Origin of the sequence: Paenibacillus rigui (assembly GCF_002234615.1) — a bacterium.
Taxonomy (GTDB): domain Bacteria; phylum Bacillota; class Bacilli; order Paenibacillales; family NBRC-103111; genus Paenibacillus_S; species Paenibacillus_S rigui.
This window is the reverse complement of sequence record NZ_NMQW01000014.1, coordinates 57,672-112,158: the sequence shown is the minus strand read 5'-3', so window position 1 is coordinate 112,158 and position 54,487 is coordinate 57,672. Positions and strand designations below refer to the sequence as shown.

Here is a 54,487-nt window from a genome sequence, read left to right as displayed (position 1 = left end):
TTATTCAGCAAGCCCTAATTATCTAGCCCCTTATTCTAAAATATCAATCTTATTGGGATACCCATTAATTGGATCTATTTCTGTTTCAAGGTTTACATGAATCCAATCAGGGTAAATAAACTCAATACTTGTTATTTTTACTTTACTACCATCTTTTAATATGACGAATTGAGCTTTTGATATATTTGAAACATTTTCCAGGTTATACTTCAATAAGATAATCTTTTTATTAGTTGAAATACCATTTGTCCAATTGTCATCATTCACCTTTCCTGGAATTATATCTCTAGTTTTGTAACTATCATATGAAATATCAATTACTTTTCCCCAAATTCTTTCCTTGTCATTAAATTGGCCGGTTTCTATTTTTTTTATTCCATATGGAGGCAAGTCTTTTACAACAATATTAAATCCGTGATATTTGCTAAATGTTTTAATTTTATCTTGAGTAAAGTAAAAATCTAAATTATCAAAGCCATACTGTCTCCTCTCCCCAGATAAGAAATTATTATCAAGAGGGATAATATGCAAATAGAATTTGTTTGCTAGCTTTATATTATCATTTTTTTTATCTAAATCTACATAAATTATTTTATTATTCTCAATATTAATAAAAATTTTATAATCCTCCAATGTAATACTTGAAACTGATTTATTAATTAGTTCATCTATTTTTCTTTCCTGAATTTTAGAATTGGAGTATGTGGAGTAGGCGAAACCAAGTAAAATTATTATAAGTAGCCCTAATAAACCTTTCTTAAAAAGGGGATATTTTAAATTCAAATCTAAAACCATACTTTCTAATATAACACCAATTAATGCAAAACCATAAAGTGTAAAAGGTAACTGCCACAATACATGATTCATGTGGGTATGAATATAAGAATGGCCTTTTGCTAAAATAAACCAAGAAATCGGTGCTAAGAACGAAAACCATAGCGTGACTGAGAGAGAAATCAATTTGTTTCTTTGTCTAACGATTGTAGGAAAGTACTCATTTGAAGCAAATACTAATGCAGTTATAATGATAAAGAATAATAATATTTTCTCTGCAGAAAATATTATAAAAGATGAGGAGGGCATTATGTTTGATAAATTAATTACTATGCCAGACCAATATTTTTCTAGTACTGTTACAATACTTGCATCTAAACTCTCTCTTAAATTGGCTGAGAAATTATCTCCAGTAGCATGTGTTCTTTTCAAAACATTATACCAAATTGTATTTGCAGCGACTTTAAACGAACCTAACTCTATAGCTAACTGCCATAAATTTACTAAGATAGTTGACAAAAAAGAAATTATTGAGGTGACGCCTGCCAACGTAATTTTTCTTATAACTTCTCTTATTCCCCATTTTCTCGAAAAACCATAATATATAAACGGAGTTATCATAGCCAAAAGAATAGTGCTTAAATACTCATATCCTGATGCACACTTTATGAATACCGATAAATAAATGCAAAGCACATAAAGATATTTCGGAAACTTACCTTTTTTATCTTCAAAATAAACAAAGATTAGGGTAATAATAAATGGAAGAAACATAGTCCATATTATCCAATATAAATTTCTTCCAAATAAAACTATCCACTGTGAATATAAAGTAGATAACAGTAAAAATATGGAAATAAAAACAGAATTAAACTCAAGATATATCCATACGACAAATAAAGTTAAAATTAAAGAAAAAATTAATGAATTAACAAATTTCAAAGAATTTATTAGATCTTGCTTCTTTTTAAATGGAAGAATTTTATCTACTATACTAAAAGTTATTCCTTGTAAGCCAATTTGTGAAGTATACCTCTCATATTTCCCACCATTTAACTCACCATTAAGTAATTTATATTGGTCTAAGAATTTATCATTCCCACCACTTGGTATATTATTAAAAGTGCCCATTAAACCAGAGCTTGAGAATATACCCTCTCTCTCTGATTTAACCATTTTACCAATGACTAAAGATTCTGAATCTATTTGGAACGAATCGAACCATCCTTGATCCACGGATTTCCAGTAATTACCAAAGAATCCAACTGTCATTGTTGCAAAACTTAAAATGAAAATGAACCAAATTGTTACTGTTCTTCTATTCATAAATGAATTTACCATTTTAAAGATACTATCCTTCCAAGGGCTTATTTCTAAAAACAATTTTCTCGTAAAAAATATAATTCAATATAAAGTTAATACCTAATGTTAAAACTAAGGATAACCAAAAAACTATTCCTAATACATCATGAAATAGATATAGATTAAAAACGTATATGCAATAAGATATAGCAACTACAATTACATATTTAAAAGACATATAACTTATAACTTTCTTTTCTTTTATCAAAAACGTTATATGCTTATTCAAAAAATAATGTAAGATAAGAGCTACAAAATAAGCGATTGAAACAGAAAAGAAGTCTTGAATTCTCAAGAAATTTCTCATAAAAAAAAGTAAAGAAATTTGAACTAAGGTAACGAATCCTCCGATCGCTCCATAAATAACAAATGATTTCCGAAAAAAATACCTAATTAGATTATTTATCATTTTCACCTTCTTAAACACTAGCAGCAGAATCACTACCATAATACGAAAATTGCTTCGTCTCATTTATTAATTCTAAAATGTCGTAAATGTTATCTATTTTTCCACCCATAATAATTGAAAAATTATCCAAACCATAATTTTTCTTGAATAATATTGGCCGACCATCATCTGCCTCATTTTGAAGTAAAACTGTTTTTATTTCATAAATTGATTTAATGTACTTAGCTTCTCTTATAACTGGTAGATATCGCTCAGTATCTTTAAGCATATAAATAAAGTTTGACTTATATTTAGATTTTCGTAATTGTTCTTCTCCATCAATAAAGTCATTTAAATCGTTCCAGCTTCTATGAGGAGTATATCTGACATGACTAAACGAATGTAACTTTTCTGATGGATACGGCATTGCAGAAAAAAACGGTCCATCCATTACAGTAATACCTACATTTTTTAGTTCATCCGGCATCTCTATTAATGCCATCTCAGTGACTTCATGTTTAAAAGGAAGCAGGGGAAGATTAGAATTTTTCAGAATCTTGTTTATATTGGAATAAGTACAGTTATATATATAGGTTCCATATAATTCTTTATCGTTGGAAAGTGAAACTAAAATTCCCTTATCTTGATCTTGTTTTACTTTCTGTACTTCCGTTTCATATAAAACAGTAATTCCCGCTGCTTCCAGCTTATCCTTTAAAATGTCTTTCAAAATTACTGCATCAAAAGCAAACTCCTTTACCTTAAAAACTTCTTCTAATAAATTAGGATTAAATAGTTTTTGATATCTCGAATCCGCAATTTCGATAGGAGTCCCTATTTGATTAAACATATTATAAAACTGATAAGCATTTACTTTTGAGGTATTCCTTACTATCGCGTAAAGCTTCTCAAAATCATCAACTATACAACATTTAAAATCTTGTATAAATCTTGGGAAATTAATGAAAGACCGATACGCAGTAATTATATTACGAGGGTAATGATATCCGTTATGAACACGCGCTTGATTAATCAAGGAAGCTCTTGATAATAAGTCAGAGTTCTTTTCGATAATTAAAACCCTTGAAAAGTACTGCTTCATTTGTAATGCAATATTGCAACCATAAAAACCGCCACCAACAACAACCACATCATACTGTTCGATATTACCCATTAATAGAACTCTTCTCATTAGTTATAGGTAAGCGCTTTGGATTATATTGCCTGGTAAATAGATTGAATAATGTTTTTAATAACATTATATTACCTTTAAAATGACTTATTTTCGTTGGAACCTTTCCATTTCCCGGGTAACTTCTAGTAACAGGAATTTCCTTCGTTTTATATCCTAATTTAGGGGCTCTTACAGATAAATACGCTAATATTTCATAATTTACAAATATATCTCTAAAGGGTTGTACTCTACTATCAAGAAGATAATCTTTACTGTATGCTCTGTATCCATTAGTTGTATCAGTATAATGAAATCCTGCCGCCAAACTTACTATTGGCGCATGAATTAGTTTTATTGCCCAGTCTCTGATAAAAGGAGTATTTATTGCCTTTCCTCCCTTCACATACCTCGACCCTTGTACTAGTCCATAACCTTTATCTAATTCTTCAATAAATCTTGGAATGGCATCTACACCATCCTTATTATTACCATCAATCGTTATAACTCCTTCATATCCTTGCTTAATTAAATAAGCATATCCTATTCTTAATTGAGAACTCAACTTCCCTGTGTCTTCTTTTACTAAAAGTGAACGAACATTAACACTCTTTAAAAAATCGATATCTAAAGAATTATCAGTACTTCCACCATCTGTTATAATAATATCTATAATATTAGAATATGCTTTTAATTCCAAAAGTTGTTTTTGAATTCTTGTCCCTTCATTTATAACCGGTATCAAAACGCAATATTTGGTCTTCTTCTCTTGAAGTTCATAGATCTTTGCTTTAGGTACTTGCCAAGTAGTTTCCATCTCAATCACCTATCTAATTTTTATTATATATTTTTGATACAAAATCTAAACTCTCCAGTACTATATCCTTATTGGAAAATTGTTGATTGTGTTGCTTCATTTCTATAGATAAGTAGTTAGAGTAATTAAGTTTCTTTAATACAGAGGATATTAAGTAATGATTAACTTTACCACTTGAACCAATAGGCTCTAAATAAGGTTCACTAATATGGAAATGTTTAATGTAACCGATTGCGTTTTCTATAGTTAAGGATATATCCTCTAAATTTAGAGTCATTGCAGCAGCATCTAAATGCAAACCAAATCCATTATGATTAACACTCTTAACAAGCTCAATTGCCTCACTAGTATTAAGTATAAAATCACATCCATAATCACGAGGATTAGGTTCAATACAGAAAACTGCTCCATACGAATCTGCAACTTCACCTAGCTTCAAAAAAAAATTAGCCGCTATTTCATTAATAGCATCCTTATGAATGTCTCCTATCAACCGATTCTTAGGTGAACCAAAAACAAAAACTTTTATACCAATTTGTACACCCAACTGTATAATTTTTATTAAATAATCTAGTGTCTCTTGTCTTTTTTGCGAACCCCCAAAAATAGTAAGATCTGGTCTTCCAAACAATAATGATTGCATTGCAACTAGTTCTATATTCTTATTATCCCAATATTTTTTGTAATCTCTTAAATTATTTGAAGTTATCTCTAAAGGCCTTTCTTTAATTTTGGTTGGAGCAATCTCTATAGCTGAAAATCCATATAATGGTAATATACTTGTAATTTCTTCATTTTCAGTTGAGTTCCATGCTATGTTAGAGATCGAAAATTTCATAGATTCCTCCTATAATTAATTATTAATACCGTTCTACAAACTCTTTAATTTGATTTAGTATGTTTTCTTTACTGTCTATATAACCATATGAATTAGAGTCAAACAGATTTGAATACTTTGTTTTCATGTCATAATAAACTGGCAACTTCTCTGTCTTATTCTCAAAATTAATATTAAATGCAGAAGATGCTACTTCCTTAACACTTACCGGCTCTGTTCCGAAGTTTACCTTAGTAATATCATTTTGTATAATAACCGTAATATCTTTATAAATCCGATCTAAATTATAAAACTGAAAAACATTATCACAATTAATCATTTCTAAACAATTATTATGTAGAAAATCATATATTATATTTTTCTTTAATCCATCACCAAATAATCCAGGCAATCTTACAATATGTGTGTTTTTGAATATATCTCCAACAAATTGTTCAAGATAATACCTATGCTTTCCATAAGCATCCAATAAAGAATCATCCACAACACTATCTTCAGTAACATTATATGGATTTTTGTAAACATCAACTGTTGAAATAAGAATAAATCGCTCACAATCGATTTCTTTTAAACTACTCATCAGACTTTTTATAGAATTCCAATCTGATTCTGGGTCTTGATTTGCTTTCCATTTCACAGCTGGGGCACCGGCACAAATGACCTGGGAAAAACCCTTCCCTCTAATTTCCTGAATATTTTTTGAGTTATATAAACAATCAAATGAAGTTTGTTTTAATAAGTTGCTCCCCACAAACCCTGTATAGCCTATTAGACCCTTCATAATTTAAGATCTCCTTCCTCTAAACTACATTTTTTTTATCAATACTTTTATAAATAACAGAACTGGTTGTTTCATCTGTAATATAATATAACGGACCTTTTTTAGTTTCTCTTAAAACGGACGAGATATAGAAACTAATAACAGTCATAATCATAAACATAAGAAAAAACATTACTGAATTAAACAAAGAGGAGGAGGTCCATCCTTCAGCAACGTTCTTTTTAAAAAGAGCAATTAACAATACATAAAATACATACATAAGGTTAATAAAACTTGTTATTAAACCTGTGAAAGATGCAAATCTCAACAGTTTGTCAGAATTTGTACAGATTACCTCTAAAGCAAAACTTACAGAATATAAAAAGTTTTTCTTTTTTCTTTTGCCTGTACGTAATATTCGATTATACTTAACAGTGGCATGTTTATAGCCTACTTCCAATTTCAAATACTTTAAATATCTGCTTCTATCTCTTATTTGTACAAGTGAATTAACCATTTTCCTACTAAAAACAACATAGTCTGAATAATTAGGGTTAATATCATACCCTGTTAATATATTACTTAACTTATAGAAAACTTTCGCTGATATTTTTTCCAAAAAAGATTCATCATCTCGATTGTTTCTTTCAGCAATTACTAAATCATAGCCTGACAGACATTTATCAATAAGTAATGGTATTAAAGATGGGGGATCACAATTTGTATCCATTAGAACTACAGCATCACCAATACAGTTATCTAAAGCTGCTGCAGTTGCAAATTCATCATCATATTTTTTAGAGAGTGAGATTAACCGGATATTAGGATGAGATGATTGTAATTCTTTAATGATATATGTTGAGTCATCATTAGACCCGTTATCAATAATTACCAATTCATAATTTGTAAAACTATTAGTAAGAACCTCTAACGTTTCGTCAATGTAAGAATGAATTATAGAAGAGTCATTAAAAATTACAGTTGCAACTGAAATAATCATATTTTGATTCAATTTCTTCACCTCATGGTATTTTACGGTATATATGATAAAATCATTATACCAATCTAAATAAAAGAAATACACCAAAAATATTTTAAGTATAAAGGAGATTTAGTGTGATAAATTAATTTATACCAATTTGTAAAATCTGATGTAAATGAATTATGCCAACTAAGTAACCTTCGTTATTCAATACCGGCAAAACAGTAATTTTCCTTTCTTCCATTAACTCCAGCGCAGTAATTAAATATGCCTCTTGCTGAATTACTGTTGGATCATTATTCATAATTTCCTCAACAGATAAATTCCAAACTTGTCCTTTTTTTTCTACCACACGTCTTATATCACCATCTGTAATAATTCCCATTTTAAAAGGATGTTGATTATTGTATACAACTGTAGCCCCTAGTCCCTTACTTGAAATTTCAAAAATGGCATCCTGTAATCTTGTCTCATAATTCACAACAGGAATATCATTCTGGACCTTCATAATATCAGATACTCTAAGTTTCAATTTCTTACCAATCGATCCAGCAGGATGATTATTCAAAAAGTCAGACTTAGAAAACCCCTTGGCATGCATAATAGCTATAGAAATTGCATCTCCATATGCTAACATAACCGTAGTACTTACAGAGGGAACCATATACAGCGGATCAGCTTCTTTCAAGTCGGGAATTTTTATCACAAAATCAGCACACTTACCCAATGTTGATTCCCCTTTAGAAGTCATTAAAATAAATTTACTCTGTACTATTTTAACAGAAGGTATCAGATGAATTAGTTCTTGACTTTCACCACTTTTTGAAAGTATAAACAGCAAATCATCTGATTTTACTGTCCCAAAATCTCCATGTAAAGCTTCAGCAGGATGTAAAAAAGTACTTTCCACACCTATACTTGACATTGTTGCTGATATTTTTTTGGCAATATGTCCCGATTTTCCTACACCGCTAAACACAATCTTACCTTCACATGCAATAATAGCATTTATTACACCCTCTACATCTTCTACATCAACCAACTTACTTGTTTCTATAATACCCATTGCTTCTTGTCGCATAACTTGTTGAACTATCTCTTTATAGGGATTCATGCTCTAACCCTCTTTGGACATTGTTAATCATAATCGCTTCCCTTAGCAAACCTTCTAGTTCAGAGAGCGGAAGCATATTAGGACCATCAGAAAGCGCCCTATCTGGGTCCGGATGGACTTCTATAAATAATCCATCTACACCAAATGCAACCGCTGCTCTAACTAAATTAGGGACAAATTTTCTTTCCCCAGAAGAAGAAGTACCATTCCCTCCAGGTATTTGAATACTATGAGTCGCATCAAAAATAACAGGATATCCCCATTCCCTCATAATCATAAAAGAACGGAAATCAACAACTAGATTATTATAACCAAAAGATGTACCTCTTTCAGTAATAAGTAGATTTTTATTTCCCGTACTTTCAACCTTATCTACAACATTTTTCATATCCCAAGGCGCCATAAACTGACCTTTTTTTACATTAATTTTCTTACCTGTAGCTGACGCTTTTAAAATTAAATCGGTTTGTCGACATAGAAAAGCAGGAATCTGTAATATGTCTAGAATCTCAGATGCAGGTTCCACTTCTGAAGTTTCATGGACATCAGAAAGAACAGGCAACCCTGTTCTTAACTTAACTTTTTCGAGTATTTTCAGCCCTTTTCTAATACCTGGCCCACGAAAACTTTCAGCTGACGATCTATTAGCTTTATCATAAGAAGCTTTAAATACTACTGGTATATTTAAAGCTTTAGAAATACGTGCAAGCTCATGAGAGACCTCTAATACTAACCCTTCGTCTTCAATCACACAAGGACCGGCAATAAGTTGAAATTCACTTGTTTGTATCACTTTAACACCCCTAAATCATTTTTTAGCTGTTTCTCTCATACGATTTTAACTTCTCTTCCAACTTGGAAATATAGTTTATTTTTTCATCCAGTTCTTTTTCTAATAAATTTACTTTATTTTCGTTCCACTGACGCGCTTCATTTAATTCATCAATATGTTGTCTTAATTCTTGAATTACAGAATTTTTTTTAACTAGCGCCTGGATATTCTCCTCATTCTTCACTTCCAACCATGATTTTCCTGTTTCTAACTGACCAATCCATTCTTTTAATTCATGGATAACATTCTGTAAATTATCGGTTGTATCAGTCGATTCTTTCCATTTATGCTCTATCCATAGTTTTGCACTCTCTAGTTCAGAAATCCACTGTTTTAGTTCTAGAGTTTGATTTTCAAAATAACTATTAGATTTTTTTAAATTATCTAGTTGGTACAAATTTGAAAAATCAATTATATCTTGGTACATAGAACTTCTTATTTTTTTGCCATCTGCAGTCAACCATAGAGCGAATGCTGCTTGACTAGCAATATCTAGTATTTGAGAAGCTTCTCTTAATCCAAATGTCAATGGTTCTTCTAAATCACCAATCCAATTTTCCGAACTAGATTCCAATGCTCTTTTTGTTTCATTTAATGCTTGTTTCCACCACTTTCGAGATTCATATATATTCCCATTAGTTAATTCAATTAATCCTAAATTAAGAGCAGCTTGTGTTGCCTTTGTTCCTAATACAGGTGAAAATTTCATAAAATCAACTTCTAAACATTTTTTCAAACAAGAGACAGCATTATTCTGATTTCCAATTTTTAAATATAATTGTGATAATAAGAAATTACAGGAAATGTTCCACCTTATTTGCATTGATGATTCAGGCGAATATTTCACAAAGGTTTCTATTTGATTTATTATTTCATTTATTCTAACAACATCGGGCACTTTTTCACTTAAAATTTGATAACCCAATACACATAAAGAAGCCCCAGTATCGCTACTATATTCGGTTGTTTGATTGATAACATTCTTAGCAATTGATTTTAAGACTTCAGGGTTTTGTGCCCTTACTCCAATTGAAACTAATGTATGCTGAAGCCATGGAAACTTATAACTACTATCATATAAATGCGAATGATTTTTCGGGTAGTCTTTTTTACTCCACAAAACTGTTTCATAATACGGAACTTCGCTATCAATTGGGTTAGTAATACATACTAAATATGAATATTCCCCAGTAAAGTTGCCCATACTATCGGCTTCATACCATTTCCTTGGCATCATTGATATTCCATACTCTTTATCTAGAAAGAAGTATTCTTTAACTAAATCTTTTATATAATTGTTCTCAGTTATGTTAGGATAAGATAATATTAATCTACCTCCCGGGCGTAAAGAAACATTGGCTTTTTCAAAAAAAACTTTTAATTCCATCATTTTACATACTTGCTCTAGGTCAAAACAAACAATAATATCTTTAGATTTTTTTAACAAGAAGTTATTTATAGAATCCTCATTATTCAAATGAATAAATGACAAACCATCCCTATTTTGGACATAACTATCATGAGCATGCTCGATATTATAGTTATTAAGGTCCGTACCCTCCACTTTACTTGCATAAGAACCATCCCATAAAATTGCCGCGCCTGACCCACCACCACAAGCAATATTAAACACTTCATCGTGAGGTCGGATATATTGTAATGTTTGAGTATATAAAGCAATATTCATGTCTGAAGATCTATCAGATTGTTTTAAAAAATCATTGACCATTATTTGAGTATTAATTTTTATCCGTTCGGGCACTTTTTCAAATATAAGTGTTATACTCCCACTCTCGGTTTCTAACGATTCAAATGTTGTATCAGTCATTAATAAGGGATGTTTTCTAAAACCTGCATTAATAAATTGTTCCTCCCACCATCTCCTGTCTTCAACTGTTAAATGCCATCGATCATCGCGATCCATTTGCGTTGATACACGGCAATAAAGTGTCCTCCGGGTCACTCTGTAAAATTCAGAAATGGCTTTAAGTACATCTTCTTTTTTTAGATGCTCTAATACATCAGTACAAATAACTGAATCGAATGACTCATCTTTCCAAGGAATATCTAAAAGGGATCCAACTTTAAATCTTCCAGGACTAATAGACTCGTTATATTTAATTATATAATCCGATACATCCATACCATGAACGTTCAGCCCCTTACATAAAAGTTCCCTAACCAACACTCCCATGCCACAACCAGCATCGAGAATTGAACCCATTCCTGAAAATTTTATTACTGACTTTATTAAGGCTTCTTTATCTATATGATCAAATGATGTTTGGCCAAATCTATCAGATCTGTTCCAGTATTCATTATAAGCTAACCGATAATCCCCAATTTGCTCAGGTAAAAGTCCTTTATCGTTATTCATAGTACAAAACCCTTCTTTACTTTTTCATTTTGAACTAATGCATTGATTTCTGATTTCATTTGTAAATCGCATGCTCCACCGAAAAAATACTCTTGCTGTTTCATATTAACTTGAAAAAATGCAGCCTCATCTATCCAATGTAACATTCTTTCTTCACGATAGTATCTATCTAATTCTTGCGCAAATAGAACTTGAACTTCGTATAAATCGACTCCCAAATTGCATTGAAACACAAAAGATGCTTCTAATTTCGTGCCCCTTTCAATTTCTTGATCCCAGAATGTTTTTCCACCAGCTCTACCGCTCCATATGGATATGTCCTGATTTAAAGACCCCCAAGAATAAATCTTTATTCCGGTTTTATTTCTAAGTCTTAACCCAATGTTGAGGTTTTGCATATTTTTAAGTGCCATGCATGTTATATCTATTTTTATTTGCTCCCCAGGATAAAACATATTACAATCATTACCATTTGAATCAGAAATTCGAACATCTAAGATAATTCCATCCTTATCACCAAATTCATTTTCTGAAGTAATAAGTTCGAGATTACTCTCATCATTAACAATATTAGTTTCTTCAGTTGTATTACTCTGGTTTGTTCCTAATACACCCTGATAATAAGCGGATTCTTCCTGATGCATTCTTTTTCTATATTCTAATACAACGTCTGCGGATGGTCCTTCTTTAACTATTTCACCTGAATTCAACAAAATAGCTCTTGACGTAAATGTTCTCACAAGTTCAATATCATGGGTTACAAATAACAAAGTCGTTCCTTTTTCGGCGAGTGCCTTCATTCTTGAAAAACACCGCTTTTGAAATAACATGTCACCTACAGCTAATGCCTCATCAACAATTAGTATTTCAGGCTCAATACAAGCCTGAACAGCAAAAGCAAGACGCACCATCATACCGCTCGAGTATGTTTTAACAGGCTGATCGATAAAATCACCAATATCTGCAAATTCGGCTATATCATCAAATATTATTTCCATTTCCTTACGAGGTATACCAAGAATACTCCCGTTTAAGTAAACATTCTCACGACCGGTATATTCAGGATTAAAACCACTACCTAATTCCAACAGAGCGGCTATTCTACCATTCACTTCAACTTTGCCTGATGTAGGAGCCAAAGTTCCCGAAATAATCTGCAGTAGTGTACTCTTACCACTACCATTTCTCCCGATTATCCCTATAGCTTCACCTTTTTGAATGTCAAACGATATATTATTTAGGGCCCAAAATTCTTTATAAAATTTTTTATCCCCTGGAACTAATAATTGTTTCAACCGATCTTGAGGAGAATCATATATTTGATAGCATTTGCTAATGTTTTCAACCTTAATAACAGAGTTAGAGGACATCTGCGAACCCCTTTCTGGTTCTTAAAAACCACCAATAACCTACGATTAAAATAAGTAAAGAAACTATTAATTGAATAGACCAATTTATAAAATTAGGTTGTATTCCCCACACAACAATATTACGAATATTTTCAACAATACCAGTTAATGGATTGATGTACAAAATTCCTCTTAAATTTTCTGGAACGGCTGTCACTGGATAAAAAATAGGGGTTAACATATACAATGCTTGTACTATGATATTAATTGAATGTTCCAGATCTCTTAAAAATACACCTAATGAAGAGAAGATATACACAAGACCTAACGATAAAAAAATTAAAGGCAATAACATAAGTGGTAAGTACAACAATGACCATGAAATATTGTGCAAAAAAATTATTTTACCGACTAGTAAGATACTTAAGCCAATTAAAAAGTTAACTACGGCACTTCCCAATAAACTTACAGGAAGTATTTCTAGTGGAAAGACTACCTTTTTCACATAGTTTGGATTATTAGTAATTAAAGTCGGAGCTTTAGTAACACACTCACTAAAAACGGCAAAAACCAACATTCCGCAGAAAAGAGTAATGGCAAATTCCTGTTTACTACTGGTAGCAGCGAAATCCCATTTACCTTTGAAAATAACACTGAAAACATAAGTATAAATAGTAAGCATCATGAGTGGAGTAATTACAGACCAAAACCGTCCCAAAAAAGACCCTTTATATTTTGTAATGAGTTCTCTTTTAATAAACTGCATTACTAATTCTCTATGCTTAATGATTAAAGAAATAATATTTTTAGAAAGAAAATCATTCATTGCATGTGCCTCGATTCAAAGTTTATTTTTCAGTATAAACTCTATTGCTTCTCTAACAGCCCCTTTGCCTCCATTTTTCGTTAAAACATAATCAACTACCCCTTTTAATTCTTCAGAAGCGTCTAACACGGCAAAACTTAACCCTACTTCACGACTGACTGAAATATCATTAATATCATCCCCAATGTAAGCAACTTCTTCTAGTTTAAACCCTGCTTCATGAATAATTTCAAACAAAACATTTTTTTTGCAATTAATACCTTGCTTAACATATGAAATGTTGAGCTCAGCTGCTCTACGAATAACAATATCTGAGTTTCTAGCAGAAATGATACCTGTAGCCATTCCTGCCTTATGAGCAATAGTAATTCCCATGCCATCCTTAACATTAAAATGCTTAGATTCATTTCCATTGGAGTCCATAATAATCATGCCATCTGTTAAAGTACCATCAACATCCATCAGTACTAACTTAATTTTACTTGCCTTTTCTATAAACATTTACAAATTCCCACCTATACTACCTAGTATCTGTCTAACTCTTGTCAAATCTTCTTTAGTATCCACACCTATACTCTCATATTGAGTCAATATAACTCTAATTTTTTCACCATTCTCCAAGAATCGTAGCTGTTCTAACGATTCTGCTTCTTCCAACAGACTAGGACCAGAAGATTTATAACATTGTAGTCCTTCATAAGTATATCCATAGATTCCAATATGCTTCAAAGGTCGAATACTTCCAGTTCTGTTTCTAAAATAGGGAATAGGGGCCCTCGAAAAATAAAGTGCATCCATAATATTATCAGTTACAACCTTAACTACATAGGGAGATAAGTAATCCTCATCGGTACAGTTCTGATTTGCCGCGGTAAAAACTTTTCGTGAATCACATGATTTTCTGGCTTGTATTAGCTCATTGATTATATAAGGAGAAATTAAAGGCTCATCACCCTGAATATTAATATAAAGATCCGACTTTATGTTTTCTGATAATTCAACTAAACGGCTTGTTCCACTTTGGTGATCCTGAGAGGTTAAATAAACATTGGCTCCAAAGTTTTTGGCTGTCTCAATTACCTCCTGAGAATCTGATGCAATTATTACATCGTCGAGATCAGAACTTATAGCCTTTTCCCAAACATGTTGAATCATTGGTTTTCCGCATATATCTAAAAGCACTTTTCGGGGTAATCTTGACGACTCTATTCTTGCCGGAATGACTCCAATGCTTTTCAAATTAATTACCTCCACACTCTGTTGTGCCTAAGAATTTAATAAGTTTTCATATATATCTAAATAGACTTGTGAAGTCTTGTTTAAAGAAAATTTATCTTCAACAAACTCATATCCTTTGCGGGACATACTTTCTCTTAAAACCTTATTATTTATTAGTTCAATACAATAATCTGCCATACGTACACAATCATTTACTGGTGATAAAAAACCTGTTTTTCCATTATCAATAAGATCCGACCAACCAGGAACATCCGTAGCCACTATAGGTATTCCCAATGAAAGTGCTTCTAAACCTACAATAGGTAAGCCTTCTCTTAAGGAAGGTGCAAAGAAAACATGCATCTTCTCTTTCATAATTTGAGGAGCATTGTTACTGCTCCCTAAAAAGTCGATGTAACTATCAATACTCAGAGATCTCGCCAACAATTGTGCGGCTTTTAATAATGAGCCATCGCCTACCATAGTGAAATGCACATTTTTACATCTGGATAAAATAATATTTGCTGTTTTCACAAAATCAATTGGTTGTTTCTGTTCTTCCATTCTTCCAACAAAGCCAATTTCAATGATTTCATTTTCATTTTTTAACAAATAAGAAGTACTGTCATAACTTGTTGGAACTTCGATCCCATTTGGAATAACAGTTACGCGCTCAGCGGTTTCGCCATACTTTCTAATCATCGCTTCTTTTAAGTATGGTGTGATCACAACACGATGATCGAACCAATTTTTGTATCTAACACTATATCTAAAATAATCAAATGGTGCATATGGCTCCTCCATATGATTTAAATCAACTATCTTGGTATTAGCATTGCTTGTTTTTATAATTTCAGCTATCTGATAGCCCAACTGAGAATTTGACATTTGTACAATCTCAATTTTTTTTGCTTGTATATAATCATTTACATAATCAAGTAGTTCGTTCAATGAAATAAAGTTATTTCCTAGATGTGTTATATTTACAATTTTCTCTTTAAACCGGTAATGCCAAGGATGTTCATGATTCAACGTTGTGAATAAATGAACATCGTGTCCTTTTTCAATAAATTTTTGTATTAAATCGAGATTTACCTTATCAGCTCCTCCTACTACAAGCCATGGAACTATAAATAGGATGGAATTCTTTTTATTTAGGGGCAAATTAGTACTCATCACCTGAATATATCTTGAATTTCTTTTATAGGAATAATCCGTCTCAATTGACTGATCAATTTCATTTTTTTCAAGTACCTGGTCTTGTACTAGCTCTGTGTAACCTGTTTCTTCGTATTTAAAGATCTTTTTTATAATAGGTTTAATAAATCTCTTTAACTTTTCTTTATAAGTTGATGGCATTTTTGAAGCTAACCTAACGTACAAAACAAATATTTTCCATTTATAATATGATAGCTTCTGTTTCAACTTATACTTCAGTTTCTTTTTATTGTTTTTTTCAGATCCAAAATATTTGTCGAATATTTGTTTGTTCTTTTTCTGTATCTCTTTTAGCAGTATTTTCCTTCTATTATTATCCACTACTAACCTAGAAATATCATTTCTTCGATAAAAAAACAATGGTTCTCTTAACCAATAGCCTATATAGCCAGCTGCTCCAACTCTGATCCAAAAATCCCAATCCTCATAACCACTTAAAGCGACATCAAAACCTTTAACTTCTTCCCAAACTCGCCTTCTAATCATTGAAGAAACCACGATAAAATTATCTAATAGTAAATCTTCAAAACTATAAGGCTTAGCATGATAAACATCATCTCTTGCACCAAAGTGTTGAACGGAAGGGTACACAAATCCAATATTCGGGTATTTCATTAAAATCCATAAACATTTTTCAATATAGGTTGGATCAATTTTATCATCTGCGTCTAAAAAAAGAATAAATTCCCCTGTCGTAAGTCTAACTCCATTATTCCTTGCAGCTGCTGGCCCTTGATTAACTTGTGTAATAAACTTGACCTCTAATTGTTTAACAAGATACCCCTTTAAATCAAAAATACATTGTTGAGAAACACTATCGGTAGAACCATCATCGACAACAACTATTTCAAGATAGGGATAGGTACTTTGTTCAATGCTTTCAAGGGTTTCTCTTAAATAATGTCCTTGGTTATAGCAAGGAATTACTATAGATACTAACGGCTTTTCATCCATAACCATGCTCCATTTTATTTTGATTTATAATGATTTACTTAATTTACTTTTATAGCGATCTTAGGATTGAATATTATTTGACCTTCTTTCATAACTCTACCTTCTAATCTCATTAAATGGTTAGACTTTTCGATTACTTTCACTTCAATACATAAAGTATCGCCAGGTTGTATTGTTGTTTCCACTGATCCTAATTGAATATTAGTAATCTCTTTTGAAAGACCAGACAAATCACAAAATAACATCGTAGATTGATAAAGTGATTCAATAACAAGAAACAAATTGGATGAATAAAGTTTTGTATCTTTCTTCAAGAAAGACATATCAGATATTGAAACATTCTTCAATACGTATATATACTTACCGTGTTCAAAATACAAAATTTTATCCACCAAAATATTAGAAGTATGTGGTGCTAAAATATTAATAATATCATTATATGTGTACACTTAATCCTCCCCCAAATATACTTCCTCGATCATATTCACCATATTTGTAATAGTATAGTATTCTGTTACTAGTTTTTTCGCATTATTTGATAAAAATTGTTGAGATACTGTGTCATTTAATAATTTATCCAATGTATCTTTTAAAATAATATAATTTTTAGCTGGTACTAATAATCCGGTTTGACCATCTATAATTAAATCCATAGTTCCGGGTATTTTAGTGGCAACAACCGGAATCTCTGCTGACATAGCCTCAAGAATAGCATATGGCATCCCTTCCCATAAGGATGTACTAACAAAAATATCAAAGCAATGTAAATATTCTTTTACATTTTCAACCTCTCCAAGAAATTTTACTTTGTGGGCAATATTCAAACTTTTTATTAATTCATTAATTTCTTCCGTTAATGGACCTTTTCCCATAATAATTGCCATAAAATTGTTATCAACCATTTCATTTATTGCCCTGATGAACATCTCGGGATTTTTTTGTTCATCAATTCTACCTACAAAGCCTATTATCTTTTCACTTCCAATCCCACCTAAGTCCTTTAACCATTTTATTTTATTTAACTTATAATCAGGTATTATCTCCTCTACTCCATTAGGTATAATTACCAAACTTTTTTCACTTGCAATATTATATTTCAAAGCTTCTCGATACTCACCTTTTGAAACGCAAACTATTTTGGTTGTAATTCTTGCCATAAATCTTTCGATAAATGCATACACCAAATTTTTAATTTTAGGATTGAAATCATTAAATGAGAAGGCATGAGGTGTGTATATTATTTTTTTATGTCTTGTTAAAATACCTGCTATTCTGCCTAGAACACCTGCTTTAGAACTATGGCAATGAATAACATCAAACTTATTTTTTTTAAAAAACCAAATAAGCATTATTAAACTTATTAAATCCCTAAAAAAAGAAATATTTCGAACAATATTGATAATTATCAACTTATTTCCACGGAAATCATTCTCATACTTGAGCTTAGGATTTTTAATAGATGATAACACAAAGGTTTGTTGAAAAAGATCCCGATCCAAACCTTTGGCTAGTTGTATTAAGTGAGTTAAAACTCCGCCCGAAGTTGCCTCACTTACATGACATATTTTCATTTTAGGAAACACAGTTCTCACCTCTCTCCTAGAGATGAGTACAAATGGGAATATTGACCTATCATCCTATCTAAAGAAAACTCATTTTCCAGACTAATCATCGCTTTTCCAATTATCCTGTCATATAATTCTGTATTTCTCATCAAATGATCTAATTGAATAACATAATCCTCCATATTGTTACACAATATACCCGTTTCCTCATGAATTATTAAGTCGTTCCACCCTGCAACATTAGATGCTACAACTACGGTGCCTGAATTCATTGCTTCAAGCCCAATCATTGGCAGTCCTTCCCTCATTGAAGGCATCAGCAGCACATGTGATTCTGTTAAAACCTTTTGTACTTGATTAGTAAAAGGAAATAACTTGACAACGCTGCGTAGTCCCCACAAATTGATATAAAATCCAACTTTTCTTCTAAGTTCTCCATCACCATACATATGAAACTGTATCGGAACATCTTTAAATTTTGACTTAAACCTTTTAGCAATCTTCAAAAAAATTAAAGGTTGTTTTTGTTTGGCTAACCTAGCAATAAACACAACTGTAAATACATTGTTTTTTTGGTAACGATTACCTATACTTATTTCAAACCCATTAGAAATTTTTACAATCTTCCCTTTTTTTTGAGGGCACTTTTCAACTAATGTCTGTGCTTGCGATTCTGTTAACACTACAGTTTTTCCAATATATTCACTGTAGTGCACAGAAAAATCAAAATAATCCCATTTAGACCACGGTTCTTCCATATGGAGAGTGTCAAAGATATTAATATTAGGAAAATCACGCTTAATAAATGGTAAAATATTATAACCAAATTGACTGTTTGAAATGTGGATCGCACTTACATCATAGCTCTCAATTAATGTCTTCAAAAATAAGTATCTATCATTATTTGTTTTTAAGAAGCTATCTAAATGGTAAATCCTTTTTACAAATGGTTGGAATAAGTTCACCCATGGATGTCCTTCGGAAGATTTGGTTGTTGCAATTATAAAGTCATATTTATTATATAAGGATTTTACGATTTGATAGAAAACAGTCTCCACACCACCTACATGTAGCCAAGGTAATAAAATAAGGATAGTTTTTCTTGTAATAGAAATCGAGATAGATGAAGGGGGAGTCACTTTTTTTATTTGCAAATCCATCTTGAAAATTTTATTCTTATCCTTAAAAATCACTTTTTTTATGCATTCTTTTATAAAGAACGGGCTAACTTCGTAAAGAGATCTCTTAACAAGGCTTGAATATATCATTTTCCTTCTTTGAAGTTCTAAAAAAAGAAACACAATAAACTGAATGGTAATAAACCTATAGATGTCCTTATGTTTTTTCCTAATCGTATTTTTCAAAATTTTATTTTTCTTTTTTGATCCTTCCAACATACTGCCTTTATGTTTACGATAATAGAAAAGAGGCTCATTTATATGGTAACCAGAGAAGTTTGCCTTACCGAGCCTCAGAATAAATTCCCAATCCTCATATCCATCACGCATTGATTCGTCATATCCACCTACTTGCTCCCAGCATTGTTTTCTCATAACAATTGTCGCTGGGACCACATTTCTAAATTTCAAATATTGTAGGGGTGCCTCAAAAGTCCTCCACATTTTACTTACTTCTCCGAAAAGTTGGACTAAGGAGAAAATATATGAGTAATCCGGCTTATTTTCAAGAATCCACACTGCTTTTTCAATAAAGGTTTCGTCAATCTTATCATCCGCATCCAAAGTCAATATATATTTTGCATTTGTGCTCGAGATCCCTGTATTTCTAGCCGCAGAAAGCCCTCCATTAGTACGCGTAACTACTCTTATCTTATTTATTTTTACAATTTTCTCTAGAGTCTTTAAAGTATATGGATCAGTTGATCCATCATCTACTATAACGATCTCAAAGTTTTCATAAGTTGAAATAAGTACACTATTAACGGCTTCTTCGAGATACTTTCCATAGTTATAACAAGGAATAACAATACCGACTAATGGAACCATACACTCCTCCATTATTCTCTTTTATTTTAAAATAAAGTTGTTATTCTCATAAATAGTTGAGATATATTTCAAGAGTTCTTCTCTAAGCTCCGGTCTATTTAGAGCGAAATCAATTGTTGTTTTAATAAATCCCATCTTCTCACCCACATCATATCTGACACCTTCAAAATTATAGGCGTATACTTCTTCAAGGTCTGTCAGTTTTGAAATAGCGTCAGTAAGTTGAATCTCCCCACCCGTTCCTTCATCTTGTCTATCTAGTATATTAAAAATTTCAGGTGCTAAAATATATCTACCCAGAATGGCTAGGTTTGATGGTGCCAATTCTTTTTTTGGTTTTTCCACCAAACTAGTTACGGAATAAATCCTATCAGCAACATCCCTACCGTTGACAATTCCATATCTCGAAACCTCATCGTAAAGAACTGGCTGCACTCCAATAATTGATGCTTGGAGTTCTTCATACAACTCTATCATCTGCTTAAGACATGGTTTCTTCGCCTGAACAATATCGTCACCTAATAAAACAGCAAATGGTTCGTCACCAATAAACTTACGAGCACACCATACAGCATGCCCTAACCCTTTTGGCTCTTTCTGTCGGATATAATGTATGTCAACCATTTTAGAAGGCTTTTGTACTTCATCGAGTAATTCGAACTTTCCTTTTGCAAATAAATTCTGCTCTAGCTCTAAATAATTGTCAAAATGATCCTCAATAGCTCTTTTACCTTTACCTGTGACAATAATAATGTCTTCAATTCCAGATTCTACTGCTTCTTCTACTATATATTGAATTGTAGGTTTATCAACGATTGGCAGCATCTCTTTTGGCATAGCTTTCGTTGCAGGAAGAAACCTCGTCCCTAGTCCAGCGGCTGGAATTATCGCTTTACGCACTCTTTTTTTCATATCTTCTGAGTCCTCCCCCATTATCTTGTTAATTAAAATATACATGAAAACAAAGAAAATGACGAATTCTCCCGGTTTCATTTTATCAGATGAAATTTTCGTTTACTAGAAGTAGATATATCCTTCACATTTTAATATACCCCATTTTTTACATAAAAACCAACCTATAGTAAACTACAAAAGTAGGATTGCCCTCTTCTTTGTGGTAAGATAATGTCGATATATAGATTAAAAAGGAGACTAAAAATGAATACCAGTAAAGTTAAACATCGCTATTCATCAAGTCCTACAAAGTCACAGTCAGGTGACAAGAGTTCTCTACTTTTTTGGATAATGCTATGTGTTACGCTCATTTTTCTTGTTTGGGCCCCCTTTCAAAAGGCACTATTTAATGGGAATACTTCAGATTTTGAAAGACCACTCTACTCTTTTCTCTTATGGGGTGCAATCCTTCTTTTTACAGTAGCCATTTATGGCTACTATCATTGGAAATTTAATAATATATCTGGTGTTGTAGCTATTTGTATATGGTTAATACCTTTAACTTATTTAATCTCAATGTTCAGTGCTGCTTCACATTATTTTTCCTTTAATATGCTGTTGATTCAAGTTACTTATACCTCTTTTTTCTTGCTTGGTTACTTTATTTCAAAGGAAAAAATGGGATCACGAATACTTATTAATGGTATTATGATTGCTGGCTATATTATTGTTTGGTTCGGCTTGCTTAATTGGTTTGGAAACAAAGAATTTGCATACGGGCTTGTTAAATGGTTTGCACCTGGTATGGCCTCAAATGTTTATCAAGATGCAATTATGTCGGATGCTAGTGGTGTTAGGCTTACTTCTGTCTTTCAATACGCTAACTCCTATGCTGCTTTATTGATAGCTCTTCTTATTGGAGCCATTTATTTAGTTTCCATTTCGAAGAAATGGTTCGATACTTTGTTTCACTCTTTTATGATTATTCCGATACTCATATCATTTTTAGTTACTTTATCTAGAGGTGCTTATGTTATATTACCTCTTGTTCTTCTTGCGATTTTTTTAATTCTTAAGCCTTATCGCCAGTTATTAATGATCTTGTATTTAATTATTGGTGTTATTTTTACTTTCATTATATTAGGTAAAGTAACAGATATCGGAGTTCAGCTATCTAAGGAGTATAATAGCTCATTATCTCTTCAAGGATGGGCGGCACTACTCATCATGTCGATATGCCTTTCTACTGTATTTATCTTAGTCCAAAGGTTCTTATCGTCGAAATTTGAACTAAAATTATCCAGGATTTCAGATGTTCGTTTTTCAAATTTATTTATCCCAGTTGGGGCAATAGTTATCGGAGCATTAGGTTTATTTTTATTACTGGGAAATACCGGAGTATTGAATTTACTTCCAGATAACTTGAAAAATAGGATTGAAACAATCAACTTCCAACAAAATAGTGTTATTGAACGAGGCACTTTTTATATTGATGCTATTAAACTATTTAAGGATTATCCCGTTACTGGTGCAGGTGGTGGCGCTTGGGCCGCTTTATATGAAAAATATCAGAACAATCCATATGTAAGTAGACAGGCACATAATTTCTTTTTGCAATATCTGGTTGAGGTTGGATCACTCGGATTCTTGATTTTTATAATTATTTTAGGAATAGTTCTATACCTTTTTATTCGTAACCATTTTAAAAATAATGAGGATACTCCCCGGTTTATTTTTATTATAATAGCAGCATCTTTACTAATTCATAGTATGATAGATTTTGATCTTAGCTTTGTTTATTTAGGTGTCCTTTTGTTTATTTGTTTAGGAGCAATGATATCTGATTTAAAAGTAGGTCTTCTTAACAAGCAGTGGACATTTACTAATAATCTTAAATGGATTTACCCATCTATACTATTAATCATTTCCCTGGTCACGTTCTTTAATGCAGCACAGTTGCTAAATGCAAACAGCAACTTTAGAGCTGCTCAAGCAGCAGTCCAGAGTGATAAGTCGACCATCAATGATATCCTTACTCCGGTTAATAATGCATTGAAGCAGCATCCTAACCATCCGGATTATGCATCATTTAAGGCAGATATTCTTCTACAAGCCTATGACCAGTCCAAAGATGAACGTTTTTTCAATGATGCGGTTACTCTGATCCAACAAACTAGAGAAAAGGAACCTCACAATCGATATCTTATTGATAAAGAAATTTATACATTAACAGTTAAAAATCAATTTACCAAAGCTTACGAGTTAATTAATAATGAGATAGGCAACTTCCCTTGGGATATTACGCTATATGAGAAAAGTATCAATCTTGCATTCAGTTTAGGCGACCAGGCACGTACCAGCAAAAATACGGCTCAAATGAACCACTATTATGATGATGCCATTGCTACGTACAGCAAGATTCTAGATAAAACGAAAGTACTAGAAGCACTGCCTAAAGAGCAGCAGCAAGGGCGTGCATTTGGTTTAACGAAAACAATGGCATTCACTTTAGGACAAATCAAATATATTCGAGGCGACTACGCGGCGGCTGAAAACTTCCTGAAGTTCCAAATCAATGATCAGTTCGATGATCAAATGAATAAACAAATGGTCAGATGGTACCTGGCCTCCCTCCAAAAGCAAAATAAAAACGATCAAGCATTGTACGACAAGCTGATCGCCAAAGATGCCAAAGAACGGGATGAAATAAATAAATTGGTAAGTGCAACTTTTTAAACCAACCTGCGTCTTATATAAAGAAAACATCATACCCAAAGCTTCCCATTTATGTCGATAGGTGGATAGGCTTTGGGTTCTGTTTTTCCATACAAGCCGAAAAGGAGGTGAATTAGCATAATGGCTACTCGTTTCTCAGAGAGGTTTACCAAAAATAGAGATAGGATTAATAGGAGGGAAACCCCGGTGCAAAATCATACTTTCATTCAAAAGATTTCCGCAATGCTATCTATCATGCTTGTCGTCGCTGTGATGGTACCTGTGCTCGCTTTTGCAGCTTCCGCAACTGTAGGCTTCTCGCAGGTTACATACAAGAATGGGTCAGTTTACGGAACGGTTTACTCTAATGTTTACGCTAATGGCGTTAACGATGCGGTCTATGTTAATGTGTATGACAGCAATAAGAATCCGCTTTCCGTTGCAAAGGCAACCTATTCCGCTTCAAAGGACGGCCTTTATTATTACAGCTTTACGAAAGATGCACTTGGTGGCTACAGCTACGTAAACGTGAGCGGCAATGTGTATGATGAAGGCGTATCTGTTGGCAGCTCCGTATACCAAGTTGTCTATGATACGACATCAAGAAGCAATAACAGCAGCCGTAGTGGTAGCGGCGGTGGCGGTGGTGGAGCCATCTCTACGGACGGAACCATTTCAGTAAGCAGTGACGGTTCTGTAGACGCTAACACCCTTTCCAATGCCTTGACCAGCCACGATACCGTTACATTGAAACTGTCGGGTGACTTTGCTCTTATCCCTGCTTCTGCAATAGTTGATGCAGTGAAGGACGGCAAAACAATCATCGTTATAAACGATAATGGTTCCATTACGCTTCCTCTCTCCATTCTGAACCTTGATAATTTGGCCAAGGCTCTGGATGTAGAAGTAAAGGATCTGAAAATTAAAGTTTCCGTTGCAAAAGTAAAAAGTGAAACAGCAGCAGCGGTTAAAGCGGCGGCAGAAGCATTGGGCGGTACTCAAGTGGCTGATGCTGTGAACTTTGATGTAGAGGCTGTTGGAAAAAACAATCAAACCGCAGCAATTAGCTTCGGTTCCACCTATGTAGCTCGTACGCTGAAAGTGACAAGCTCGGTGAATTCCAAGCAAGCCACTGGTGTTTTGTACAATCCAGCAGTGAAGAAGCTTAGCTTCGTACCTTCGACCTTCTCAATGGTGGATGGCTCTACGGTAGCAACGTTGAAGCGGAACGGCAGCAGCATCTACACGGTAGTTCAATCGAGCAAAAGCTTCGCTGATGTTGCTAACCATTGGTCCAAAGCCGATGTGGAGCTGCTGGCTAACAAGCTGGTGGTTGACGGCGTTACAGACACGACATTCCAGCCAGACCGCAACATCACGCGTGCAGAATTCGCAGCACTGGTAGTTCGTGCGCTTGGTCTGTCGTCTTCCTCTGCTGCAAACCAATTCTCCGATGTGAAATCCGGCTCCTGGTATGCGGAAACCGTGGCGACAGCCGTGAAAGCAGGCATCATCGACGGCTACGAGGACGGTACATTCCGCCCAGACGCCCAAATCACTCGCGAAGAACTGGCGGCCATGTCCATCCGTGCTTTGAATTATGCCGACGTCGCAACGAATGTTTCTGATCCACAAAGCGTACTTAGCAAGTTCAAAGACGCTAAAGATATCGTGTGGGCTCAAAAAGAAATCGCTGCAGCCATCAATTCCGGTTTAATCAATGGCTTGACGGATACGACTATCGGTTCTGCTGAGCAAGCGACTCGTGCACAGTCGGCTACTATTCTTAAACGATTGTTGAGCACAGCTCGTTTTATTGATTAAGACAGTAACTCAAAAACGAAGCAAAAGGGACTCGGTACCTAGGTATCGGGTTCTTTTTGCTTCGTTTTTTTGAAGCAGTGCCAAATAGTACTATTTGGTATCGTTTTTTTTCATAGGACTACTATCCTAAATAGAAAAAAGATGGTACATTTAAATGCGTATTTACTAGATTTTAATAATGTTAAGGAGTGAAATGGCAGTGAAATCAGCTTTTTTCAAAAAGACGGCTCAATTGCTCGTAACGATGCTGCTTGTAACAGCACTGGTCCCTGTTCTTGCTTTCGCAGACACAGCTTCCAGCGATGCAGCAGAATCGGTTACGACTACCGATAGTGTTTACACCGATGTAAATACTACAACTACAAATAGCGTATATACAGATGTATACAGCTTTGAGGACCTTCAAGATCACTGGGCCAAGTCCGATGTGCAGTATCTTGTAAGCAAAAAAATCATCAACGGCGTGAGCGAGACTTCTTTTGCTCCTGAGCGTGATATCACGCGTGCAGAATTTGCCGCTTTGGTTGTCCGTGCTCTTGGCTTGACGGATGCAGGCGCTGCATCTGCCAGCTTTACTGACGTAGCTTCGGATGCATGGTACGCAAGCACAGTAACAGCTGCAACTTATGCAGGCATTATCAATGGTTATGACGATAATACATTCCGTCCGGATGCCAAAATCACTCGCGAAGAACTCGCTGCTATCGTGATTCGTGCTTTGGACCATGCGGATGTAGCTACGAACATTTCCAACCCTGAGGATGTGCTGAAGAAGTACACCGATTCCGGCAACATCAGCTGGGCTCAAAAAGAGCTTGCTGCTGCAATCAATATCGGTTTGATCTCCGGTATGACAGAAGATACACTGGCTCCAGAAGCTCAAGCTACAAGAGCACAAGCTGCTGTCGTTCTGAAAAGAGTACTGGGTATCCTGAGCCTGATTAAATAATAGGGCGTAAAAAATCCCCCGATCCTCTCCCTAGTGGAAGTTTCGGGGGATTTTTCATTATCATCGCTTCGCTTCCTTATGAATGGCCGCATAGAGCTTCATCCAGGCCGGCGAGGCTCCTCGAAGCTTAGGATTGCTCTCTAACTCAGCAGGCAATGGAGCAGGCGGCTCCGTCCCTTTCCCCTTGCGCGTGATATGCGGCTTCTTTTTCCCTGCAGCATCTTCCGATCCCGGCCCGTCTATTTGGCCAACGCTATCCTGTCCAGCAGTCGCAGGACTTACTCCCGTTCGCTGCTTTTGCTCATCCACAACCCGCTTCGGCATGTTGCTCTGCACCTCACTTTCCCATCCATTCCTTTCTTAAAACGAACAAATCCTTCAGCTCCTCAGTGGACATCTCCGTCACCCAGTTCTCGCCGCCTCCTACGATCTGGTCACTAAGCCCTTGCTTACGCTCAATCATCTCATCGATCCGTTCCTCCAACGTCCCGAGCGCGACAAATTTGTGCACCTGAACATCTTTGGTTTGTCCGATACGGAATGCACGGTCCGTCGCTTGGTTCTCCACAGCCGGGTTCCACCAGCGATCAAAATGAAATACATGATTCGCCGCAACCAGGTTCAAGCCGGTCCCTCCCGCCTTCAAGGATAAGATGAAAATACCGCATCGTTCCTCTTCGGGAAGCGAAGCATCCTGAAACCGGGTTACCATCTCATCGCGCTTCGCCTTGGGAACCCCGCCGTGCAGAAACTGTACCGGCTCTCCCCGCTCCAGTTCAATGAGCTGCTGAAGTATGTGCCCCATTTCGACAAATTGGGTGAAAATCAAGCAATTGTCGCCCTCCGCTCTCAGCTCATCAATCATCTCAAGCAGACGGAGCATCTTGATCGATCGTTCCTTCGCATGCTCATCGATCGCCATTTCTTTAAGCAGCAATGCCGGGTGGTTGCATATTTGCTTCAGCTTCGTCAAAGTGGAAAGGATGAGTCCTTTTTTCTCCATGCCTGTCAGCTTGTCGATTTTCTCCATCAAATTCCGGACCACATTCTCATACAGAGCCCCCTGCTCGGGAGTCAACGCAACGTACGCCTTCATCTCATTTTTATCGGGAAGATCCAGCTGGATCGCCGGGTCCTTTTTCTCTCTGCGCAATAGGAAAGGCTTAACCAGCTTCTGCAGCTGAAGAATACGGTCCTCATCACGCGTTTTTTCAATCGGATTGACATACTGATATCCAAACTGGCGCTGATTCCCCAAATATCCGGGATTGATAAAGTCGAAGATGGACCACAGCTCGTTCAAACGGTTTTCGATGGGAGTGCCGGTCAGAGCTATTTTGTGGTCGCCCTCTAGGCGCCTAACGGCCGAAGACTGCTTCGTATAGGCGTTCTTTATGTTTTGTGCTTCATCGATGCAAATGACATCCCAGCGAACGCTCATCAGCTCCTCCTCATCCATTTGGGCGAGAGGGTACGACGTCAGAACCAGATCCATCGATTGAACCTCTGCGGAAAAAGCACCCTCCTTGGCCCGCTGCGGGCCGTAATGCAAGTGCACTCTCAGCGTTGGTGCGAAACGAGCGAGCTCCTTCTGCCAATTACCCAGCACAGAGGTCGGACAGATTAACAGCGCAGGAGAGACCGGCAATCCCTTCTTCGCTTTACGGGAAGCAGCCTCTCTCGTATGAAGCAAGTAGCTGATAAACTGCACCGTCTTGCCGAGTCCCATATCATCCGCCAAGCAGCCGCCCAGCCCGAGCGAACGCAGAAACAGCAGCCACGAGAAGCCGTCCTGCTGGTAGCTCCTTAGCTCCGCCTGCAAAGACGGAGACGGCTTTACGATAGGAATGCGTCCCGCCTGCTGAAGCTGAAGCATCAGCTTGTGCAAATGCTCATTCAGCTCCATATGAATCTGGAGTCTTCCGGCATCGGATTGGTTATCATCGCCCGTACCCGGCTCTCCCTCACCGTTCCCCGGTCCAAGCAGATGAAGCTCCAGCACATCACGGAAATAAAGCCCGCGTCTTTTCTCCACCTGCTTCATCGTCTGCCGAACCTGCTCCAGGAAGGCCGGGTCCAGCTGTACCCATCTGCCGCGGATAAACATGAGCCGCTTTTTATCAGCTGCCATCTGCATGAACTCCGCTTCCGACAAATCAACATCCCCGAGGGCTACCTTCCAGTCAAAATCGATCAGCTGGCCGAGTCCGACCAGGGAACCCTCACCTGTGCTGCTGCCTGTCGATTTCACCTGGGCCTTCAGCTTGGGCTTCGCCTTCATCAAATCGTCCCACCACGATGGAAGCCAGACAGAGAATCCCGCCTGCAGCAGCTTCAAGCTGCTGTTATCCATGAACTCCCACGCCTGATCATCCGTCAGCTCCGTTAACAGCTGATCCGGCCTTGTCTCATCACGCAGAATAGGGACGATGCGCAGCCAAGCCTCCACGTCCTTCTCCAGCTTTTCGCTGAAATGCTCCAGCCAGTGCGCAGGCAGATCGGAGGGCCTTAATCGCGGACCAATTTCACGCAGCAGGCTCGGGTCGTGCTTGTCCTGGGCAATGATTTTCAACCGCCAATTGTCCTCGTCCTCCATCTCCATCTCAGGATCCTGACCAACCATAGGCTCAATCAGCTGGAGACAAAGCCGGAATGGTGTGTTGTCTTGCGTCCAGCCGATAGCCTGAAGCCAATCCTCCTCACTCATCCATTCCAAATCCTCACAAGAACCTTGCTCATCCGCAGTCGAACCCTTACTTACGTGCTGCAGCAGCACATGCTTGTCCCGAAGCTCATTCCAAGCACTGTGTGGCCCGCCCTCCTGCTCGATCAGCTCCTGTACAGCTTGCTCGAACCACTTCTCGGTATCGTACCATCCGATCTGAGCCGATTCGGAACGCAGCTCAGCGTAAGCTCGTTTTTCCTCCGCCGGCAAAAGAAGACGCCAGCCCCAGCCTCCCTGCTTCCAGGCGTCAAAAGAAGGAACATACCAGCCATGTGCCAAGGCTTGCTTGAAGCAGGACGCCAGCTTGCGCAGCAGCTCGGCCTCCGGGCTCCACACGATTTTTCCATGCAAAGAGGTTGCATCCGAACCCAAATAATGCAGCGCCATATAGGGCGAAAGCAGCCAGCCAGCCTCCTGTTCCGCAAGCGTGGTTCCGTAGTGGGACGGCACATGCCAGGTAAACAGACGGATTTTGACAATATGCGGATGCATGTCCCTCTGCTCTTCCCCATAGCCGCGAAGCAGGAACTGCCCCTCCTCCCGTCGTTCCACATGAACATACAGCGTTTCGAGTACATCGATCATAGCAGCTTTCCTTTCCGCAGCTCTTCCTGAAAAGCACGGTACCGGGAATACTGCTTGCTGATTTGTTGAATATACTGCTCACAGCGTTCAGGCTCCTTTAAACGCTTGCAGAGAGCTGTCAGCTTTTTGAGCAGCCGGACCGCGGTCTTATAGGATGTGCGATTTTTCTCAAGTACGGACCGCTCTACGGCAAAATGGTACATAGGCAGCAGCAATCGTCCATCATAAGCCTCTACCTGCTTAAGCTCAGCCGCACTAAAATGGGAAGGCGACCGCATGAAAATAATATTGATATCGACCCATTCCTGAAACCGCTGCTGCTCAAACAGCATACGCGCATAAAAAGGATAGCTTTCCGGCAGCATGGACCGAATCACGCTTTGCCATTCCCGTTCCAGCTCCAGATGCTTGACCGCCTCCAGCCAATAGGCAAAATACCGATCCATCATGGCACCACCGGAAGTTTTGATAATCGGGACAAGCCAGTGAAGCCATTCCACAAGCCGATCCCAATCCTTATCCGACACGAAGCCCTCGAGTAGAGAAAAAATGAGCACTGTTCCTTGTCCGCTGAGCTCTTCCTCAAGCCATTGACGTGCTCGACGATCATTTCGATCCAGCACATCAAAAAAGGCTCTGCTCACCACGAGCGCATCTCTACACGCAGGAAATAGCCGCTGGTTCGCCAGCGCTTCGGAGATACGGGCCCGTTCATGTTCCCGCAAAGCCGGATGAATGAGCAATTTGCGCCAAATCAGGCTGTAGACGTCGTCCCAAGGCATCGAAGATTTATGCTCCGGGAATGCATGCTCGCTTAAGTATTGTACCGTGGCTTGAAGCAGCTCCGGATACCGTTCCTGAGCCTCCATTCGGTTCACTCGCTGGACCATGTCCGTCATCACTTGCAAGCATTGCTCGGCTATGTCCGTGAAAATTCGGGCATAACCAAAAAGCCTGTAATAATGCTGGCGCATCATCTCCGCACGAAGCTCGTCCACCCGCTTCATCACGAATAAAACGACATGCATGCCGTACAGCAACCGACGCGTGCTCTCCCAGCCAGAGGCAAAGGGAAGAAACCATTCCATTACCTGGGTGAACAGTTCCTCCATCTCACGGCCGTTTTCGTACATAGAGAAATGCTCAAACTGCTTCTCAAAATAGCGATGCCAGTCGGCTGCACTGCCTTTCTCCTTGGGAGTGGCCCTGCTTCCTCCCGACTTCTTTGCAAGAGCTGCCGAAGGAGCCTTCTCCATATCAGCAGTAGATTCATTGCCGCTTAAGGATTGACCAGGTGGGCGGACCTCCGCAGAAGCAGCGCTCTCCTGGATCCCCAGCTTGATTTGAGGCTTCAGACTGGAAGACGAAGCCGCTTTTCCTCCAGCTGTTTCTACCTCTACCTCCACCTGCTCTGAGAGCAGCTTCGGGGTTGGTGACAGCAGCTGCTTCGGCTGAAGGCCCGCGCGGTAGCTCGCTTCATACAAGATAGCGGCCATATGCTTGCAATATTCATCATGCGGACAATTGCAGCGGCTATTGCGGAACTGTTTCAAATCCAGCTTCACAAAATATTTGACCGAGCCATATACGACAGCCTTAATGATGGACTCACTTTCGGCTTGGAATTGTTCGATCGTATCGTCTTTATAATATTGCCAACCTCGTTTGAGGATCGTTTGAGAGAAATAGGGACGTATCCGCTGAATAAGTTCTTGATAAGTCAGGCTGACCATCGACTGCCTCCATGAAACATAATAATATGCTTATTATATCATAGGAGGGTTGCTTCGTTGATGCAGTTATCCGACACACGCTTATTTCCAGGCTTTTGCTTCGATATGCTTTTTCCTTCGGAACAGCTTCTTAAGCAGTCCTTCTTCCTTCTTTTCAACGAGAATTTGTTTTACCCCGCGGATGAGCAGCCTGTACCTCATTTCATCCTCATAGCTCATCTTCCTTAGCTGTTTAAAATATGTATCATCCATTAAAATCTCCTCCATTTGGTTGAACTCGGCTATGGTCATACCATCGCCAATAAACAAGTTTGCAGGTGTTTTTGTTAAGTATCATGCTCCTCTACCAATGAAATAGTTCTCAATACCCATATTATACAGGACTATTCTCACAAAAAACTCACAAAAGAATGATTTTTGTCGGAATCTGTAAAAAAAGTGCTGAAGAGTTGGAACTAAGAACACTTGTGTCATAAGTACGGACTCAACAGCATTAAGAAATCATTGGACTCCATGACTAGTGCACAGAAAAAAGACAATGGAAAGTATTACGGAAAGTTGGTTCAATGGACTGGAGAATTTTATAATGTCCGGGATGGTTTACTTCATACAAGAAAGATAAGTATATTGAGGTAAGATTCAGAATCTATTTTTTAATGCTATCTTGAAAACCTTCGGAATCAATATCCATGCATGACAAAAGTATGCTCATCTAAGCTTTGAAGGTCTACTGTGAAATCAAACTCGATTTTGTTGACTGAACTACGCAACCCTTAATAAAAATAGGCTTCTCACAGAGTTCGATCTGAACTCGTGAGAAGCCTATTTTGTGTGGTCAAACAGCGTTTCCGCTCATGAAAACCCTTGATGCATAAGGACGTTGCGCCCTTATTACATCATGCCGCCCATACCACCCATGCCGCCCATATCAGGCATAGCTGGTTTGTCTTTTTCCGGTTTGTCAGCGATAACCGCTTCAGTTGTCAAGAACATAGCTGCAACGGAAGCTGCGTTTTGCAATGCGGAACGAGTTACTTTCGCAGGGTCAACGATACCGGAGTCGAACATGTTCACCCATTCGCCAGTCGCTGCATTGTAGCCGATACCTACTGGCTCTTTTTTCAGGCGCTCAACGATAACGGAGCCTTCTTGACCTGCGTTAGCCGCGATTGTACGTACAGGCTCTTCCAGGGAGCGAAGAACGATGTTAACACCTGTTTGCTCATCGCCGGAAGCTTGAACAGCCGCTACAGCCGCGTATACGTTCACCAGGGCTGTACCACCACCGGATACGATACCTTCTTCTACAGCCGCACGAGTTGCGTTCAGAGCATCTTCGATGCGAAGCTTGCGCTCTTTCAACTCAGTTTCAGTAGCCGCACCGACTTTGATAACCGCTACGCCGCCGGACAATTTAGCCAGACGCTCTTGCAGCTTCTCTTTGTCGAAGTCGGAAGTTGTCTCTTCCAATTGGGCACGGATTTGGGAAATACGAGCGCCGATGTCTTTTTTGTCGCCGGAGCCGTCCACAACGATTGTATTTTCTTTGGTTACACGCACTTGACGAGCGGAACCCAATTGGTCTGGAGTTGTCGATTTCAGATCCAAGCCAAGCTCTTCCGTAATCACTTGACCACCAGTCAAGGCAGCGATATCTTGCAGCATAGCTTTACGACGGTCGCCGAAGCCAGGAGCTTTTACCGCAACGCAAGTGAATGTACCGCGGAGTCTGTTCACAACCAACGTAGCCAACGCTTCGCCTTCTACGTCTTCAGCGATGATCACGAGTGGTTTGCCTTGCTGTACGACTTTCTCAAGCACAGGCAGAATCTCTTGAATGTTGGAGATCTTTTTGTCTGTGATCAAGATGTATGGGTTATCCAATACAGCTTCCATTTTGTCTGTATCGGTAATCATGTAAGGGGAGATATAACCGCGGTCGAACTGCATACCTTCAACCACTTCAAGCTCAGTTGCAAAGCCTTTGGACTCTTCAACGGTGATAACGCCGTCTTTGCCCACTTTTTCCATAGCCTCTGCAATCAGTTGGCCCACTTCATCGTCAGCTGCGGAGATAGCCGCTACTTGAGCGATGGATTGTTTGCCCTCGATCGCTTTGGAGATGTTTTTCAGCTCTGCTACAGCCGCTTTAACCGCTTTGTCGATCCCTTTGCGGACAACCATAGGGTTAGCGCCTGCAGTAACGTTTTTCAAGCCTTCGCGGATCATCGCTTGGGCCAGAACCGTAGCTGTTGTTGTACCGTCACCGGCAACATCGTTTGTTTTGGTAGCTACTTCTTTAACCAGCTGCGCACCCATGTTCTCGAATGCATCTTCCAGCTCGATTTCTTTAGCGATCGTTACGCCGTCGTTCGTGATCAGCGGGCTGCCGAATTTTTTCTCCAGAACGACGTTGCGGCCTTTAGGACCCAAAGTAACTTTTACAGCATTAGCAAGTGCGTCCACGCCACGCAGCATCGAACGACGAGCTTCTTCACTGAACTTAATTTCTTTTGCCATGTGTGATACCCTCCCGAAAAATATGATTTATATTTAGAAACGTTCCGTTAATTGTCATAAGTAAAAGCTTCCACTCATAAAGTAGCTGCTAATGGACTAACCTAAGTATGGGCCTGCTAAATTAGGCTAAAACGGCAAGAATGTCGCTTTCACGCATAATCAGAAGCTCGCGGCCATCGTATTTCACTTCTGTGCCAGCGTATTTGGAGAAAATAATACGGTCGCCTTCTTTCACTTCCAACGGAATACGCTCTCCGTCTTTCAGAGTGCCGCTGCCTACTGCTACTACTTTACCCTCTTGCGGCTTTTCTTTAGAAGTCTCCGGAAGAAAAATACCGCTTGCTGTGGTTTCCTCCTTAGCAATGGCTTCAATGACTACGCGATCGCCTAACGGTTTGATCATGAGAAAATAGCCTCCTTTAGATTATGGTTGTTCGTTTGATCCGTTTCTGTTAGCACTCGAATATGTTAAGTGCTAACAACACTTATTATGATAATCAGTTTGTGTGAATTTTGCAAGTGGTTTTCAGGATTTTACCGATTTTTCACACCCCATACATTGTATCCATTCCAAATTTATATATACGACATGTCCATCCGGAAAAAAAATCCGCCTTCGCAGCAAGCAAAAGCTGTCAAAAGCGGACGTTATTTCGGACCGAACTCCTCTTCCCAGGCCTGATCCTTCAGCAGCTGCTTCCTGTAGATAACCCCGGAAAGCATGACGCTGAATTCATATAAAATAATCATAGGAATCGCCACGATAATGGCAGAAATGGCATCAGGCGGCGTAATAACCGCAGCTACGATCACCAAAATCATGTAAGCGTAACGGCGAATTTTGTGCAGCCGCTTCGGGTTCAAAATGCGAAGCTTGGTCAGGAACATGACCACAATCGGCAGCTCGAATACAAGGGCAATCGGAATTAAAATATTGAACATGAACGAAAAATATTGGGCGATCCCGTACGTTTCCTTCAGCTCCAGCTTCCCTGCAATGCCGGAAGTAAACAAAAATGCCATTTGGAACACAACGAAATAGCCGAAGGCCAGACCCAACAGGAACAATAAAAAAGCAAACGGAATAAATATAAGCGATGCCTTCTGCTCCTCTACCCGCAGTCCGGGCTTCAGAAATGCCCAAAGCTGGTACAGCGAAAAAGGCAGTGTAACAATAAGGCCTACGACAAGAGCAAAGCTCATGTACATCCGTAAAGGCTCCCAAGGGGAAAACGTATACCAGCCGATGTTGTTGGCCGGCGGTATTGTTTTGAGATAAGCAATGGCCGGCTGTGCGACGAACACACCGATGACCATCCCGATGATAAGGACGACCAGCACCCATATGATCCGTTTACGAAGCTCGCCCAGGTGCTCGACCAAGGACATCCCTTCATCCTTTTCCATGCAGTTTCACCAACTTAGCTTTGAATTAGTAAAGAAAAAAGATTGATCCGCCTTGTTCCCTACTCGGGCAGTCTGCGGGGATCTGCTGCAGGCTTAACCGGTTTGTCCTGCTGGGTATCGGTAGGATTTGCAGCTGCCGGCGCAGCCTGTTCCTTGGGCGCTGCCGACGCATGCTGGACGGTCCCGCTGGGCGCCACGGATGGTGTCACGTCTTTGCGCTCCGCTTCGGGAGGCGTACGAACGTCCTCCATCAGCTCGCGTGCGCCGTTCTTGAATTCACGCATGGTTTTGCCCAGGGAACGTCCAAGCTCCGGAAGCTTATGGGGTCCGAATATAACAAGAGCAACGATAGCAATAAGTAAAATTTCGGTAAAGCCCAAATTCCCGAACATAAAGGCATTTATCCTCTCTACATGTGTATATCTTTCCGTGCATGAATCCTGGATGGGGATACGTCCGAAGCCAGCCTAGCAGCCGTACAGCCCTCCGTATCCGAGCTCCGTAATATCCGCGCGGACGATCTGTTCTCCGGCACAAATACGGGGCAGCAGGGCGTCAAAGGAGGTGTAGGGATCATGCATGACGCAGCCGGGAAGTCCCATAATAGGCACGTCGTCCAAATAGCCGACCAGCAGCATGGAGCCGGGAAGCATCGGAGTTCCATAGCTGACAATACGAGCCCCTGCCTGCCTGATCGCGCCTGGTGTACGGTCATCGGGATCCACCGACATACCGCCGGTTACCAGAATCAGATCCGCCTTCTGCTCCTCCAAAAAATAACGGATTTCGCGGACAATTACGTCGCTCTCATCCGGCGCGAGCCGCTGCTCGATGACCTCCGACCCTAACGCGGCCACCTTTTCCCGAACGATCGGACCGAATTTGTCCTGAATCCGCCCCTTGAATACTTCACTGCCCGTCGTGATCAGACCTACGCGGAGTGAATGGAAGGGCTTCACCTGCACCAAAGGCTCGGAGGCCTCGTTTGCAAGCTGCTCCATCTGCCGAATGGACGTTTCCTCAACCAGCAAAGGGATCACCCGCGTCCCGGTTAAAGGATGCCCCGGTTTGACAACTGTATTGGTCTTCGTTGTTGACATGACCAGCTGATCGATGGAATTGATCGCGTCGACCAACGGTTTATGTATTTTGGCCAAGCCGTGGATGGTCGATTTCAACGTGATTTTCCCTTCATGAGGCGAAGTTAGCTCCACGTTAGCCCCCGATGCAGCCCGGGCCATGCGAAACGCGGCATCATCCTCATGCAGCCATCCCTCTTGAATGTCCATGACATAAATGTGCTCCTTACCGATGCTGAGCAGCGCGGGAATATCCTCCTCGCGGATTTTGTGCCCTTTGGTAAACAGCCTTCCCTTGAACTTCCCGGGAATAATCTGGGTCAGATCATGGGCCAGCATCAAGCCGATCGCATCCTCAACCTTCACTTCCCGCAGCATCGATTCAGGCCTCATCCCCATGGTCTCCTTCACGTCCTGTCAAAATTCCGAGCGCATGCGGCAGCTGATCCATAATGGCAGCCAAATTTTCCGAGACCCCCTTCGGGCTGCCCGGCAGGTTAATAATGAGCGTTCTGCCGCGGATACCCGAAACGGCTCGGGACAGCATCGCCTTCGGCGTTTTTTGCATTGCGATCATCCGCATCGCTTCGACAAAGCCCATCGCTTGACGATCAAGCACGGCCAAGGTCGCTTCCGGAGTGACATCACGCGGGGCCAGCCCTGTTCCGCCCGTCGTCAAAATGAGATCTACCTTGAAGTAATCCGTCATTTCGATGAGTGCAGCCATAATTTCGTCCTTCTCATCCGGCACGACACGGTATTCCACGATTTCCCCGTTAATCTCTTCTTCGATCAGTTCCCGAATCACTTGGGCACTCGTGTCTTCTCGCTCTCCCCGGGATCCTCGATCGCTTGCGGTCAAAATCGCCACTTTCCAACGCATAAGCTTACTCCTCTCCATGGGTTCATTGGTCGTTGTATTGAATTACTGCTCCGTATCGTTTCTCTGATAATCGCCGCTTTTGCCCCCGGTTTTGCTCATTAACAGCGTCGGTCCGATGATCATGCTTTTCTCGGCAGCCTTGCACATATCATAAACCGTAAGCGACGCAGCCGACACCGCCGTGAGTGCTTCCATCTCGACGCCGGTTTGCCCCTTGGTCCTTACGGTAGCTTCAATGTAAAGCTCGTTATGACCGTTATCGAAAAAACGGATATCGACGCCGGTAAGCGACAGCGGGTGGCACATCGGAATCCAGTCCGATGTCTTCTTCGCGGCCATGACCGCGGCAACCTGCGCAACGGCCAGCACATCGCCTTTGCCTATTTTGCCTTCCTTGATCAGAGCCAGCGTCGTCGGCTGCATTGAAACGGTTGTCCGAGCGGTTGCGCTTCGGCTCGTCTCCTGCTTATCCGAAATATCGACCATCCGTGCTCGGCCCTGCTCGTTAAAATGCGTCAAAGGACTCCTGGAGTCAGCCATGAGCGTACCCTCCTTTGGTTGTTTCTATCTAGCCTCTACTTTTCGCCGCACGGATCGTTCTTTCCTCTGTAATTAATTCATCCAGCCGGAAATCGAACAATCCCATGGGTACTTCCTCAATCATCTGGATGTCGTAGGCGCCTGCCAAAATATAGGGCTTCGTCCATCCTGCACGTACATACTGCTGTATAAACCGGTCGTAATAACCCCCGCCATACCCTAAACGGCCCAAATTACGGTCAAAGGCCAAGCCGGGCACCAGCACTGCATCAATCTGCTTAATATCCAGCAACTGCGGGGCATCAGCCTTCGGCTCAAGAATCCCCCAGGTGCCTTTCTCCAAATCGTCATACGTACGAATCTCATACAGCTTCAGCAGCTTGTCCTCCGGCTGTACCTTGGAAACGACGATTCGGTAGCGCTTGTTCCAGCATGCTTCCATCACCGGCTTCACATCGACCTCGGACTTGATAGGCATATAAGTAAACAGAGTGGGGGGATGATTTTTTTTCCCGTGTGTCCGAAAGATGTCATCGATCCTCCGGATAAGGGCTTCATTAATAGCTTTTGATTTCTGAGCGCGTTCGGCAGGGGACAAAGCGTTCCTTTCAGACTCGGCCTGCCGCCGAAGCTCGATTTTCCATTCTTTTATATTCATGTAACGGCCTCTCTTTGGTGGGGTCGGTAACGTGATTAACATCATTCTAATGCCGTGAAATGCTTATAGCAAATTTTTTTGCGGCAAAAGGTGAAAATGAAATTGACTCTCCCTTAGTTTACCATAAAAAGTGCAAAAGCAAGTAATGGAAAGCTTAAGGCCGAAAAAAGGACGTTTCACGAGACAAAATCCGGCTGATAGGAGCTCCCGCTTCTGGACCTCTTCAAGGGACCCGAATGCTGCCCAGTACCGGGACATGGTCGGATGCCGTCGTTGGCTCCGTCCAGGCCGTCGCCTGACCTGCAACGCTCGTTAACAGGTGATCAATCTCTCCGCCATCCACTACCGTAGCCTGAGGCTGGATTAAACGGACCTTGGTAAGCAGCTTATGAAAATCGCTCATTAAAGGATCCGTGTCCTCCATATTCAAATCTCCCATAACCACAACAGGCGTGTGTATGGATTGAATCAGCCTGATGAGCTCGGGCACCTGCTGCACTCGGTCCGCATGAGGAACACCCAGATGCGTCGTAACCACCGTCAAAAACGAATTGGAACGAGGCTTGACCACGGCTTCAAGCACCACGCGCGGCTCCTTGCCGCCGGACAGCGGAACTATGGATGCCTGCTCGACAGGATAGCGGCTGAGAAGTGCAATACCATATTCAGACAGTCCCTGCTTGACGGCCGGCGCGAAAATATAATGCATGCCCAGCCTGCCGGCTAATGCCCGGGCCTGATCTGTAAGTCCGCTGCGCCACTGGTATCGGTCTACCTCCTGAAGCGCAACGACATCGGCTTGCCCCTGCTCAATTTGCCGCTCAATCGCAGCAAGACGTACTTGACCATCTAAACCTTTGGCGTGGCGAATATTAAACGTCATAAAGCGAAGCGTTTTAATGGAAGCGGAAGCTGCTGAGGCTGAAGCCCGGGACGAGTCACCGGATGAGGCTGCGCCCTGCGAATCACCCGGCTTGGAAGCTGCAGCAGCGGGGAAAGGAGCAAGGAACGCAGCGATGGAGGGGAAAGAAAGGCCTGGCTTGAGGACAGCGGCTTCCGTTCTTTGGAAACAAAGCGACGATACGTTCAGTCCTATCAACAAGCTTGAAACAAGAAGCGCCAGCAGCACCGCACAAGCCTCGATACGAACATACTTTCTCGCATGAATGGATCCGCCCCGCTTCGATAATCCCGAATCATTTTGCGGTATGTGCACAAGCTCCCCTCCCCTCCTTAGGTTAACTTGAGCATATAATAGAAGCGTTTTGTTTGTATACGCGGAAAACGGTGGAAAATCCGTTGCCAACACTGTGGATAAGTGGAATTGTGGATATGTTCATACTTGGTCGAAAAACTGTACACAGAAAGCGTTTGAACTTTGTTGATATTGTGTATAACATTGTGAATAAATACATATCCGCACAATAAGCTGAAAACTGGAGAAGAACATGATACACTGAAAGTGTTGTTTTGAAAAGATAAAAAGCTCTATTTCACAAAGTAGAATTGTAGACTTGGATGCATATCGTTTAGGAGGCTTTAACTCATGCTGCTGCAAGTATCGGGAATTACAAAAAGCTACGGGATCAATACCGTGCTTTCCAATATATCTTTACAAATCGAAGCCAGAGAACGCATCGGGCTGGTTGGGGTAAACGGCGCAGGCAAATCGACGCTGCTTCAAATCATCGCCGGCGAGATGTCCTACGAATCCGGAGATATTTTCAAAGCGAAGGAAACAAAGATCGGTTATTTGAAGCAAAATAGCGGACTCATCTCCGACCGTTCCATCTGGGACGAAATGCGGAGCGTGTTCGCCCATTTGGAAGAAGCGGAGCAGGAGCTTCGCAGGCTGGAAGCGATGATGGCGGATCCGGAGGTGCTTGCGAGCGAGAAGCAAACCGAGGACACGATGAAAAAGTACGCCGAGCGCTCCGAATGGTTTAAGGAGCAAGGCGGCTACGAAGCGGAGGCGCGGATACGCGGTGTCCTGCATGGCATGGGCTTCGGCGATTTTGCGCCGGAAACTCCCGTCAACACATTGAGCGGCGGACAAAAAACACGGCTCGCGCTGGCCAAAATGCTGCTTCAGGCCCCTGACCTGCTGCTGCTCGATGAGCCGACGAACCATCTGGACATTCAAACCTTGACCTGGCTTGAAGGCTACCTGCGTTCCTATTCGGGCGCCATTCTGGTCGTATCCCATGACCGTTATTTTTTGGATGCGTTAGTCGATGCGATCTATGAAATTGAACGGACCACCTCCAAGCGCTACACAGGCAACTACACCCGCTATGTGGAGCTGAAGCAGGCGGAATATGATATCCAAATGAAGCAGTTCGAAAAGCAGCAGGAAGAAATTGCGAAGATGGAGGAGTTCGTTCAGAAGAACCTGGTACGGGCCTCGACCACCAAGCGGGCACAAAGCCGCCGCAAGGCGTTGGAAAAAATGGACCGGCTGGATAAGCCGCTTGGAGATTTGAAACGAGCACATTTTGCTTTTGAGGTGGAGCAGGCCTCAGGTAAGGAAGTGCTGCAGGTAAGCGACGTATCGATTTCGTTCGACGGGACGAAGCCGCTGCTGCGAAATGTCTCCTTTCAGCTGCGCCGCGGCGATACGGCGGCCTTGATCGGTCCGAACGGGATCGGAAAATCGACGCTGCTCAAGACGATGATCGGACAGCGGCAGCCAAACAGCGGCTCCATTAATTGGGGTGCCAATGTACGTATCGGGTATTACGATCAGGAACAGAGCCAGCTGAATCCGAACCATACCATATTGGATGAATTATGGAACGCGTTCCCGAACCTGGAGGAGGCCCGCATACGGACAGTGCTCGGCAGCTTCTTGTTTAGCGGCGAGGATGTATTCAAAAAAATCTCGTCGCTGAGCGGCGGCGAAAAGGCCCGCGTCTCGCTGGCCAAGCTGATGCTGGAAAAGGCCAATGTCCTCATTCTCGATGAGCCGACGAACCATTTGGACCTGTTCAGCAAGGAAGTGCTCGAATCGGCGCTGATCGATTATGAGGGTACACTGCTGTTCATCTCCCATGACCGTTATTTTCTTAACAAAATGGCAGAGTCCATGCTCGAGCTGACGCGTGAAGGCGTCACTTCATATCTTGGCAACTACGATGACTACGTGGAGAAAAAGCAGGAGCTTGCGGAGATGGAGCAGCAGCGCCGGTTGGCCGAGGCCGCCAAGGGCAAAGGGACGGGCAGCGGAAGCGCGGGCAGCAGTTCAACCGGCAGTGCCGCCGCAGCAGCGGACAGCGGCTATGAGTCCAACAAGCAGGCCAAGCGGGAGGAACGATCCCGTCAGCGCAAGCTGGAGCAGCTCGAGCAGGATATCGCGCGGCTGGAGGAGGAAATCGCCGAGCTGGAATCAGAGCTGGCTCAACCCGAGGTATATAACGATTACGTGCTGGTACAGCAAAAAAACGAAGCGATAGAACAAAAAAAATCCGAGCTGGCCGATTGCTATGAGCAATGGGAACAGCTCGCGGAATAAAACAAAGGCGCCCTGTGGATGGGGCCACTGAATAACTGGCGGAGTGGACGGAATCGTTCTGTACGAAAATCCGGGCACAACACTTTTCAGCGGCATCCCCCTGTGATGGGGCGCCTTTTTGTTAAATAGACTGTGGTCAGGTCTCTTAAAGGACTCACCTGACATCCGAAATCGTGTCGCCATCCAGCTTGAGCAGCAGCAGCGGCACGCTGCTGTATACGATCATCGTCGCTGCGGCGACGATGCCCGAATCATTCAGCAGGAGCGCTGCGATTGTGCCCATAACATTGGCTGCGATCCCGTACATCAGGTACGGGTAAAGCCGCTGCCAGCGGCGGAATCGCCCCCGCGGCCGCAGCACCAGGACCGCCATGACGGCGAGGCTGGTCAGCAGCACCTTGCTCCAGGCCGAGACACCGATCAGGTGGACATTCATCTCGACCTTACGCGAGATGATGTCCCCGATCAGGTCGAGCCGCCCCTGGAGCAGCGACTCGAACGCCCGGCCGATGTGGCTTTGCCGATCGGCCGCACCGCCCATGGCTGCTCCGCCGTTGAGCAGCCACAGACCGGCGAGCGCTGCGCACAGCAGCAGCGCAAGTACGGGCGCCGTGCGCAGCCATCGGCGCCCGCCGGCCAGGCGCGCACCGAGCGCGCCGAAGCCAACCGCGGCGGACAGCGCTCCGCCTGCGTTCGTGCCCAGCGCCGGCGCCGCGAGGTAGCCGGCGACGAGCGCGCCGGCCGCCGCCGCAGGCGCGGCGCGCCATGCCGCTGCGCGGGCCCGGGCGCTGCGCTTGGCCCAGCGGCTGCGCCAGAGCGCCCAGCGCGGCTCGCGCCAAGCGGCAGCCGACGCGAGGCTGCCTGCCGCGGCGCCTGGCCCTGCAGCGGCGGCGCCGAGCGCGGGCTCACCCGCGCAGTCCGCAAGCGCTGCTGCTCGGCTCCCTGCTGCGCTATCGCACTGCGCTTTCGCTCCACCTCTACGTGCCGATGCCGGCAGAGCCCATTGACCTCCTGCCCCGATCCCTCCGTCCTCTCCGCTCTGCGCTTTCGCTCCACCTCTACGTGCCGATGCTGGCAGTGCCCCAAGACCTCCTGCCCCGATCCCTCCGTCCTCTCCGCACTGCGCTTTCGCTTCGGCTCTCGGAACGATGGCTTCGGTTGCTTGAACCGCTTCCTGCGCCATCGCCATAAAACCTGCCGCGGCCTGTACTCGCGGCCATTCCGCCGCAGCCTCGGATACCTGTGCTGCGACAAGCCCGCTTAGCCGGCCGCGCCGCGATTGCCGCAGCGACTGCTGCAGCGCGGTAAGCCCAAGCAGCGCGGCCCCGAGAAGCACGCCCATACATTCGTTGCCCATTCCGTAATAGCGGGCGCCTATCATCACATCATAGCCCAGCACCGAATGCTGCATGGCCTCTGCCCCATGAAATCCATCCTCCATGAAGAGCGCGCCTACAATCAGGCCGATAACGGCCAAGCAGAGAATGACACGCTGCGGCGACTTCGCATATACCCCACAAACGGCACTTACCGCGAGCACGCCTCCAAACGTGCAGACATACACGATCCAAGTCGCCATTTCTTGGGCCAAGCCCATACAGAGCAGTCCTGCAGGAGCAAGAAGCAGGGAAAACAGAGCTGCTTTGAGCACCGATCTGCCACAGCTCTTTAACCGATGCGCTGCAAACAGCCCCAGTCCGAGTGCAGCAAGCATAACGACGATCTCATATACGGCCAAGCCGTAGAGCAGCTTCGGACGCGCCGCATATACCTGACTCATATGGCCTACCTCGCTCATAAGCTCATCCCATGCTCCTGCCCTGGGCTTCCTTTGTATCGGCAGTCCGATCATCTCCTTAGGGACAGTCAAACCGAAGGTCTGAAGAAGTGTCGGAGCGACATCGACAAACGACACAATGCCAGCGCGGCGCGTCGTTTCGGAGGTCAGAAGACCTTCAGTGCCATGCTTCGAGTAAATCATAAGCGGCGCCAGCAGCGCTTTCGCCTTCGCGGCATCCGTATTCACCTGTGGGCTAAAAAGCCACAGCTCCTGTCCCATGCCCGGATCCGCAATCGCAGTTGCTTCATGATGGGGAAAATGAGCTGTGAATCCCGGTGAAATTGTCAGTTCACCAATAAACCGATCAAGCTCGCTCAAAATCTTCCGCTTCATTTGCCTGAACGCTTCCTCGGTATACATAGGCTTCTCATCATACAGCCGCTGCAAATCGCCAAGCTCTATCAAGGTGACGGAACGGCTCGGCTGTTCGTGCAGCCGGTCCAGCAGCCATCCGTAATCGGTTCGCAAGCCCGAAGGATAGGTCCCGTCCCATATCAAGCCCGTTTCATTTATACTCCCTTTGGCTACCGTCCCGCTTCGGTTCATCAGCATCAGCGGCGCATATCTGCGGTCGTTGCGGGCCGTCTCTTCTCTCGTCCGGTCGCTCCCTGAGAAGCCTTTGCCTGCATTTCCCCAGACACTGAGACTAACCCCCGCTGCCTCCAGCTGATCCCCCAGCAGGCCCGGCTCCGCTCTGTAATAGCTGCCCTTATTGACTCTTAGCAGCAGCTCTCTTTCGGGAATCAGCAGCTCTCCTTTGCTTGGATATGCCAAGCCTGTGAAACGGGCATAGGCATCCGCTGACAAATGCCCATCCACCCATTCCAAACGCTGTACCGCTCGGGTCCCCGCCCCCCCCTCTGCGAACTGCCCCGCTCCCATAGACAAATACACATCCGCGGCGCCTTTGCCTGGCGTGCGTATATTCATAGCCCCCCAAGCGGAATTGGGCTTTAGCCGCTGGAGTCCGGGCATGATGGAGCTGGCATCGGGTGAGTAACCAAGCTCCAGGAAGGACAAGCCGGGAACCGATACAAGCACCACTCGCTGTTCCTTGGCTGAAGGTGCTTTAGTAGAGGCCATGGGGACCATAACGGTTGGGATTTGTTCGTGAGAAACACCGCTGTTTATAAGTAAGGTTACGCTAACACCTATCCACAAGCCCGTAACGGAGATCATCATCCGCCTGTGCTTTTTCCACATCCGGTACCTGCTCCCTTCCGTCACAGCATAAATAGTTCCACGCTACTTTCCCCTAAAATTACCCATGTTATCCACTCTGTGTGCAGTTGAGGAATAAGATTGCATTATCCACAACATTATCCCCTGATTCCAGCATGGCTTTACCCTAGAAAAATAAGCACTTTTCGTTTCATCCACAGAGTTATACACATTATCCACAGGTTGATGGTGAGAATATTATCCACTATGCTTTCATTTCGGTTGGGACAACTCGCCCTGTCGTATCGCCATTTTTTACCTTTATCCCCACTATACACAAAGGCTGTGGATAACTATTATCCACAGCCTTTTGTCGACACAATCCCCCTTTTAGGCTATACCACACCTGCCTTTAGGAACTAAGGAATCGTAATTTCAACTTCGTTGGATGGGGTGGCGCCTACCGCTCCTCCCTGCTTCCTTACCTCACGTACCGCCTGATTGCAGGCTGCCATAAACGCCTGCGCCACGGCCATCAGCACATCCTGGTGGATGGCTACTCCTTTGAAATGATTCCCATGGGCGCTTACCGTTACGATGGCTTCCCCATTCGCTTGCTCGCCTGACGACAAGGAATACAGCTCCATGTCGGTAAAATCCACCTCCATCGGCAGCGCCTGCTTGATTCCCGCCACCAATGCCTCCACAGGGCCTTCGCCTGTTCCGGAGAAGATGTTTTCCGTACCGGTCGAATGATCCTTAATAATGCACGAGGCCATCCGATTTCCTGTAGTGCCTGTCAATACTTGCGCATTCACCAGCGTATAGGGCTCCAGCACCACGTTCACCGTATGTCCAACCAGCTCCAGCAGTTGTGCATCATGAACGACTTTATCCCGGTCCGCCAGCTCCTTGAACTTCACGTACAGAGATTCCATTTGCTCCTCGTTCAATTGAACGCCAAATTGGCTAACACGGTGCTTGATGGCATGACGGCCGGAATGCTTGCCCAGGATGATCATGCTGCGAGGAACACCCAGCTTCTCAGGATCCATAATCTCATACGTATTGCGGTTTTTCAGCAATCCATCCTGATGAATACCGGCCTCATGCTGGAAGGCGTTGCGTCCGACAATCGGTTTATTAAATGCGATCGGGAAGCTCATAGACCGGCTCACCTTTTGGGAAACCGAATAAATATGCTCCGGCCGGATGCCGGTTTCGGCGCCCAGCGCCTCTTTTCTCGTCTCGATAGCCATGACCAATTCTTCCAAAGAGCAGTTGCCGGCCCGCTCGCCCACGCCGTTCACCGTCACCTCAACCTGTGTGACTCCGGCGCGGATCGCTGCCAGACTGTTCGCAACAGCCAGCCCCAAATCGTTATGGCAGTGAGCGCTGAACTCCACTTGACCGCTGCCGCGCACGCCTTTCATCACGCGGGTAAACATCGCACCGTACTCCTCCGGAAGCGCATAACCGACGGTATCAGGAATATTGATGATCGTCGCCCCTTCTTCAATTACCGCTTCGATCATTTCGAACAAAAATTCATCCCCCGTCCGGGTTGCGTCCATCGGGGAAAACTCGATCCGGTCCACATATTGCTTCGCATGGGCGACCATGGAACGGGCGATTTGAATGACCTGCTCTCTTGACTTTTTCAGTTGAAAATCCAGATGGATATTCGAGGAAGACAAGAACATATGCAATCTTCTTCGTTCCGCATCCTGCGTTGCACGGATCGCCGAGTCGATATCCTCTTTGACGGCACGGGCAAAGCCGCATATTTCAACCCCATGGACTTCGCGGGAAATTTGCTGTACGGCTGTAAAATCACCGGGACTCGAGATCGGGAAGCCCGGCTCGATAACGTCTACGCCCAACTGAGCCAGCTGTCTGGCGATAACAATTTTTTGCTCGGGGTGCAATGAAGCTCCAGGGGCTTGCTCACCGTCTCTCAAAGTCGTATCAAAGATACGGATCCGTTTCATTGCATTGTTGGGTTGATTTATCGTTGTCATTTGTCATTCCTCCATGGATTCATTTTTGGTTTGATTGGCCAAACACAAAAAGCCTATCGTCTCTGTAATAAGAGACGACAGGCTTTTCAGCTGCCGCGGTACCACTCTCGTTGACCCTCCTCACATGCATGTGAAAAGGTGTCCGCCTCGTGCGAAGCAGCCGGCCTGATCGTAAAGCCGAAGCTGCTGCGCTCCCCTATCACGTGGGGCTATTCCGTTGAAGCCTAGGAATCGTCTTGCGCTCATCGTACTAACAGCGCCTGCGCTTTCCTTCAGCTTCACCGCTCCCGGGCGAGATTCGAGCCTGCCTTGACTGCGTTGCACCAACCCGCAGCTCTCTGAACAAGGAAGGACTGTACTAGCTCCCGTTCTTAGCGTTTGTTATATAAGTTATCCGTTAAGTAAAATGCAGCCAAAAAAGGCCTGCCGTCTCTTATCTAAGAGACGACAGACCATCATGTCTATCGCGGTACCACTCTTGTTGGCCTCCGGAATTAGCGGAGCGCCCACCTTTGTGCGCTGATTGTCGGTTTCAGGCTCTGCAACCATTGCAGCACACCTTCTACCCTCAGCACCACCTGATCACGGGGGTTAACCGTCAGAACTTAAGGCCAATGCAGCGCTACACCGCTTCAGTTCCACCACTCCCGGGCGAGCTTCATTGGCTTCTCTGACTGCGTTGCACCGACCCGCAGCTCTCTAAACAGATCCGACCGATTACTGTTCCCGTTCTTCGTGTTTATGATATTGTTTGCAATTATAGTATGCACGAAATGAATTGTCAATGCGCATTCAACAAAAAAATGCGACGCATTTTTTCAAAAACGAGGATTGACATGGAAATTTTCCTAGAATATAATCACATTATAGATATTCATATTATGAATATAGGCCAACGTTGAAAGGGTGAAATACAAATGATCACACTCTTGATTTTGTTCGGCAGTTACGGTGTGTTGTACGGATTAGCACATCTCGGCGTTTTTTCCGAAGCCGTGACCCAAATGGATTTGGCTGCTTATGCAATGTCGTTCTTTCTTGTTTTCTTTGGCCTCAGCCATTTTTACAAATGTAAGGATTTATTGCGTATCGTTCCCGGCTGGGTCCCCTTTCCAAGACAAACGGTGTACGTGACCGGTGTCATGGAGTTGATGTTTGCCATCGGGCTGCTTATTCCTTCGATTCGGTTCGCAACAGGAATTGCACTCGTTCTATTTTTCGTCGCCATTTTCCCTGCCAATCTAAATAAAGCGATGAAGGGGCTGCATATTCCAGGCGCTTTAAGCTCCAACTTGCTATCTTGGGTTCGTCTCGCTTACCAGCCGCTGTTTATTGGGTGGACCCTTTATAGCATCGAGGTTCTGTAAGTGAAGGCTCCACTCTCCCCATGCAGGTGCACGTTTAATGTTAAGAAAAGGCACAAGAAAGGTGAAATCGCATGCAACTACAAGCAAAATACGTCATTCTAGGTTTGTTGTATAAATCCCCCATGTCCGGCTACGAAATTAAAAAAAGATTCGAAGAACACTTTTCCTTCTTTTTTGATGCTAGCTATGGCAGTGTATATCCTTCCTTAGCCAAGCTGGAGCAGGAGCAATGCATCATGAAGCGTACGATCGTGCAGGAAGGACGTCCGACCAAGCATGAATACGAGATTACCCCGCAGGGCAGGGAGCAGTTCAACGGCTATTTGGAAAGCCCTATGGGGATGGACAGCACTCGGTCCGATCTGTGTATGAGGCTGTATTTCGGGGAATTTGCCGATGATGCATCGATCATCCGCTGGCTGGAAAGCGGCTTGCAGGTGAATAAATCACAAAGCGAGACACTGGAGCGCTTACTTTCCCAATATGCCTCAAAAATGTCTGTTCCGCAGCAAATCTGCGTATCCATAGGTATTGAGCATCACCAGGCACGCTACGCTTCCATCCAGAAGGGTCTGGAACAAATCCGTGAAGCCGGGAAGCTTCGGAAGGAGGACTCACTATGAATTGGCCTGTATTTATCCATGTGCTGGGAGCAGTCATGTTTCTTGGTAATGTGATGACGGCGGCGTTTTGGAAAATAAAAGCGGAGCTCGGCGGCGACCTGGCCCATCTGTATAAAGTAACCAGGAATGTGATGCTGGCCGACTATATTTTTACCCTGCCGGGAATTGTACTTATAGTCATCACCGGTATCATCATGACGCTGCAGCAGGGCTATTCCCTTCTGACGTTCAACTGGCTGACCCTCTCTATCGCTCTGTTTGCCCTCACCGGCCTCATCTGGGTTACGATTCTCATCCCCTGCCAGCTTCGTATGATTCGGGAAAGCCAGCTATCGCTTGATACGCATACGTTAACGCCCGGCTACCGGAAAGCCTCCAGACGTTGGGACGTGTTCGGTATTATGGCTACGCTGCTGCCCGTCGCCACCTTGTTCCTCATGATGACGAAGCCCTTCTAAGTACGGTTATTGCGGAAGTATATAAAAAGCCCCGATGCTCTTGGAGCGTCGGGGCTTAACCATGTATTTAATTAACCTTCACTGCCGATAAACACGTACCGCAGTACAATCAAGACTGCAAGAATCCACATCAGCCAGTGTACTTTGTGATTGCTTTTGCCGCTCATGTTGCCAATAGCAGCCAAAATGACATACGTCACGATACCGAAGGAAACACCGTTCGCAATGTTGTAAGTGAAAGGCATCAAGACGATTGTCAAGAAGGACGGAATCGCCAAGGTCATATCCTGAAAATCAATTTCCTTAACGGATTGCATCATCAGCACGCCGACGATAATGAGCGCAGCTGCTGTTGCGGCCCCTGGAATAAGTGCGGCAATCGGCGCCAGGAACAACGCCAGCAGGAAGCACACGCCAGTTGTCACGGCGGTTAAGCCTGTACGTCCCCCTTGAGCTACACCCGCGGCGCTCTCGATAAAAGCTGTCACCGTACTCGTCCCTACCAAAGCCCCGCCGCTGACAGCAACGGCATCGACCATCATCGCTTTACCGACTTTTTTGTTGCCCTCTTCTTTATTTTTCATAAAGCCTGCGCGATTCGCTGTACCTACCAGCGTACCGAACGTATCGAACAGCTCTACGAACGTAAAGGTCGCAATGACTGTAATAATCCCTGCATTCCACAAGCCCTTGAAGTCAAATTGACCGAAGGCCATTTTGCTCAAATCCGGTACCCAGCTCGTCTTTGCATCCGTCAAAGCTGCCAGATTGACTTGTCCCATGAAAATAGCGACCACTGTCGTCAGCAAAATGCCGAACAAAATGGCTCCGCGTACCTGCAGCACCATCAGAATAGCGATCAGCACGATCCCGATGATAGTAAGCTGAACGGTCGGATCATGCAGACTGCCCATATGAATGACCGTTTCAAACGAAAGCACATCGGTAAATTTATGCGCCGGGATATCTTTTCCCGCTTCGACTGCGACGGTCATCAGACCGCTATTTTTCAATCCGACAATCGTAATAAACAAGCCGATCCCCACGGTAATCGCGTGCTTCATGCTGTCCGGAACCGCCACCAGCAGCAGCTGGCGAACTTTGGTCACCGTCAGAATGATGAAGATAATCCCCGAAATGAAAACAGCCGCTAAACCCATTTGGTAGGTAAACTTGCCTTGAGAGGATAAAATCACCGTTGCAAAATATGCGTTCAAGCCCATACCCGGCGCCAATGCAACCGGAAAATTCACGAACAGCCCCATGGCAATTGTCATAACGCCTGCAGCAATGGCCGTTGCCAAAAACACAGCCGTCCAGTCCATACCCGTTGCGCCTGATCCAAAATTACTCAGAATGTTCGGGTTTACAGCGAGAATATACGCCATGGTCATGAAAGTCGTCAACCCTGCCATGATCTCGGTCCGTACGTTGGTACCGTTCTCCTTGAGCCTAAAAAATCGATCCATTCCCCAAATCCCTCCATTGGTTTTGGAACAACGAAAAAACCCAGCGCTTGATCATCGCTGGGTTCACAAACAACAGATGGAAGCTGTATACAACATCATAGCAGCACAAGCAGCCGAAGCTTACAGCCCCGGGTCTGTGCAGCATATCCGCTGCCCTGTCTTCCTTGTTGTTTGTTCGTAGCCAGATCATTTACGGTGATCTCGTAGAAACTCTCAGGCCTATCCCCAAGATTATACGAAACTGTTATTCCCTTAATATTCATCATTTATTCTAAGATTGTTGACGAATCTTGTCAATTAATTTTTCCGAACATTCATCTGTTAAAAATTACAGTACGTTCGCTTTATAGACTGATTATTCCCCAGGAAATGACAGTCTACGAGCTTAAAGCCTGTTTCAGGCTAAAAAATGGAGACTTTTAGCGAAGGATTCCGCTCAAACTGTCGGGACCTGCTGCACAAATCCTACGTCTTTGCAGGTAAAATAGAAAGAGCCCTCCGCTGCGTTTAGTGCGCAACGAAAGACTCTTTAACGGAAACAAGCGCAGCTTTCTCAAGCTTGCTTACACATCATAAACAGTTCAACCTATTCCCACTCGATCGTAGCCGGCGGCTTCGACGTTACGTCATACACGATACGGTTGACGTTATCGACTTCATTGACAATACGAACGGAGATTTTCTCCAGTACGTCCCAAGGAATGCGAGCCCAGTCGGCGGTCATGCCGTCGATGGAGGTTACAGCGCGGATGCCGACGGTGTAGGAGTAGGTACGGGCATCCCCCATAACGCCTACGCTCTTCATGTTCGGAAGCGCCGTGAAATACTGCCAAATCTCGCGATCCAATCCTGCCTTGGCGATCTCTTCACGCAGAATCGCATCGGATTCCCGAACGATCGTCAGCTTCTCTTCTGTGACTTCGCCCAATACGCGGATCGCAAGACCCGGACCCGGGAACGGTTGACGCCATACGATTTCCGCAGGCAGACCGCACTCTTCGCCTACTTTACGAACCTCATCCTTAAACAAGGCTTTAAGCGGCTCGACAAGCTCGAATTTCATATCTTCAGGCAATCCGCCTACGTTATGGTGAGATTTAATCGTGTGCGCCGTAGCTGTTCCACTCTCGACAATATCCGTATACAGCGTACCTTGCGCCAAGAAGGCGAAATCGTCGAATTGTGCCGATTCCTCTTCAAAGACGCGAATAAATTCGTTGCCGATAATTTTACGCTTTTGCTCCGGATCGTCGACGCCGGCTAATTTGCCCATGAAACGATCGCGCGCGTCAATTTTAACAACCTTCATGTCGAATTTCCCCACAAAGGTTTCCATTACGCCTTCCGCTTCCCCTTTGCGAAGCAAACCATGATCGATAAACATACAGGTTAATTGATCGCCGATCGCTTTGTGAATCAGCATAGCTACAACGGAGGAATCGACACCGCCGCTCAATGCGCACAATACTTTTTTATCGCCAACCTGGTTGCGAATGTCACGGATCGTATCCTCGATAAAGCTTTCCATGCTCCAATCGCCTTGACAGCCGCAAACATGGTATAGGAAATTATGAATCATGTCGTTACCGTACACGGAGTGGCGTACCTCCGGATGGAACTGAACTGCAAACATGTTTTTGTCCGGGTGGCTCATCGCGGCTACCGGAGCATGCTCCGTGCTTGCGTCGACCACAAAGCCCGCAGGAGGCTCAACCACGAGATCACTGTGGCTCATCCAGACCGTCTGCTGCTTGTCCAGACCTTTAACCAGCTTGCAGTGGTCGGCAAAATCAACCTCGGCTTTTCCGTACTCGCGTTTGGACGCACGCTCTACCTTGCCTTCAAGCTGATGAGCCATCAGCTGCATGCCGTAGCAGATCCCTAAAATCGGAACGCCCAGATCATAAATCGCCGGATCCACCACAGGGGAATTTTCTCCGTACACGCTTGCCGGTCCTCCGGAAAATACGATCCCTTTCGGCTGAATTTGCTTCAGCTTTTCTGCGGACGTGTTGTAAGGCAGCAATTCACTGTAAACGCCCAAATCACGGATACGGCGGGCAATCAGCTGATTGTACTGGCCGCCAAAATCCAGCACCACAATAATTTCATTCGGCTTGTCCATAATTTCCTCCTTAAAGTTTGTGTTCGTAAGTATGTTGCTGGTGACTACCATGAGGCCGAGTTCGCGCAGGTGAACCTCTCATCGTAAGCAATAAGCATAAACCGCTTAGGCGCTCTGCTCTAAATCAATAGACATTATTATAAGCTTCCGGCTGGCAAAGGGCAATGCCTGTGTCGAAATTGGAAGAATGAGCACGGCTGCAGGACTGCGAAGAGCATAATCAAGTCTGGAACCGGACAATAGGGAACGGGGAGGAAACGGCCTCATCAATAAAAAAGACCCCTGTGAACAGAATACAGAGGCCGCTGAAAAACGGGCGGAATGGACGGAATCGTTCACAACAGCGATCAGAAGAATGCTCCGTCCATGCAGCCGCAGCTTTTTCAGTGGCCTCTGGGATTCACAGGGTTCGTTTCATAGCATCCCAAGCCTCGCGAAGCTGACGACGGGATACGTGCGCCCGGCCTTCGCGGTACCGGATCGCTTCCAGCAATTGAATGATCCGCAGCACGGCTCCGCGCTGGGTGTCATCTGCGAAGGTCCGGGTCAGCGCGTATTCGCGCATCGTCTGGGACGGCTCGGCACGTCCCCATTTCTTTTGCAGCTTGCCCCACAGCTGGTCGGCCGAACGGACCACCGTATACGTTCTGAGCGCCCCCAGCGAGCTTCTCGGCTGCCCGGCCGAACGCTCCGTTGAGGCCATAGAGTCGGCGGTGCGGCGAATGATTCTCCACAAGTGGATAAGTACGCCTGCCAGAAGAGCAGCCGCTATCCACAGGGATAAAGGCAGCCAAGGCCTCATCCACACTAGCCATCGGTGGAAAACCTCGGGGCCGGCGCTGATCGAAG

General features: G+C 42.9%; 44 protein-coding genes, 1 riboswitch and 1 other annotated feature (1 of these 46 running past the window's edge). Of the genes, 7 read left to right on the top strand and 37 right to left on the bottom strand.

Annotated features, from left to right (window positions below; translation table 11 throughout):
- Positions 1–30: 30 nt before the first annotated feature.
- From CF651_RS10215 to galU, 19 genes are all read right to left on the bottom strand, one after another.
- Positions 31–2,100, bottom strand: coding sequence for a hypothetical protein (locus CF651_RS10215; protein WP_144029040.1), 2,070 nt, complete (start codon positions 2,098–2,100; stop codon positions 31–33).
- Between the two features lie 25 nt (positions 2,101–2,125).
- Positions 2,126–2,545 (bottom strand): GtrA family protein, encoded by a 420-nt coding sequence (locus tag CF651_RS33360; RefSeq protein WP_179232757.1) that lies wholly within the window; start codon positions 2,543–2,545, stop codon positions 2,126–2,128.
- Positions 2,546–2,555: 10 nt separating this feature from the next.
- Positions 2,556–3,698 carry an FAD-dependent oxidoreductase gene (locus CF651_RS10205; protein WP_094014749.1) on the bottom strand — a complete coding sequence of 381 codons (1,143 nt, stop codon included), beginning with the start codon at positions 3,696–3,698 and terminating at the stop codon, positions 2,556–2,558.
- A complete protein-coding gene (locus CF651_RS10200) occupies positions 3,691–4,512 on the bottom strand; it encodes a glycosyltransferase family 2 protein (RefSeq protein WP_094014748.1) in 822 nt (273 codons plus the stop codon). Before CF651_RS10200 ends, CF651_RS10205 begins: the two co-directional genes overlap by 8 nt.
- Before the next feature lie 13 nt (positions 4,513–4,525).
- Positions 4,526–5,350: a sugar phosphate isomerase/epimerase family protein gene (locus CF651_RS10195; protein ID WP_094014747.1), complete on the bottom strand. Its 825-nt coding sequence runs from the start codon at positions 5,348–5,350 to the stop codon at positions 4,526–4,528.
- A 22-nt stretch (positions 5,351–5,372) separates the two neighbouring features.
- On the bottom strand, positions 5,373–6,131 hold the full coding sequence (locus CF651_RS10190) for an NAD-dependent epimerase/dehydratase family protein (RefSeq protein WP_094014746.1): 759 nt from the start codon (positions 6,129–6,131) through the stop codon (positions 5,373–5,375).
- Positions 6,132–6,150: 19 nt separating this feature from the next.
- The gene (locus CF651_RS10185) at positions 6,151–7,122 is read right to left on the bottom strand and encodes a glycosyltransferase family 2 protein (RefSeq protein WP_094014745.1); all 972 of its coding nucleotides are present in this window, start codon (positions 7,120–7,122) and stop codon (positions 6,151–6,153) included.
- 112 nt (positions 7,123–7,234) lie between these two features.
- Complete coding sequence (locus CF651_RS10180; protein ID WP_094014744.1) at positions 7,235–8,206, bottom strand: KpsF/GutQ family sugar-phosphate isomerase; 972 nt, start codon at positions 8,204–8,206, stop codon at positions 7,235–7,237.
- Positions 8,193–8,999, bottom strand: coding sequence for a 3-deoxy-8-phosphooctulonate synthase (gene kdsA / locus CF651_RS10175; RefSeq protein ID WP_094014743.1), 807 nt, complete (start codon positions 8,997–8,999; stop codon positions 8,193–8,195). Before kdsA ends, CF651_RS10180 begins: the two co-directional genes overlap by 14 nt.
- A 22-nt stretch (positions 9,000–9,021) precedes the next feature.
- The gene (locus tag CF651_RS10170) at positions 9,022–11,415 is read right to left on the bottom strand and encodes a methyltransferase domain-containing protein (protein ID WP_094014742.1); all 2,394 of its coding nucleotides are present in this window, start codon (positions 11,413–11,415) and stop codon (positions 9,022–9,024) included.
- Positions 11,412–12,785: an ABC transporter ATP-binding protein gene (locus tag CF651_RS10165; RefSeq protein ID WP_094014741.1), complete on the bottom strand. Its 1,374-nt coding sequence runs from the start codon at positions 12,783–12,785 to the stop codon at positions 11,412–11,414. Before CF651_RS10165 ends, CF651_RS10170 begins: the two co-directional genes overlap by 4 nt.
- A complete protein-coding gene (locus tag CF651_RS10160; protein WP_094014740.1) occupies positions 12,775–13,590 on the bottom strand; it encodes an ABC transporter permease in 816 nt (271 codons plus the stop codon). Before CF651_RS10160 ends, CF651_RS10165 begins: the two co-directional genes overlap by 11 nt.
- A 15-nt stretch (positions 13,591–13,605) precedes the next feature.
- The gene (locus tag CF651_RS10155) at positions 13,606–14,091 is read right to left on the bottom strand and encodes a KdsC family phosphatase (protein WP_094014739.1); all 486 of its coding nucleotides are present in this window, start codon (positions 14,089–14,091) and stop codon (positions 13,606–13,608) included.
- Positions 14,092–14,829, bottom strand: a complete 738-nt coding sequence (kdsB, locus tag CF651_RS10150) for a 3-deoxy-manno-octulosonate cytidylyltransferase (RefSeq protein ID WP_179232756.1) — start codon at positions 14,827–14,829, stop codon at positions 14,092–14,094. It lies immediately after the preceding gene.
- Between the two features lie 27 nt (positions 14,830–14,856).
- Positions 14,857–16,980, bottom strand: coding sequence for a glycosyltransferase (locus tag CF651_RS10145; RefSeq protein ID WP_179232755.1), 2,124 nt, complete (start codon positions 16,978–16,980; stop codon positions 14,857–14,859).
- Positions 16,981–17,018: 38 nt separating this feature from the next.
- Complete coding sequence (locus CF651_RS10140) at positions 17,019–17,429, bottom strand: hotdog family protein (RefSeq protein ID WP_094014736.1); 411 nt, start codon at positions 17,427–17,429, stop codon at positions 17,019–17,021.
- The gene (locus CF651_RS10135) at positions 17,430–18,563 is read right to left on the bottom strand and encodes a glycosyltransferase family 4 protein (protein ID WP_094014735.1); all 1,134 of its coding nucleotides are present in this window, start codon (positions 18,561–18,563) and stop codon (positions 17,430–17,432) included.
- 5 nt (positions 18,564–18,568) lie between these two features.
- Positions 18,569–20,551, bottom strand: a complete 1,983-nt coding sequence (locus CF651_RS10130; RefSeq protein WP_179232754.1) for a glycosyltransferase — start codon at positions 20,549–20,551, stop codon at positions 18,569–18,571.
- A 21-nt stretch (positions 20,552–20,572) separates the two neighbouring features.
- A complete protein-coding gene (gene galU, locus CF651_RS10125; protein WP_094014757.1) occupies positions 20,573–21,463 on the bottom strand; it encodes a UTP--glucose-1-phosphate uridylyltransferase GalU in 891 nt (296 codons plus the stop codon).
- Between the two features lie 246 nt (positions 21,464–21,709).
- On the opposite strand from galU, the gene CF651_RS10120 reads away from it, so the two are divergent.
- The 3 genes from CF651_RS10120 to CF651_RS10110 all read left to right on the top strand — a co-directional run bounded on the left by CF651_RS10120 (position 21,710) and on the right by CF651_RS10110 (position 26,933).
- Positions 21,710–24,181, top strand: coding sequence for a DMT family transporter (locus tag CF651_RS10120; RefSeq protein ID WP_094014733.1), 2,472 nt, complete (start codon positions 21,710–21,712; stop codon positions 24,179–24,181).
- A 186-nt stretch (positions 24,182–24,367) separates the two neighbouring features.
- The gene (locus tag CF651_RS10115) at positions 24,368–25,984 is read left to right on the top strand and encodes an S-layer homology domain-containing protein (protein ID WP_342746568.1); all 1,617 of its coding nucleotides are present in this window, start codon (positions 24,368–24,370) and stop codon (positions 25,982–25,984) included.
- A gap of 199 nt (positions 25,985–26,183) precedes the next feature.
- Positions 26,184–26,933 carry an S-layer homology domain-containing protein gene (locus CF651_RS10110; protein WP_179232753.1) on the top strand — a complete coding sequence of 250 codons (750 nt, stop codon included), beginning with the start codon at positions 26,184–26,186 and terminating at the stop codon, positions 26,931–26,933.
- Between the two features lie 60 nt (positions 26,934–26,993).
- Here CF651_RS10110 and CF651_RS10105 read toward each other — a convergent pair whose 3' ends face one another.
- The 13 genes from CF651_RS10105 to CF651_RS10050 all read right to left on the bottom strand — a co-directional run bounded on the left by CF651_RS10105 (position 26,994) and on the right by CF651_RS10050 (position 40,279).
- The gene (locus CF651_RS10105) at positions 26,994–27,257 is read right to left on the bottom strand and encodes a hypothetical protein (RefSeq protein WP_094014730.1); all 264 of its coding nucleotides are present in this window, start codon (positions 27,255–27,257) and stop codon (positions 26,994–26,996) included.
- Between the two features lie 13 nt (positions 27,258–27,270).
- Positions 27,271–30,243, bottom strand: a complete 2,973-nt coding sequence (locus tag CF651_RS10100; protein ID WP_094014729.1) for a DEAD/DEAH box helicase — start codon at positions 30,241–30,243, stop codon at positions 27,271–27,273.
- Positions 30,240–31,976: an SWIM zinc finger family protein gene (locus tag CF651_RS10095; protein WP_094014728.1), complete on the bottom strand. Its 1,737-nt coding sequence runs from the start codon at positions 31,974–31,976 to the stop codon at positions 30,240–30,242. Before CF651_RS10095 ends, CF651_RS10100 begins: the two co-directional genes overlap by 4 nt.
- 81 nt (positions 31,977–32,057) lie before the next feature.
- On the bottom strand, positions 32,058–32,228 hold the full coding sequence (locus tag CF651_RS32230) for a hypothetical protein (protein ID WP_179232752.1): 171 nt from the start codon (positions 32,226–32,228) through the stop codon (positions 32,058–32,060).
- Positions 32,229–32,867: 639 nt separating this feature from the next.
- Complete coding sequence (gene groL / locus CF651_RS10090) at positions 32,868–34,496, bottom strand: chaperonin GroEL (RefSeq protein WP_094014727.1); 1,629 nt, start codon at positions 34,494–34,496, stop codon at positions 32,868–32,870.
- A gap of 121 nt (positions 34,497–34,617) precedes the next feature.
- A complete protein-coding gene (groES, locus tag CF651_RS10085) occupies positions 34,618–34,899 on the bottom strand; it encodes a co-chaperone GroES (protein ID WP_094014726.1) in 282 nt (93 codons plus the stop codon).
- 245 nt (positions 34,900–35,144) lie between these two features.
- Positions 35,145–35,903 (bottom strand): twin-arginine translocase subunit TatC, encoded by a 759-nt coding sequence (tatC, locus tag CF651_RS10080; RefSeq protein ID WP_094014725.1) that lies wholly within the window; start codon positions 35,901–35,903, stop codon positions 35,145–35,147.
- A 59-nt stretch (positions 35,904–35,962) separates the two neighbouring features.
- Complete coding sequence (tatA, locus tag CF651_RS33135) at positions 35,963–36,295, bottom strand: twin-arginine translocase TatA/TatE family subunit (protein WP_094014724.1); 333 nt, start codon at positions 36,293–36,295, stop codon at positions 35,963–35,965.
- A 75-nt stretch (positions 36,296–36,370) separates the two neighbouring features.
- The gene (locus CF651_RS10070) at positions 36,371–37,375 is read right to left on the bottom strand and encodes a molybdopterin-binding protein (RefSeq protein WP_094014723.1); all 1,005 of its coding nucleotides are present in this window, start codon (positions 37,373–37,375) and stop codon (positions 36,371–36,373) included.
- Positions 37,365–37,865 carry a molybdopterin adenylyltransferase gene (gene mog / locus CF651_RS10065; RefSeq protein ID WP_094014722.1) on the bottom strand — a complete coding sequence of 167 codons (501 nt, stop codon included), beginning with the start codon at positions 37,863–37,865 and terminating at the stop codon, positions 37,365–37,367. The genes CF651_RS10070 and mog overlap by 11 nt, the downstream gene beginning before the upstream one ends.
- A gap of 42 nt (positions 37,866–37,907) precedes the next feature.
- Entirely contained in the window at positions 37,908–38,405 is a 498-nt protein-coding gene (gene moaC, locus CF651_RS10060) for a cyclic pyranopterin monophosphate synthase MoaC (protein WP_094014721.1), read from the bottom strand.
- A 28-nt stretch (positions 38,406–38,433) separates the two neighbouring features.
- Positions 38,434–39,063, bottom strand: a complete 630-nt coding sequence (locus tag CF651_RS10055) for a 5-formyltetrahydrofolate cyclo-ligase (protein ID WP_094014720.1) — start codon at positions 39,061–39,063, stop codon at positions 38,434–38,436.
- A 223-nt stretch (positions 39,064–39,286) separates the two neighbouring features.
- A complete protein-coding gene (locus CF651_RS10050; protein WP_094014719.1) occupies positions 39,287–40,279 on the bottom strand; it encodes an endonuclease/exonuclease/phosphatase family protein in 993 nt (330 codons plus the stop codon).
- A gap of 330 nt (positions 40,280–40,609) precedes the next feature.
- Here CF651_RS10050 and CF651_RS10045 point away from each other — a divergent pair, with 330 nt between their 5' ends.
- Positions 40,610–42,574 (top strand): ABC-F family ATP-binding cassette domain-containing protein, encoded by a 1,965-nt coding sequence (locus tag CF651_RS10045; RefSeq protein WP_094014718.1) that lies wholly within the window; start codon positions 40,610–40,612, stop codon positions 42,572–42,574.
- Positions 42,575–42,728: 154 nt separating this feature from the next.
- Here CF651_RS10045 and CF651_RS10040 read toward each other — a convergent pair whose 3' ends face one another.
- Both CF651_RS10040 and CF651_RS10035 read right to left on the bottom strand, forming a co-directional pair.
- On the bottom strand, positions 42,729–45,617 hold the full coding sequence (locus tag CF651_RS10040; RefSeq protein ID WP_144029039.1) for a hypothetical protein: 2,889 nt from the start codon (positions 45,615–45,617) through the stop codon (positions 42,729–42,731).
- 377 nt (positions 45,618–45,994) lie between these two features.
- Positions 45,995–47,566 (bottom strand): 2-isopropylmalate synthase, encoded by a 1,572-nt coding sequence (locus CF651_RS10035; RefSeq protein ID WP_094014756.1) that lies wholly within the window; start codon positions 47,564–47,566, stop codon positions 45,995–45,997.
- Positions 47,567–48,033: 467 nt separating this feature from the next.
- Positions 48,034–48,339 (bottom strand) — a binding site (T-box leader).
- A gap of 174 nt (positions 48,340–48,513) precedes the next feature.
- On the opposite strand from CF651_RS10035, the gene CF651_RS10030 reads away from it, so the two are divergent.
- From CF651_RS10030 to CF651_RS10020, 3 genes are all read left to right on the top strand, one after another.
- Positions 48,514–48,963 (top strand): DoxX family protein, encoded by a 450-nt coding sequence (locus tag CF651_RS10030; protein ID WP_094014716.1) that lies wholly within the window; start codon positions 48,514–48,516, stop codon positions 48,961–48,963.
- A gap of 71 nt (positions 48,964–49,034) precedes the next feature.
- Positions 49,035–49,586 carry a PadR family transcriptional regulator gene (locus CF651_RS10025; protein ID WP_094014715.1) on the top strand — a complete coding sequence of 184 codons (552 nt, stop codon included), beginning with the start codon at positions 49,035–49,037 and terminating at the stop codon, positions 49,584–49,586.
- Positions 49,583–50,044 carry a DUF2269 family protein gene (locus CF651_RS10020; protein WP_094014714.1) on the top strand — a complete coding sequence of 154 codons (462 nt, stop codon included), beginning with the start codon at positions 49,583–49,585 and terminating at the stop codon, positions 50,042–50,044. The genes CF651_RS10025 and CF651_RS10020 overlap by 4 nt, the downstream gene beginning before the upstream one ends.
- 71 nt (positions 50,045–50,115) lie before the next feature.
- On the opposite strand, the gene CF651_RS10015 is transcribed toward CF651_RS10020, so the two are convergent.
- The 3 genes from CF651_RS10015 to CF651_RS10005 form a co-directional block, all read right to left on the bottom strand.
- Positions 50,116–51,513: an NCS2 family permease gene (locus tag CF651_RS10015; RefSeq protein WP_094014713.1), complete on the bottom strand. Its 1,398-nt coding sequence runs from the start codon at positions 51,511–51,513 to the stop codon at positions 50,116–50,118.
- A gap of 158 nt (positions 51,514–51,671) precedes the next feature.
- Positions 51,672–51,772: riboswitch (purine riboswitch) on the bottom strand.
- A gap of 327 nt (positions 51,773–52,099) precedes the next feature.
- Positions 52,100–53,638, bottom strand: coding sequence for a glutamine-hydrolyzing GMP synthase (gene guaA, locus CF651_RS10010; RefSeq protein WP_094014712.1), 1,539 nt, complete (start codon positions 53,636–53,638; stop codon positions 52,100–52,102).
- A 400-nt stretch (positions 53,639–54,038) separates the two neighbouring features.
- Positions 54,039–54,487, bottom strand: the 3' portion of a protein-coding gene (locus CF651_RS10005) for a DUF4129 domain-containing transglutaminase family protein (RefSeq protein ID WP_144029038.1). Its footprint extends 2,227 nt past the window's final position; only the last 449 of its 2,676 coding nucleotides appear in the window; its start codon lies beyond the right edge, outside the window; it ends in the stop codon at positions 54,039–54,041.

What these genes read in the sequence shown, in the direction of transcription:
- CF651_RS10215 (WP_144029040.1), bottom strand. Translation starts at nt 2,100, where the DNA reads ATGAATAGAAGAACAGTAACAATTTGGTTCATTTTCATTTTAAGTTTT.
- CF651_RS33360 (WP_179232757.1), bottom strand. Translation starts at nt 2,545, where the DNA reads ATGATAAATAATCTAATTAGGTATTTTTTTCGGAAATCATTTGTTATT.
- CF651_RS10205 (WP_094014749.1), bottom strand. Translation starts at nt 3,698, where the DNA reads ATGGGTAATATCGAACAGTATGATGTGGTTGTTGTTGGTGGCGGTTTT.
- CF651_RS10200 (WP_094014748.1), bottom strand. Translation starts at nt 4,512, where the DNA reads ATGGAAACTACTTGGCAAGTACCTAAAGCAAAGATCTATGAACTTCAA.
- CF651_RS10195 (WP_094014747.1), bottom strand. Translation starts at nt 5,350, where the DNA reads ATGAAATTTTCGATCTCTAACATAGCATGGAACTCAACTGAAAATGAA.
- CF651_RS10190 (WP_094014746.1), bottom strand. Translation starts at nt 6,131, where the DNA reads ATGAAGGGTCTAATAGGCTATACAGGGTTTGTGGGGAGCAACTTATTA.
- CF651_RS10180 (WP_094014744.1), bottom strand. Translation starts at nt 8,206, where the DNA reads ATGAATCCCTATAAAGAGATAGTTCAACAAGTTATGCGACAAGAAGCA.
- CF651_RS10170 (WP_094014742.1), bottom strand. Translation starts at nt 11,415, where the DNA reads ATGAATAACGATAAAGGACTTTTACCTGAGCAAATTGGGGATTATCGG.
- CF651_RS10165 (WP_094014741.1), bottom strand. Translation starts at nt 12,785, where the DNA reads ATGTCCTCTAACTCTGTTATTAAGGTTGAAAACATTAGCAAATGCTAT.
- CF651_RS10160 (WP_094014740.1), bottom strand. Translation starts at nt 13,590, where the DNA reads ATGAATGATTTTCTTTCTAAAAATATTATTTCTTTAATCATTAAGCAT.
- CF651_RS10155 (WP_094014739.1), bottom strand. Translation starts at nt 14,091, where the DNA reads ATGTTTATAGAAAAGGCAAGTAAAATTAAGTTAGTACTGATGGATGTT.
- CF651_RS10145 (WP_179232755.1), bottom strand. Translation starts at nt 16,980, where the DNA reads ATGGATGAAAAGCCGTTAGTATCTATAGTAATTCCTTGCTATAACCAA.
- CF651_RS10130 (WP_179232754.1), bottom strand. Translation starts at nt 20,551, where the DNA reads ATGGTTCCATTAGTCGGTATTGTTATTCCTTGTTATAACTATGGAAAG.
- galU (WP_094014757.1), bottom strand. Translation starts at nt 21,463, where the DNA reads ATGAAAAAAAGAGTGCGTAAAGCGATAATTCCAGCCGCTGGACTAGGG.
- CF651_RS10120 (WP_094014733.1), top strand. Translation starts at nt 21,710, where the DNA reads ATGAATACCAGTAAAGTTAAACATCGCTATTCATCAAGTCCTACAAAG.
- CF651_RS10105 (WP_094014730.1), bottom strand. Translation starts at nt 27,257, where the DNA reads ATGCCGAAGCGGGTTGTGGATGAGCAAAAGCAGCGAACGGGAGTAAGT.
- CF651_RS10100 (WP_094014729.1), bottom strand. Translation starts at nt 30,243, where the DNA reads ATGATCGATGTACTCGAAACGCTGTATGTTCATGTGGAACGACGGGAG.
- CF651_RS10095 (WP_094014728.1), bottom strand. Translation starts at nt 31,976, where the DNA reads ATGGTCAGCCTGACTTATCAAGAACTTATTCAGCGGATACGTCCCTAT.
- CF651_RS32230 (WP_179232752.1), bottom strand. Translation starts at nt 32,228, where the DNA reads ATGGATGATACATATTTTAAACAGCTAAGGAAGATGAGCTATGAGGAT.
- groL (WP_094014727.1), bottom strand. Translation starts at nt 34,496, where the DNA reads ATGGCAAAAGAAATTAAGTTCAGTGAAGAAGCTCGTCGTTCGATGCTG.
- groES (WP_094014726.1), bottom strand. Translation starts at nt 34,899, where the DNA reads ATGATCAAACCGTTAGGCGATCGCGTAGTCATTGAAGCCATTGCTAAG.
- tatC (WP_094014725.1), bottom strand. Translation starts at nt 35,903, where the DNA reads ATGGAAAAGGATGAAGGGATGTCCTTGGTCGAGCACCTGGGCGAGCTT.
- tatA (WP_094014724.1), bottom strand. Translation starts at nt 36,295, where the DNA reads ATGTTCGGGAATTTGGGCTTTACCGAAATTTTACTTATTGCTATCGTT.
- CF651_RS10070 (WP_094014723.1), bottom strand. Translation starts at nt 37,375, where the DNA reads ATGAGGCCTGAATCGATGCTGCGGGAAGTGAAGGTTGAGGATGCGATC.
- mog (WP_094014722.1), bottom strand. Translation starts at nt 37,865, where the DNA reads ATGCGTTGGAAAGTGGCGATTTTGACCGCAAGCGATCGAGGATCCCGG.
- moaC (WP_094014721.1), bottom strand. Translation starts at nt 38,405, where the DNA reads ATGGCTGACTCCAGGAGTCCTTTGACGCATTTTAACGAGCAGGGCCGA.
- CF651_RS10055 (WP_094014720.1), bottom strand. Translation starts at nt 39,063, where the DNA reads ATGAATATAAAAGAATGGAAAATCGAGCTTCGGCGGCAGGCCGAGTCT.
- CF651_RS10045 (WP_094014718.1), top strand. Translation starts at nt 40,610, where the DNA reads ATGCTGCTGCAAGTATCGGGAATTACAAAAAGCTACGGGATCAATACC.
- CF651_RS10040 (WP_144029039.1), bottom strand. Translation starts at nt 45,617, where the DNA reads ATGTGGAAAAAGCACAGGCGGATGATGATCTCCGTTACGGGCTTGTGG.
- CF651_RS10035 (WP_094014756.1), bottom strand. Translation starts at nt 47,566, where the DNA reads ATGAAACGGATCCGTATCTTTGATACGACTTTGAGAGACGGTGAGCAA.
- CF651_RS10030 (WP_094014716.1), top strand. Translation starts at nt 48,514, where the DNA reads ATGATCACACTCTTGATTTTGTTCGGCAGTTACGGTGTGTTGTACGGA.
- CF651_RS10025 (WP_094014715.1), top strand. Translation starts at nt 49,035, where the DNA reads ATGCAACTACAAGCAAAATACGTCATTCTAGGTTTGTTGTATAAATCC.
- CF651_RS10020 (WP_094014714.1), top strand. Translation starts at nt 49,583, where the DNA reads ATGAATTGGCCTGTATTTATCCATGTGCTGGGAGCAGTCATGTTTCTT.
- CF651_RS10015 (WP_094014713.1), bottom strand. Translation starts at nt 51,513, where the DNA reads ATGGATCGATTTTTTAGGCTCAAGGAGAACGGTACCAACGTACGGACC.
- guaA (WP_094014712.1), bottom strand. Translation starts at nt 53,638, where the DNA reads ATGGACAAGCCGAATGAAATTATTGTGGTGCTGGATTTTGGCGGCCAG.